Here is a 56812-nt window from a genome sequence, read left to right on the forward strand (position 1 = left end):
CCTCGTCCACCTCAGCCCACGCCGGGCCACTCAGTAGTCGGTTCCACGCAGAACACCGGCCCGAGCCCAGCGTCGGCGCCGATCTCACCCCACCAGTCACGCTGCTCAGCGTCCTCGATCGAGTCGATCACCACGAGCCCGCCGGCCTCGTGCACGAACCCGACGAGGTCGCTGAGCACGTGCGACACCAGGTCGTCCGGCTTCTGGGAACGCCCCTCGATCCGCACGGCCCTGACGCCGAGCGACCGAACGAGCTCGATCTCCGCCGTGGACCCCCGGAAGTCACGCGCTTCGATGTGAACTCCCATGTCGGACAACAGATCCACGTTGTCCGCGGCCTCGCTGTCCTCGGACGCCAGCACGTGCATGGGAAACCCGAGCAACAACCGCCCCGCGGGTAACCCGGTGTCGGCCAGCACCCGCCGCACGTCCCGCACGAGGTCGGGATTGTTCGCCAAACTCTCCGTCAGGCACACCGCGAGCATCTCGTCGTACCGGCAGGCGACCTCGGCCGCCCGCCGCAACATCCACTCGCCGAGCGGCAACATCAGCCCGGTGTGCTCGGCCATCGACACGCACTTCTCGTGCGTGATCAGCCCGGCATCCCGATGCCGCCAGTTCAGCTCGGCCTCAACACACACCCGAGCCACCCCGTCCAGTCGCATGACGGGGTTGAACACGACGTCGATCTCACCGCTCTCCCACGCCCCCGGCATCACAGCCGCGAGCGCGAACTCCTCCTGCTCCCGCTTGTCCTGCGTGGCATCGTGCAGCCCCCACTGCCGCCGCCCACTGCGCTTGGCCCGCCGAAGCGTCATGTCCGAGGCCCGCAACACCTCAGCCGGGTGATCTCCGGGATGCAACCGTGGCAGCACTCCGATGGAAGCCGACACGGCCACCCCGTGCTCGCCGAAGTAGACCGGCTCGGCCAGCTCGTGCTCAATCGTCCGAATCGTGGAGTCGACGTCCGGAGTGTTCGGCCCGTTCTCCACCAGCACCGCGAACTCGTCCCCCTCGAGCCGCGCCACCATTGCCTTCTCACTCGCGAAAACGGCACTCAACCGCTCAGCCACGAGCTTGAGCACCTTGTCCCCGATCTCCCGCCCGAGCCCGTCGGTGATCACCGCGAACGCGTCGAGATCCAGGTGGTACAGCGTCACCCCGTGCTCGATGTCGCTGTGCAACAACGACTCGAGCCGCGTGGTCAGGTACTGCCGGTTCGGCAACCCCGTCAACGCGTCGTGCAACGACTGGTACTGCAACCGCCCACCGAGCAGCGTGAGCTGACTGTCGTCATCAATCATCACGACAAAGTGCTTGGGCTTGTCCTCCGCGTCCTTCTGCACGGTCGCCGCCAGCAGCACCCGAAAGTGCTCCCCATCGCGGTCGATGAGCCGCGGCCGCTCCTCAACCCGACGCATCCGCCCGTGCTTCAAACTCTCCAACGCACTGCTGACCAGCGGCAAGTCCACCGGCGCGATCAAATCCGTGAGCGTCATCCCAGCCACGTCCTCACGCCGCAGGATGTTGCACAACGCCTCGTTGGCCCGCTCCAGCTCCCCGTCGAGACTGACCATCGCAATCCCGGTCGACGAGTGCGCGAAGATGTCCTCGAACCGCTCCTCGCTGGCCTGCAGGTCGAGCTGCACAGCCCGGTTCGCGCGAAGCAGCGCCTGGCTGACGCTCTCCTGCTGCTCCAGGACCAGTTCCTGAATGGCCCCGGTGTACGCAGTCGACACGGCCCCGACGACCAGCGCCGCAGTCTCCGCGTCGGCGCCCTCCTGCGCCACGAACCGGGCGAGAACCTCCACCGACTTCCGCAGGCTCTGCGTACCGACGCAGTGCATCTCCACCAGCCGCGTACCGACCAGGGAAGCGATCGCCGGATCCTGCGCGATGGCCTCAGCCACGACGTTCAAGAGCTCATGCAGCTCTTCCGTCAACTTCGCGGCAGACAGCGGAATGTAAGCAGTCCGGCTGACCTCGGCCGCCCAGCCGCGCGCCAACTCGTCACGCCCCACCGGACGTGACGATCTCGCGTCCTCCTGGCTCGGCAAATCTCCACCTGACCTGCTCGGCGAGCACCGGTGCGGAAGCCTACCGCCAGCAAACCACACCGTCGCATCACGCGGCCGGCTTCCTCCCAACGGGGGTACGGCGATCCCGGAGCGTTACAACATCAGCTCGCTCGATCGGACCATTTTCCCACGAAGCCCCCACCGCAACTCCACGTTCGGTTGGTAGGCGCCCACCGGCCGGCGAGCTGCGGCAAGCGGCGGAGTCGGCGGAAAGCGAGCGGCGCTCTCACCCACCCACGATGTGCCGCAACTGAGCCAGCAAATCACTACGAGAAGTAGACCCCAGCCTCTGCCGCATCCGAGCCATGTGGTGCTCAACAGTCTTGGCGGAGATGAACAACCGATCCCCAACCTGCTTGTAAGTCATCCCTTCCAAAACCAGCTGAGCCACCTCCCTCTCCCGATCACTCAACTTCCCGGAATCCTCAGCCACAACGGGAACATCCGACTCCCCACCCCGCCGAGCCGAAACCGGTCGCCCCTGCAACAACCGGGCACAGTCGAGCAACCGAACCATGGCCTGCCGATCGGAAGTCCGAATGGCGGCCTGCCCGGCCAACCGAGAGGCATCCCACCAAAGCCCCACGGCGTGCAAGCTGCGAGCGGCCTCCTCAACGCGATCCGCGTCAACCTTCCCGGCGATCACATCGAGCCAACTCTCAGCGGCGGCGGAGACAATCGCGCAGTACCGGCTGTGCCCCCGATGAACAGCCAACGCAGCGGCATGCTCCTCAGCAGCCGCGGTGTTCTCGTCGATGATCGCCGCGTGCAACAGACTCCAGTGCAGCTGGGTGGTCCACAACGGCGGATCCCCCAACGACCTCAGCAAAGCAGCAGCCTGCCGAAGATGCGGCGCCAACCGCTCCTGATCCCGCAACCGAGCCGCAGCAGCGGCAAACTCCCCAAGCGGCAACAACGAGAACAAGTCAACCGGATGCCGAAGCACAGCTTCGCAAGCCTGTTCCCAAGTGCGCCGCAAGGTGGCCAGATCGCTGTTGCGCCGGGCCACCCCGATCTCAAGCGCCACCGCGAAGATCCAGTCCCGAGGCTCGAACACCCCGCGAACCGACATCAACGATTCACGGGCGACACCCAGGTTCCCGCGCAACATCTGCAACCAAGCCTGCAACAACCGGTGCCGCACCGACATCAGCACCCCGCCGGTGCCGCATTCGACCGCCCGGTCCAGCACCGACTCGGCAACGTTCGGCTCACCGCAGTGCACAGCCACCAGCGCGGCCAACGCAGCCGGGCTGTCCGGCAGCAACACCGCCCCACCGGCCGGTTCCAGCATCGACGAAGCCCGCACCAATGTGGACAGCGCAGCGGTCTCGGCCCCGGAGACGGACTGCCGAACCCCTTGGAGCATCAAGGAAGCCGCCCCGCCGAGCATCGTCGGCGGCTGAGGCGGCGTCTCCTCGAACCGATGCCCCGTACCGATCAGCCCGATCCCGGCGAACGCCGCGGCGTAAGGCGTGGCGGCCCACCGAAACAGCTCGGTGCTCCGAGCCAACTGCCCCCGGTGCGCCAGGGCAACCGCCGCGACCTCGGCAGCCGTACGTCGATGCGGCGTGTCAGAGGTGCTGATCACCTGATCGGCGAGCCGCAGAGCGGAGTCCAGATCGCCGGCCATCGCAGAAGCGGTGGCCCACGAAGCAGCGGTCTCCGCTGAAGGCGCCCCACCACCGGTAGAAGCCTTGAACAGCCGGGCCGCCAGCGCAGGATCAGAAGCCAAGGCCTCGCGGGCAGCAGCCGCGAACACCGGCCCACCGATACCGGTGTCCAGCAACGGCCGCACCAGATCCAGCACCGGTCCACCGCGCTCGAGCTGCAACTGCGCCAGCTTCTGCCGCACCGCGATCCGCCGCTCGGCCCGCGTCAGCGCACCCACAGCTCGATGCGCCAACGGCAGCAGGGTCCCGTCCTCGGCCAGCATGCCGGTCGCGCGGGCAGCTTCGATGATGTCGCTGACCTCGTCGAAGTCCTTGTCCAGCAAGGCGGACAGCAGGTCGAGGCGCTGAGCCGCACCGGCTTCGGCGGCCAGCAGGAACTTCTGCAGGTCCACGTCCAGCCAGTCGAGCTCGGACCGGAACCCGTTCAGCACGTCGGCGGACACCTCGGAAACGGCTCCGAGCCGCTCCACGAACCCGGGCACACCACCGGTCTGCCCGAAGACGAAGTCCACAACGGGCTTGGGCGCGTGCAGGAACTCACGAACCTGTTCCCGCGAGAACGGCGCCAACGGCACGACCACAGCGCCACGGGTCAGCTCGGCCAGCAGAGAACGACGAGGCCATGGCCGGTAGGCCAGCACGAGCAGAGGCTCGGCGGCCAGCGCGCTCAGCGAGGCGTCGTCCAGCAGGTGCGCGTCGTCCACCACCCGGACAGCCGAGTTGGTGATCTCTTCCAGAAACGCTGTCTTGCCGTAACCACCAGGCGCCACAACGACAACGCGCAGGCGGGTGCCCGAGGCGGCGTCGTTGATCCGGTCCAGGACGTCCCGCACGGAGACGTCCAACACCAACCTGGCTCGCGTGGTCACGCTCAACGGCCGTCCTCATCGTCGTATTTGGAGTCTGATCGGGAGCCGGACCGGCGTCCGGCGGGCTTCAGCACGCTCGCGACGCGCTTGACCCTGCGCGGGGGCAGCTCCAGAGGGGACACGTCCACCGGCGGGCGGGGCGGTGGCGCGGTGAACTCGTCGTCGTCGGGGTGCGCGATCTCGCCGACCGGGAACCGCAACGACGCTTCGCGGGTGTGGACCAGGACTGACGTCTCGATGGGTTCTGGTTCGGACTCGGGACCCAGGACCACCAGCCGCGCCGCCACGGCGGCGCCCTTCGCGACCGAGTGCTCCGGCGCGGCCTCGGCCAGCACCCGGCAGTCGACCGCCGCGGACAACGCGTCGCCGATCGCCGTCATCCGGCAGCCACCGCCGACGAGCAGCACCGCGTCGGGCTGCACAGCGCCCAGGGCACGCGTGAACGTGGACACCAGGTGGTCGATGGACGGCCTGATCTCCTCCACGAACTCGTCACGGGTGATCTCGATGCCGCTGATCACGACCGACGGGCCGAACGCCCGCTTCGCCGCCTCACACTCGGCGACCGACACCACGCCGTCCTTGCCGAGCCGGCTGCGCACCAGCGCCGCCAGCAGGTCGTCGAAGTCGGCCCCGGTGTGGTGGTCGACGCCTTCAACGTGGTTGACCAGATCGAACGTCCGGTTCTGCGACCGCCGCACGACCGACGTGGAGAACGCGTGGCTGCCCAGCGAGAACACCGCCAACGACGAGTCCGGCACCACCCGCGAGCGCACGGCGTGGTTCTCCGCGGCCGCGAACGGCTCCGGCACGAGCGTCACGTCGTGGACCCCGACCGCCCGCAGCGCCGCGTAGAGCTGTCCACGGCGATAGGGGCCCCACACGGCAGGGTGACTCACGGCCACGTGACGGGGCTGTTCACCCTCCCGGGCGACGACCTCGCCGATGACCCACATGATCAGCAACGCGGTCAGTTCCTCGGCCGGGCACGTCTCCGGACCCAGCGACAACGGCACCGCGTCACCGACTCTGCGGGCGAAACCGGTGGCCGTCCAGCCTGGCGTGCCGAACTCACCGACGGAGAACGTCCCAGCGTCCGTGAGCTGCAGAAACGACGGCACGACCAGGGCGATCTCGGCCTCTCGGGCACCGTCGAGACGGCACACGGCAGCAGTCGTCCGGGTGGTCCCGACATCGACTCCCAGTACGTACGCCAAGTCTCTCCCTCACCTGTTCGCAGCAGCGACCAGTACCTACACGGGTGAACAAGAGGCGCTCAAGCGGTGCCCCTAATCCCCTAGGGGCTCAACGAGCGTCACCCCTTCGGGGAACGGGGATCTACTGGGAGTGATCCCCGATGTTGGGGGTGGGCCCGCTCTCATAGCTTTCCGGCAGACCAATTGATACGTGCTTCAACAGGAGAGTCCTTCAGATGATCGAGTCGACCAGCACGCTCCACGACTTCGTGCTCAACCTCCTCAGCGACCCGGCCCTGAAGGCCGCGTTCGCGAACGACGCCCAGGGCACCTTGGAGCAGGCCGGCCTGGCGGACATCACTGCTGTTGACGTTCAGGAAGTCATCCCGCTGGTGATCGACCTGCTGCCGGCCACTCCCGCGGGCCTGCCCGCTCTCGAGAGTGTCGCGCTGTCCGGTCTCCCGCAGGACGTCCTCGAGGACGGCCCGCTCGGCGCCATCAGCCAGCTGCAGGCGGTCGCGTCTCAGCTGACCACGCAGGGCGTGTCCCTCGGCGACATCACCTCCTCCTCCGCCGGCCTGCTCGCGGCCGACGAGAACGGCCTGACCGTGTGGGCCGGCACCAACACCGCCAACGTCTTCGGTGCGGGCGAGGTCAAGCTCGGCGGTGACTTCTCCGCCGTCGGCGACGTGACCTCGGTCCTCGACCAGACCGCCTCCCCGGTCGCCGGCACCGCGCTCGACGTGGCCGACACCGCGACCTCCACCGTCGACGGCACGCTGGGCACCGTCACCTCGACCGTTCCGGGCGTCGACGGCGTCCTCGGCAACCTGGTCGGCGTGACCGGCCTCGGCCACGACGCGCTCGGCGTGCTCGGTGGCGGCGACGCCGCCCTGGGCAACGTGCTCAACGTCGGCGGCCTGGACACCCTGTCCACCGGCACCGTCGACGTGAAGGTCCCCGAGGCCGTCGGCGGTGTCGAGAACGCCGCATCCGGTGTCGTGAACACCGCCACCGGCCTCACCCACTCCGCGACCGGCCTGGTCGGCGACACCGCGGGTGTCGGCAACGTGCTCGGCAACGTCACCGACGTCGCGCACAACCTGCCGGTCGCCGGCGACCTCGACCTGGGCGGCCTGCTCGGCTGATCTTCCTGACCCGTCCCGGACCGGCCCTGTCTCATCTGGACAGGGCCGGTTCGGCGTCTACCAGGCAAAACGGTCATGGCAGCTCTCGCGGTGAGCAACATCACCGTCCGCTCCGAACAGCTCGGTCTCCCCCGTTCGGAACCGGTCTTGCGTTCGAGGCTTTCACCCAAGGGGGTGAACACGGCACTATGAGTCAGGTGATGGCACCGCCCTGGCTCGACGTGCTCGACGAGACGATCGCAGCCTGCGTCACGCACCGGAGGCCCGATCTCGAGGCCCGGCTGCGGGAGAAGCGGGCTCAGCAGCTCGATCCCAAGTTGCGCGTTCTCGTCGTCGGCGAGTCCAAGCAAGGCAAGAGCCAGCTCGTCAACGCGCTGCTCAACGCGCCGGTCTGCGCGGTCGGCGACGACATCACGACGACTGTGCCGACGTTCGTGCAGCACGCCGACACCCCGTCGGCGGCGCTGGTCCGCAACGCCTCCGCCCGCGGGTCGATCTTCCACACGCCGACCGAGCGCATCGCGGTCCCGATCGAGCAGGTGACCAAGCAGGTCTCCACCGCCCGTTCGCAGCACGTCGTGCGGGCCGAGATCGGCATCCCCCGCGCGTTGCTCGACAGCGGCCTCGTCCTGATCGACACCCCCGGAGTGGGTGACACCCGATCCGCGCACACCGCCAGCACGTTCGCGACGCTGATGCAGGCCGACGCCGCGTTGCTGGTCTCCGACGCCACCGGCGAGCTGACCTCCGCGGAGATGACGCTGCTCAAGAAGGTCATGGAGGCCTGCCCGAACGTCACGGTGGTCGTCACCAAGATCGACCTCGTGCCGAGCTGGCGCACCGTCGTGGAGCGCAACAAGGCCCTGCTCGCCCGCGCCGGCGTCCCCGCGAAGCTCATCCCGGTGTCGAGCGCGTTGCGGCTGCGCGCCGCGAAGACCGGTGACCAGCGGCTCAACAACGAGTCCGGTTTCCCCGAACTGCTGGCGTGCGTGCAGCGGGACATCGTGGCCAGCGCCGACCTGCTGGCCCGCCGCGCCGTCGCAGTCGTCGCCTCCAGCGCGATCAGCCAGCTCGTCACGCCGCTGCGCGAAGAGCTGACGGCCCACGACTCGTCCCGCACGGCCGCCACGATCTCGACGCTGCAGGAGGCCCAGCGCCGCGTCGACGAGTTGCGGCGCCGGTCAGCGCGTTGGCAGAACGTGCTCAACGACGAGATGGCCGACCTGATCTCCGACGTCGAGTACGACCTGCGCGACCGCACGCGCAAGATCCTGCGCGAGGTCGACAAGACCTACGACGAGGCCGATCCCGCGATCGGCTGGGACAAGTTCGAGCAGTGGCTGGAGGACAACCTCAACGAGGCCGCCACCACGAACTTCGCTTGGCTGATGGAGCGCGCGGAGTGGGTGGCCGCGAAGGTCGCGAAGAACTTCCCCGTCTACCGCGAGGACCTGATCCCCGGTTCGGTGCTGCCGGACGACCTGCTGGAGCCGGTCGGCAGGCTGGAGAAGCCGAAGATCGAGCCGTTCTCGATCCCGCAGAAGCTCTTCACCGGTCTGCGCGGCTCGTACGGCGGCGTGCTGATGTTCGGTCTGGTCACCTCGCTCGCCGGCATGCCGCTGATCAACGTGATCTCGCTCGGCGCCGGTGCGTTGTTCGGTGGCAAGTCGATCCTCGACGAGAGCGACCAACGGCTGAAGCGCCGCCAGGCCGCCGCGAAGGCCGCCGCGCAACGGCACGTCGACGACTTCTTCATGAAGTTCTCCAAGGACGTCCGCGACTCGGGCCGCCACATCCAGCGCTCGCTGCGCAACCACTTCAGCACGCTCGCGGAGGAGTTCCAGGAGACGTTGCTGGAGTCGGCCCGCAGTGCCAAGCGCGCGGTGCAGGACGACCAGACCGAACGCGAGCGCCGGTTGCGGGAAGGCCGCAAGGAACTGGACAAGCTGGTCACGCTCTACAAGCGGGTGCAGGCGCTCGGTGGTCCGGCGATGGAGCTCTCCGCGTGACATTGGATCGCGTCGTCTGGTCGATGCTGCAGGAAGCTTTGGCCGTCTACCGCGACAGCCCGCGCGCCACGGGCTGGCTGCGTTCCCACATCGAGCGCTACACCGAACCCGTGCGGATCGCGGTGGCCGGCCGGTCGCGCATCGGCAAGTCCACTGTGGTCAGTGCGCTGATCGGGGACGAGTTCGCGCCGCTGAACTCCTTCGTCTGGTACCGCAACGGCACCGAACCGCGCGCGCACGTGTTCTCCGGGCCCGGCCGTCCGCACGAGGTCGCGGTGGGCAGGCGGGGCGGCAGGCACCACGTGGAGATCGGCCAGTTCGACCGCGCCGACCGGATCGTCGTCGAGTGGCCCGCGCGGACGTTGCGGGACGTCGTGCTGATCGACACCCCGGCCGAGGCCTCGCCGGAGCAGGTGCTCGGTGAGGCGGACGCGTTGCTGTACCTGATGCGGCACGTGCAGGACGAGGACCTGAAGTACCTGCAGGCGGCCAACGACCACCCGATCGCCCGCACCGCCGCGGTGCACACGGTCGCGGTGCTCGCCCGCGCCGACGAGATCGGCGCCGGGCGGATCGACGCGTTGTCGTCCGCCAAGCAGATCGCCCGCCGCTACCGGCGTGATGTGGCCGTGCAACCGCTGTGCCAGAACGTGGTCTCGGTCGCAGGGCTGCTCGCCGTGGCCGCGAAGACGTTGCGGGAGGACGAGTTCGCGGCCCTGCGGTCGCTGGCGTCGCTCGGCCGGGAGGAGCTCGAGGACCACCTGCTGTCGGCGGACCGGTTCGTCGGCGAGCAGTTCCCGGTGCCGATGGACCCGGCGGTGCGGCAGGCGCTGCTCGAACGGTTCGGGATCTTCGGCGTCCGGCTGATCACCGCGTTGATCCGGCAGGGCTTCGACACCCAGGTCAAGCTCACCGGTCAGCTGGTGCAGCGCAGCGGGCTCGGCGACCTGCGCGACTCGATCGCGATCCACTTCACCGAGCGCCGCGAGATCCTCAAGGCGCGGTCGGCGCTGCTGGCGCTGGACGTGCTGTTCCGGATGGAGCCGCGGCAGAACGCCCGCAAGCTGATGGCCGACCTGGAACGGGTCGTCGCCTCGGCACACGACTTCCGCGAGCTCCGGCTCGTCGCCGCGTTGCAGGCAGGCCGGACGAAGCTGCCGGCCGAGCTGCAGGCGGAGGCGTTGCGGCTGGTCGGCGCGGAGGGCACGACCTCGTTGGCGCGCCTGGGTTTCGACTACGAGGCCGACCAGCGGGAGCAGCGGGAGGCGTTGCTCGACGCGCTGGTGCGGTGGCAGGCGCAGGCCGCCGACGTGCACGCACCGAACGACCAGCGCAGGGCCGCGCAGATCGTGGTCCGCACGTGCGAGGGGCTTCTCCCGCAGCTGTCCTGAGGCACTATGGGCTGATGGAACTCGTGCAGTGGGGCGACGAGCACTTCGAGCACTTGCTGCGCTGGGCGACCGACCCGCGGATGACCAGGTACGTCGGCGACGGGCAGCCCTGGACGCCGGAGTACGTGGCCGAACGGCACGAGCAGGCGTTGCGGCACTGGGAGGGCTACGGCTTCGGCATGCACGCCGTCGTGGAGGACGGCGAGGTCATCGGGATCGGGCAGATGCTCGAGGGCGATCTGGGAGAGATCGAGATCGGCTACTGGGTGGATCCGGGGCACTGGGGACGCGGCGTCGCCACGAGGATCGCCGAGGAGCTGCGGGACAAGGCGCTCGCCATCGCCGACCGCGTCGTCGCCGGCCACGTGGCGGAGAACACCGCGTCCGGCCGCGTGCTCGAGAAGGCCGGGCTGACCTACTTCACCAGCAAGAACATGGGCGGAAGACTTCAGCACTGCTACGCGTTGGAGCGAGGTATGAGCGACACGGGGGTTTTGCGCTACAGCGCGTTCACGAAGGATCCGGCAGGCGGCAACCCGGCGGGCGTGGTGCTCGACGCGACCGGCCTGTCCGACGACGAGATGCTCGCCATCGCCGCGAAGGTGGGCTACTCGGAGACCGCCTTCGTGCTGCCGAGGGAAGGGCGCGAGTTCGACGTCCGGTACTTCAGCCCGAAGGCCGAGGTGCCGTTCTGCGGTCACGCCACGATCGCCACGGCCGTCGCGCTGGCGGAGCGGATCGGCGACGGCGCGCTGACGTTCCACACGCCGGCCGGTGAGATCACCATCGAGACCGCCGACGGTACGGCTTCGCTCACGAGCGTGCCCACCAGTACGTCCGAGGCGGACCCGGAGCTGGTCTCGGCCGCACTGGAAGCGTTGCGGTACAAGGAGATCGGCGATGGGCCGGTGCACGTCGGCTTCGGCGGCGCACGGCACCTGCTGATCCCGCTGAAAGACCGCGAACAGCTCGCGAACCTCGACTACGACTTCGACGCACTGCGCGACCTGTTGCTGGCGCACGACCTCACGACCGTGCACCTGTTCTGGCGCGAGTCCGCGGACCTCGTGCACGCCCGCGACCCGTTCCCGGTCGGTGGCGTGGTGGAGGACGCGGCGACGGGCGCTGCCGCCGCCGCGTTCGGTGGCTACCTGCGCGACCTCGAAGGGCCGCAACGGTTCGTCATCAGCCAGGGCGAGGACATGGGCAGGCCGTCACGGCTCGAGGTCGACGCCACGCGCGAAGACCGCCGCGTCACCGTGACCGGCGCGGCCGTCGTCATCCCTTGATCGGCTCCAGTACCACAACGGGAATCTCGCGGTCCGTCTTCTTCTGGTAGTCGGCGTAGGACGGCCAGACCTCGTTCATCAGCTTCCACAGCCGGTCTCGCTCGTCGGGACCGGCTGTGCGGGCGCGCGCCTGGAACTTGTCCGCCTCGACCTGAACGTCCACCACGGGATCGGCTGCGAGGTTCAGGTACCACGACGGGTGCTGGGGCTTGCCGCCCTGCGACGCGACCACCACGTAGTCGTCACCGGCGCGCTGGTAGATGAGCGCGGTGCGCCGCATCTCGCCGCTCTTGCGCCCCTTGGTGGTCAGCAGCAGCGTGAACACACCTGGCCGCCACTCATGACCTTCGGCGCCGCCGGTCTCGACGTACTTCTGTATGTGCTCGTTCACCCAGCCAGTGGGAGAGTCCTTCACCGCCATGGGTTCGACGCTACTGCCGCGGAGCGCAGGGTGCGCGGCAGCAGCGTCGAACCGAGGGGTGCGCACCCTCCCGCGCCGGACCCTGGACGCTGCCGCAAGCGCCGGGCCGGGAGATCTTCGACATCACTATGCCCCGATCGAAGGGTGGCGGCGCATTCAGAACGGGGATACAAGGTCTTTATGCCCGAGCTGGAGCTCCGCCACCTCCGCGCGGTTCGCACCATCGCCGAGGAAGGCAGCGTGACCAGGGCCGCCACGCGGCTCGGACTGACCCAACCCGCTTTGTCGGCCCAGCTGCGCACGGTCGAGAGACTGGTCGGCGGCCAGCTCTTCGACCGGACGCGCAACGGTTGCATCCCAACGGACCTGGGCCGTCGTGTGCTGGGCACGGCCAGACTGGTCCTCGACGAGATGGCTCAGCTGATCAGCACCACGAGGGAGACGGACCGCTGCGGCCCGTTGTACCTGGGCTGCATCTCGATCCTGTACTTCGCGGCGCTCGTCGAGGGACTGCGGCAGCTCAACGCCGATGTGCGGGCGGAGGTGCGGCAGTCGTCGCCGGAGATCGTGGACCTGCTGGAACAGGGCCGGGTGCACGTGGCCCTGTTCGAGTTCTTCGACGGCATGCCGTCACGCGACCTCGCGGGCATCGAGCTGCGCAAGCTCGTGAGCGAACCGGCGTTCGTCGCGGTGTCGGAGAAGGACCCGCTGGCGCGGCAGGAGGAGATCGACCTCGCCCAGCTCGCCGACCGCGACTGGGTCACGCCGCCCGCGCAGATGATGGGCAACCGGATGCAGGTGTTCCAGGCGTGCGCGGACGCCGGTTTCGCACCCAGGCTGACCCACCACACCGGCGAGTCGAACATGGCGCGCGGCCTGGTCGCGAGCGGTGCCGTGTCGTTCGCCGCGGCACCCTCGCGCACCGGTGAGGGCATCGTGATCCGCAAGCTGCGCGGCACGCCGTTGATGACGGACATCTTCGTGGCGACGCGGCGGGACTCGCCGGTGGCGGGGCGGGCGCACGAGGTGTTCGCGTGCGCCGCCGACGCCTACCGGTCGGTGCTGGACCGCAATCCCGAGTACCGCAAGTGGTGGGACGCGCACCCGGAGGCGCACCCCGAGTTCACCTAGACGGCGATGGGGCGCGAAGGCCGCCCGATCAGCTTCTCCAGGTCAGGGCGGACCTCGGCGAGCACACCCTCGCGGATCGCCGCGAAGAAGTCGACCACGAACGGGGGCATGCCGGCCGCGATCAGGTCCTCGTCGCTCACGTCGCGGAACTTCTCGCCGGCGACCTCGGGGAACGACCAGCTCGTGGAGCCGGTGAGCTCGTAGACGGCGTTCTCGTGGCCGTCCGTGGTCAGTGCGACGGCGGCGGCCAGCGCGAGGTCGTCACGCGGGGCGCTCGCGACGCGGCCGTCCTTGGTCGAGGTGGCGACGACGTCCTGGGCCAGCGTGTCCAGGTAGTTCTCGTGGTACATGCCGTTGCGCAGGAACGTGAAGGTCAGGCCGGTCGCGCGGATCGCTTCCTCGGCGGCCTTGTGCACCTCGGCGACGCTCAGCGTGGACGTGTCCGCGTCGGTCACGCTGGTGTAGAAGACGTGGCCCACGCCGTGCTCCTTCGCCTTGGCGATGGCGTTGGCGTGCTGCTGGATGCGGACGGCGGAGTCGTGCGCGTCCGCGGACACGATCAGCAGCTTGTCGACGCCGCGGAAGTCGAGGGTCTCGGGCCGGTCGAAGTCGCCCTGACGCACCTCGACGCCTTCGAGGGTGAACTTCTCCGGGCTCCGCACGGACACGATGACCTGCTCGTCCGTGCGGTCGAGGACGTAGCGGACGACTGCGCCGCCGAACTGGCCGGTTGCTCCGGTGATGAGGATCGTCATGGCGTCAAAGCTATGGTTAGCGCTAACCTCTGGTAAGTACCCACTTTGAAGTTGGGTACTTACGTGGAGGTGAGCATGCAGGTCACGATATGTCCGGAGCGGGCGATCATGGAGCACGTCACAAGCCGATGGGGCGTGCTGGTGCTCCAGGCACTGTCCGACGGCAGCTCGTGGCGGTTCAGCGACCTGCGCCGCAAGCTCGAGGTCGTGAGCGAGAAGATGCTCACCCAGACGTTGCGGACGCTGGAGCGCGACGGCTTCGTGCACCGCGAGGTGAAGCCGGTCATCCCGCCGCACGTCGAGTACACCCTGACGCCACTCGGAAAGGGCGCGGCAGGGCACCTCGTGGCGCTGTCGTCGTGGATCGAGGCGAACTACCCGGAGGTCGCCCAGGCACAGAACCGCTACGACGAAGCCTGAGACTCGCCGGAGTGTCGAAGGATAGACATCGGGCCAGTCACTCGAATGCGCAGTGAAGGTTCTCACTAAACACCCACAAAGCCGAGTGAAACATCGGATGGGTCACGATTAGGGGGCGCAATCTGGCCCCTCCCGCTGGCACAATGGACCAATGGCCCAACCGTTCACCGACGAAAGCCATCCGGCGGAGCCCTATCCGGGGACTCGTCCAGACCACTGTTTCGTCCACGTCGACGAAACAGGCTGGCCAGTGCGACCAGACCTCACGATGGAGTCGGGATGGCGGGTAGAGCCGGAGAACATCGACCTAGACCAATGGCTCGCAAACCACGGTGAGCCCCCGTTGGCTGCCCGGATGCCGGTGCTCGGCTACGGCTCGAACGCCAACCCCAGCAAGGTCACCTGGCTCCGCGAGGAGCTCGGTCTCGAAGGCCCCGCGGTCGTGCTTCGCGCACGGTGCGAGGGCCTTTCTGCCGTCTGGGCCGCGGGCATGCGCGCGCGTGACGGCCAGCGCCCGGCAACGCTCGCGGCCGAACCCGGCCACGTCGAGGAGCACTCGGTCTGGTTCGCCACGCCCGAACAACTCCGCGTGCTGGACCGCTGTGAGGGCCGCGGACTGCGCTATCGCCTCGTACGCCTGCACACGGGCCGCGTGGTGCTGTACAACGGCGGTGTCATCGACTCGGTCCTGGCGTACACGGCAGGCTCCAAGAAGCGGATGCCCGTGCTCGTGAACGGCCGTATGGTCCGGTGTGAGGACGTGTCGCAGCGACATGCCCGTGTGCTGGGCGGGGTGCCGGCGATGACCGACGGACTGGACGTGACCGAGGTGCACGGCGTTCCGTCCGCCGACGACTGGCCGGAGCTGCTGTTCGTCTACGGCACGCTCCAGCCGGGCGCAAGCGCTTGGGATCTGATGGAGCCGCACGTCGTGGAGTCGGAGGAGACCCACCTGCCCGGCACGTTGTTCGACACGGGCCTCGGCTACCCGGCACTGCGTCCAGGCGCCGGCCTCGGCGTGCCCGGTTTCGTGCTGCGGCTGCGCTCACCCGAGGACGCGCTGCCGCTGCTCGACGAGTACGAGGGCGACGACTACCGGCGCGTGCGGGTCGTGCTGCCCGACGGGCGAATCGCCTGGACGTACCTGTGGACGGCGGCCGTGAAGGGCATGCCGGAGCTGCCCGACGGATGGGCCGTCCACCAGATCCGGTGAATTTCCGGCAGGTTGTGTGGGTGACTTGGTGAGTGGGCACATCCTCACTGGTAGGAGGTGCATCCATGACTCGACGGTTGATCGCTTGCGGACTGCTGGTGCTCGCTTCCGTGACGGCCTGCGGGGACAGAACCGCGGACACCGGGTCTGCCACGCTGCCGATGTCGACTCCGTCGTCGCCCTCCGCTTCACCCGCGGAGGCCGCCGACGAGTCCGCGGCTCCCGCGGCTCCCGCGGTCAAGCGTTGCGACGCGTCCGTCCTCAAAGGCGCGGTCGAGCCGACCGATGCCGGTGCCGGCAACAGGTACGCCAAGTTCGTGGTGACGAACTCCAGCACCGCACCGTGCACGCTGAACGGCTACAGCGGCTTCCAGCTGCAGACCGCCGGCGGCGCCGCGGTGCCGACCAAGCTGGAGCGCAAGGCCGATCCCGGCCCGAAGGCGATCTCGCTCGCGCCGGGCGCCAAGGCGGTCGCGAACCTGCACTGGTCCATCGTCCCGGCCGGCGACGAGCCCGTGGACAAGCCGTGCGAGCCGGAGGCCACGCAGGTCGCGGCGATCCCGCCGGACGAGACGGCACCGCTGTCCGTGCCGTGGACCTACGGCCCGGTGTGCTCCGGTGGCCGGATCGAGATCAGCGCGTTCTACGCTGCGTAAATGGACGTACCAGGATGGCTCGCCGTGTTGCCGCACGGCGAGCGCATCGCCTCTTCGCTGCGCTCCGCCGGGGTTGCGGTCGCGGTGACCGAGGACGTCGAGGCCGCGGTGAAGGCCGCCGACCGACCGGTCGTCCTCATTGGACACTTCACCGGCGCACCCGCCGCGGTCCGTTACGCGCAAACGCATTCAGGGCTCGCCGCACTGGTGCTGGTATCACCGGTGCTGGGCATGTGGGACGGCGCGTCCGACGAGCTGGCCGACCTGATGGACGAGGTCAACTTCGGGCCGGCGCTGGGCGAGCTGCCGACGTTGTGGTTGCACGGGTCGGATGACGAGATCGTGCCGATCTCGGACACGCGCGCGGGAACGGACAGGATTCGCGGGACCGCCTTCGAGGAGCACATCGTCGACGGGCTGCTGACCGACGCCGAGGCCGTCATGCGGGTGCTGGAATTCGCGCGCCGTGTCGTCTGACACCATTTTGGGCGTGGAAGACCTCGTGCTGCTGATCACCGTGGTGGTCGAGGCGGCGGACGAGCAACAGGCGCGTGCCGCGTGCGACGCGCTCATCAACCGTGCTGACGCGCGGGTCGTGGACGCCCGTGACTGCTCGGACGAGGAGCCGGGGTGCTGGGCCGTCATCATCACCGAGCCGAGCTCGGAGAAGGCCACGCACAACGTCTCCGCGGCCCTGGCGCGGGCGGTTCGCACCTTCGTGCGGGGGCTGGGTGACGGTTTCCCGACCCCGCGGGTGGCGTGCGAGCCGCCGACGGCGTGGACGGTGCTGGACGACCCCGAGCTGATCAACGGGCTGGTGCCGGGAGCCGAGCGCGTCCTGGTCGAGGCGTGGGCAGGAGATGACCCGTTCGGTGCAGGTACTCCGCGTGACAACTCACCCGCAAGGCCGTCTTGATTCACCCGGCCGGTCGGTAGGTCTTCACAACGGGGTGTAGGCGGCATTGTGAGGGTTACTACACGCTCAGTCGAGGGGCCAGCGCCGCGCCTAACTGATCATTAAATCAAGGCCCGTTCGAGTGGATTCAGGCATCCACCCAGTTAGCCGATCTTCGGTCTCAACTGTGAAAATCTGGGCACAATCTCTACTGAGGGTGGTTGTACGACCGCCCTGTTCCGGGAGGGTTCGGGAGTCGACATGGCCAGCATCGAAGAGGTCCGTGCCGCAATTGCCCAGGCGATCGACAAGGCGAGCCAAAGCCAGTCGGCCCTCCAACAGGCGGCTGAGCTCGCCGAGGACGCGCAGCAGCTGCTGACATCGGTCACGCAGGGCTCCGTGCAGGCGGACGTCGAGACGACGAACGCCCAGTTCGCCCAGGTCGTGTCCGGCGTGAGCGAGCTGCAGAACTACCTCGGCGCGGGCATTTCCGGGGCCGAGGGCATCAACAGCAGGCTTTGATGGCATCCATCGCCGACGTTCGCGCCGCGCTCGAGCAGGCGAGCGAGATCCTGCGTGAGGCGTACCGGAGTGTCCGCAGCGCGCAGGAGGGCCTCGACGAGGCGGTCGCGATCCTCGCCGAGTCGAGCGAGAACCACCACGAGTCGCTGCTTCCACCGGAGTTCGTGCGCGCGAAGGAAAGATTCCCCGATCAGCTGGAACTGATGGTGGGAACCCTAGAGCGCATCCAACGACTCACCGTGGAGCTGTGATGAGCAGGCGGGACGAGCGGCGACGGAGGATCGAGGAAGCCTTCACGGAGTTCCAGCGCGCCGTTGCGGCCGCGCTGGGCTCCGTGGCGCGTGAGCACCGGGCACTCGCCACCGAGCACGCGAAGGACATGTTCGAGTTCACTGTGCGCGGCATGGGCGCCGACAAGGCGCTGCGCGACACCGCGCTGGCGAACGTGACACCGTTCCTGGTGGTCGACGAGAAGCGCGAGAGAAACCCGCGCCAGGCTCCGCTCTCGATGGCCCAGTTCGCCGAGCGGCTCGCCCAGATCAAGCACGACTGGCAGCAGTCGTACCACGAGTGGACCACGACCGGTCCCGACCAGCTGACGGCGCTGGTGAACTCGGTCGCCGCCGGGCCGGCGTCGTGGCCGCACGAGTCGTGGCTCGGCACGCCTGGCACGCACGACGGCAGCGAGGGCGTGCCGGAGCTGTGGCGGATCGGCACGGGCGTGGTGACGTCCGCGCCGGAGACGCAGCCGTTCCCGGTGGCGGTTCCGCTGCTGGACCAGGCGCACCTGCACATCTCGTCCACTTCGGACAGCCGTCAGCTCGCGGACACGCTGGTGGAGAACCTGTTGCTGCGGGTGCTGTCGCACTTCCAGCCGGGTCTCGTGCACGTTCACGTGTGGGACGTCGGCCAGCTGACCGGGTCGTTGCCGGGCCTCTACCCGTTGACCCGCGCCAACCTGCTGACGGTGCACGACCCGGCGCGGCTGCACGAGCTGCTGGACGAGCTGTCCGAGCACATCCGCCAGGTGCACACGAAGGTTCTGGTCGACGGGCACCTGACCGTTCGATCGGTCAGCGGTGAGGGCAGGCGCACCGAGCCGTGGCGGATCGCCGTGTTGTTCGGCAACCGCAAGGCGTTGAAGGAAGAGCACCAGCAGCAGCTGCAACGCGTGGCGCGCAACGGTTTGGCGTGCGGGGTGCAGTTGTTCATCGTGGACATCCCGATCACGATCAACTCGCCGGTGGAGACCGTGTCGTTGCGCGGTGACGGCACCGCGACCTGCACGATGACCGGCAAGCACGTCACCGTGACGCTTGATCCGCCGCTGCCGCGGACTCTCGTGCCGCGCGCCTGTGCCGCCATCGCGGAGAAGCGCGAGGAGCGGCGGACGCGCATGAGCACCTTCGGCGATCTGCTGCCCGAACGGCCGTGGACCGAGAACTCCGCCGCCGGAGTCATTGCGCCCGTTGGCTTCGACGACGGTGAGCCGGTGTGCGTGCAACTCGGCGACACCTCGCCGCACGCGTTGATCGGTGGACCTTCGGGTTCAGGTAAGACGAACTTCCTCTACGCGATGCTCGGTTCGTTGTGTGCGCGGTACTCGCCGGACGAGCTGGAGCTGTACCTGCTGGACTTCAAGGAAGGCGTGTCGTTCGCGCAGTTCGCGCCGGGCCGCAAGGACCCGTCGTGGCTGCCGCACGCGCGCCTGGTCGGCGTGAACGTCAACACCGACCGCGAGTTCGGCGTGGCGCTGCTGAAGTTCCTGTCCGACGAGATGCGCCGGCGCGCGGACGCGGCCAAGCAGCACGAGGTCACGAAGCTGGAGCACCTGCGCGCGGAGGACCCGAACGGGCGCTGGCCGCGGATCGTCGCGGTGATCGACGAGTTCCAGTACCTCTTCGGCGAGCGCGACCAGGTCACCGCCGCCGCGACCCAGCTGCTGGAGGACGTGGCGCGGCGCGGTCGCTCGCAGGGCATCCACCTGGTGCTGTCGTCGCAGGACGTCTCGGGCATCGAAGGGTTCTGGGGCAAGTCGGCGATCTTCGAGCAGTTCACCGTCCGCATCGCCCTGCCCAAGGCCCGCCGGGTGCTGGCCGAGCCGCAGAACGACGCCGCCGTGGAGCTCCCCCGCTGGCACGCGGTGATCAACCACGAGTCGGGGGTGAAGCCGGGCAACGAGATCTGCCGCATCCCGGACTCGACGTCCAAGGGCACCATGGACTTCCTGCAGAACGAGCTGTGGCGCCGCGAGCCTGGCGAGGCCCCAGGCCTCTTCGACGGAAGCAAAGTTCCCTTTCTCGACGCACTGCCGGACTTCCTCGAACTGCGGCCGGGCGACGCTTCGCCTACCGTGCTGTTGGGACAGGTGATCGACGTCGCGGGCAGCGCGGCACGGGTGCGGTTCGCCCGCACCCCCGGCCGCAACATCGCGGTGATCGGCTCCGTGGTCCAGGACGCGGCCGCCGTGCTCGGCGGAGCGGCCGCGTCCCTGGGCAGGCAGCACGAGCCGTCCGAGGCGGCGTTCTCCCTGGCGTGCCTGGTCGACGAGGCCATGCCGGCGGCGTTGCATCTGGCGAAACGCCTGAGCGCCGACGGTCATGATGCTTCGGTGATCGGCATCGACGGCATCCGCGAGCTGCTGAACCGCACGGCGGCCCGCCTGCAGTCGCTGAACACGGGCACGTCCGACACGCCGCCGTCACCGCACTACCTGGTGCTCTACGGCGTGGACGCGGCACACACGTTGCTGGAGCAGAAAGATCCGGCAACGCGGGCGTCCGGCCTGGACAGCCTGCGCACGGTTCTCAAGCACGGCCCGGAGAACCGCACCCACGTGCTGGGCTGGTGGCGAGGCGTCACGAGGCTCAAGGCGAGCCTCCCACCAGGCGTCTACGACGACATCGGCGCATGGGTGGCGTTCGACGTCCAGGGCAAGGAGCTGCTGTCGCTCGGACCGGAACAGGTGATGGCGTGGTCGCCCCGACCACGCCGAGGCCTGTTCTTCGACCGGTTCGAGCACTCGCGACCGCAGGTGATCATCCCGTTCGACACAGGAGAAGCGTGATGAACCCGATGATGACGACGATGTTCGAGTCGGTCCCGTCGCAGCGTCGGAGCGAGGAGGTGATCGAGGTGCCGGCCGTGCCGGAGAGCGTTTCAGCCGTGGAGCGCTACAAGGAGATCATCGCCATCGCCACCGACGCGGCAACCCGCCAGCGCAAGCTGGACGAGGTCCGCTGCGCCGAGCTGGCCGAGCGAATCGCCCAGACCCAGCACCAGATCGCCGAGGTCCGCGACCGCGAGCGGGTCGTCCGCATGGGTGCCGCCCTGCACTGGGAACAGGCCGTGGAGCAACTCTGGAACGAGCGCTGGCTCCAGATGGTCACGCCCCCGCTCCCGGACGAGTCCGTCCCGCCACGCCCGCAAGGCGAGTACAACCGGGCCATGGACCTCGCCTACCAGGCTCTCGAGGACTCCCTGGCCAAGCGAACCCTGTTGCGCCGCAAGCAGAAGGACTGAGTGCGCCGCTTACGCACCACCGCCGACATCCAGGACGCCTCCGCCGACCCTCTGATCCGCTGGGCGGCGCAGGCCCTGTCTTCCGGTGGCGCAGCGTGGGAACACCGCGGCGCGGTAGCCGTGCACGCCCCTTCACTGACCCGGCGCCGCCGCCTGGTCCTCTCCGGCCCACCGGAGGGCGTGGCCTCGTTGCTGGCCGCGCACGGCCGAGGCACGAACCTGCGCCCACTGATGGAACGCACGCTGGCCCAAGAGGTCGCTTCTCTGATGCCCACACCGTGGACGGAGGACAAGCCCTTCGGCTGGATGGACCGCGCGGGCACGCTGGATCCCCCGCCCGACGTCCACTGGCTGTCCACAACAGACGGCGTGGAACCGCTGCTGCGCGCCGCCCTCCCCGAGTCCTGGGCCTGGCCGGGCGAACCAGGAGTCCGCCGCTGGGCCGGCGTCCACGCGAACGACACCCTCGTCGCCACAGCAGCCGAAGCGTGGTCCTCGACCGACGTCGGCTTCATGATGGGCGTGGCCGTCCACCCGTCCCACACAGGCCAGGGCCTGGGCCGGCGCGTCTGCCAGTTCGTGACGTCATCCCTGCTCACCCTCTACGGCACGTGCGCGCTCTTCGTGGAGAACTACAACGCCCCGGCCATCGCCCTCTACCGCAAACTCGGCTTCGCCTATCGAGACCTCACCACCCTCCTTCCTGCGGTCTAGCTCACAATCCGGAACAGTCGAACCGCACAGCCGGTTGAAACGGATAACTGATCCGCAATTCCTGGATGGAGATGGTTCGATCATGACCAGCACCGCACTCGAGGTCCGGCTCGCGTCCCGCCCCAAGGGCTGGCCGACCGAGGACAACTTCGAGATCGCCGAGGTCGAGATCCCCACCCCGGGCGAAGGCCAGATCCTGGTGCGCAACGTGGTCATGAGCGTCGACCCGTACATGCGCGGCCGCATGAACGACGTGAAGTCGTACGTCCCCCCGTTCCAGGTGGGCAAGCCCCTGGAAGGCGGCGCCGTGGGCGAGGTGGTCGCCTCCAACGCCGAGGGCATCGCAGTGGGCGACAACGTCCTGCACGGCCTCGGCTGGCGCGAGTACGCCGTCCTGGACGCCAAGCACGCGGTGAAGGTCGATCCCGACGTCGCTCCCCTGGGCGCGTACCTCGGCGTCCTGGGCATGACCGGCCTGACCGCCTACGCGGGCCTCCTGGTCACCGCCGAGTTCAAGGAGGGCGACACCGTCTTCGTGTCCGGCGCAGCAGGCGCCGTGGGCCAGATCGTGGGCCAGATCGCCCGCCTGAAGGGCGCCGCGCGCGTGATCGGCTCGGCGGGTTCCGCCGAGAAGGTCAAGTACCTGACCGAGGAGCTCGGCTTCGACGCCGCCTTCAACTACAAGGACGGGCCTGTCGCCGAGCAGCTCGCCGCAGCTGCCCCCAACGGCATCGACGTGTACTTCGACAACGTGGGCGGCGAGCACCTCGAGGCGGCCATCGACGCCCTGAACGTGAACGGCCGGATCACGATGTGCGGCGCGATCTCCCAGTACAACGAGGCCGAGAAGCCCGCAGGCCCGAGCAACATGATCCAGATCCTCGCGAAGCGGCTGACCCTGCGCGGAATGCTGGTGGGCGACCACAAGGCCCTGCAGCAGCAGTTCGTGTCCGAGGTCGGCGCCTGGATCGCCTCTGGCGAGCTCAAGTACAGCGAGACCGTCGTCGAGGGCGGCGTCCGCCAGGCCCCGTCCGCGTTCCTGGGCATGCTGCGCGGCGACAACAAGGGCAAGATGCTCGTCCAGTTCTGACCTGAGCGAACGCACGCGGGGACCTTTCGCACTGTCACACGGTGCGAAAGGTCCCGCGTCGCGTCAGAGCAGCTTGCCGGGGTTGAGGATGCCGGTCGGGTCCAGCTGCGCCTTCACGGCTCGCAGCACGTCCACGCCGATCGGCCCGATCTCCTTCTCCAGCCAGGGCTGGTGGTCACGGCCCACCGCGTGGTGATGGGTGATGGTGCCCAGCCGGGAGATGGCATCCGAAGCAGCGACCTTGGCCCGCTCCCACTGCCCCACCGGGTCCGCGAGATCCCGTGGCACCAACACGGTGAAGTACAACGAGGCCCCGGTCTCGTAAGCGTGCGAGACATGGCACATCACCACGGGATCCCCCAACTCGGCGGTCAAAGCCGCCCGAACGGCGTCCCGCAACTCGGACACCCGAGACCAGTGCGTGGCGGTCTCCAGCGTCTCCACGCACACCCCGGCGTCCAGAAGCGCGTCCCGCTGCCGAGGTCCGTTGAACCGCCCGTGCAACCAGGCCACCCCCATGGCCCGCCCCAACCGCACGACCTTCCGCCCGCTCAACGCACTCATGGTCGCGGACCGGGACCGGCACTCCCACCCGAGAATCACCAGGCAGGGCTGCTTCACACCCCGGAACCGCAGATACTTCTTCAAGGTGGCGGCCTTCGGCCCGGCCAGCTCCAGGGCGACCTCGGTCTCGTCCACATCGGACAGACGGGTGATGTCGGCCAGCACCCCGTCCTGAGCAAGAGAACGAACGAGATCGACCCCGGCCTCCCAGCCGTCGACCACGAACCCTTCGTACCGAGGCCCATAAGGCTTGGGCCGAACCCGCACAGAAACCTCGGTGATCACCCCGAACAGCCCTTCGCTGCCGAGCACGAGCTGCTTCAGATCCGGCCCAGCAGCAGAAGCAGGAGCAGCACCGACCACCCACTCCCCCACCGGCGTCGCCACCCGCAGTGACTCCACCATGTCCTCGAACCGCCCGTACCCGGAGGACGCCTGCCCCGCGGATCGAGTAGCCGCGAACCCACCGATGGTGGCCCGCTCGAACGACTGCGGCACGTGCCCGAGCGTGAACCCGTGCTCCCCCAGCAGCCGCTCGGCCTCGGGCCCGGTCATCCCGGCCTGCAGCACGGCGACCCGGGACACGGGGTCCACGGAAACCAGCGCCCCGAGGCCGGCCAGATCCAACGCCACCACCGCGGACTTCGACCCGCGCAGCGCCTCGACCCCGCCGACGACGGAGGTCCCGCCACCGAACGGCACCACGGCAACGTCGTGCTCGACGCACACCTTCAGGACTTCGAGGACCTCGTCCGGCGTGGAGGGCTGCACAACGGCGTCGGGAACGGCCAGCGTGCCGTGGCCGCGGTGGCGCAGCAGATCCAGATAGGACAGGCCACCGGCACGTCCCAGCCGGTCGACCGGGTCGACGCTGATCCCGGCCACCGCCTCCAACGCCTCGAAGGCGTCGGTGGACAGCCCGGATTCCGGCGCCGGCACCGGCATCTCCTCGAACGGCTCGCCCAGCCCGACCCGCTGACTCAGCCAGGCCAGCGCACGAGGCGGCAGCGGCACGGTCTCAGTGGTCCATCTCGCCCTGGTCACTGCTACAGTGTTACACATGACGTCTCAACGTCACACTCACGACGCGCTGCTCGACGCCACCCGCGAGTGTGTTCTTGAGGTGGGGGTACGCCGGACAACCCTCACCGACGTGGCAAAACGCGCCGGCGTGAGCCGAATGACGCTGTACCGCCGCTACCCGGACGTCGATCACCTGGTGCGGGCGTTGATGACCAGGGAGTTCGCCGCCCTGCTGGCCGAGGTCGAAGAGACCGGCGGCCGCGGCAACGCGCGCGAACAGCTGGTCAGCAGGGCTGTGGACGCGATCAGGGCGCTGTCGGGCAACCCGCTCATGCAGCGCGTCCTCCAGCTCGACGCCGAGCTGATGCTGCCCTACCTCACCGAGCGGCTCGGCAGCACGCAACGGCTCGTCGAGCAGTTCCTCGTCGGCCAGATCGAGGCGGGACACCTCGACGGGTCGATCCGGTTCGGGGACGCCAAGACGCAGGCCCGCGTCGTGCTGCTGAGCACGCAGTCGATGGTCCTGTCCACGAAGCCCGCAACGTCCGGGCTCGACTTCACCTCGCTGCTTGACGAGCTCGCCAAGCAGCTGGACGGAGCGCTGCGACCGTGAACACGTCCCTGAACGCCATCCGCCGCGAGCAGGATCTCCAAGCTGCACAACAGGAAGTCGCCGATCTCCTCGTGATCGGCGGCGGGGTCACCGGCACGGGCGTCGCGCTCGACGCGGCGTCGCGCGGCCTCAGGACCGTGCTGCTGGAGGCGCACGACCTGGCGTTCGGGACGTCGCGCTGGTCCAGCAAGCTCGTCCACGGCGGCCTGCGCTACCTCGCGAAGGGCGACGTGAAGCTCGCCCACGAGAGCGCGGTCGAGCGCGGCATCCTGATGACCAGGACGGCACCGCACCTCATCCGCACGCTGCCGATGCTGTTCCCCTTGCACACCAACGCGAACCACTTCGTCATGGCGGGACTCAAGGCGGGCAACGCCCTGCGCATCGCCGCCGGCACCCCCGCCGGCGTGCTGCCCCGGCCGCGCCGCGTAACCCGGCACGAGGCCCTGGCGCTGGTGCCCGGCCTGAATCCGGACAAGCTCACCGGCGGACTCCTCAACTACGACGGCCAGCTCGTCGACGACGCCCGCCTGGTGGTCACCCTCGCCCGCACCGCCGCCGGCTACGGCGCCCGCATCATCACCCGTGCGAAAGTCCTGACGCTGCAAGGCGATGGCGCCGAAGCCCAGGACACGCTCACCGGCACCACGTTCAGCGTCAGGGCCAGAGCGGTGATCAACGCGACGGGCGTCTGGGCGGGCACGCTCGCGCCGGTGCAGCTGCGCCCGTCCCGCGGCTCACACCTCGTCCTGGACGCGAAGTCCGTCGGCATCACGGGAACCGCGCTGACGATCCCGGTCCCCGGTGAACGCAACCGCTACGCACTCCTGCTGCCCCAGGCGAACGGCCGCGCGTACCTGGGCCTCACCGACGAGCCGGTCGACGAGATCCCGGACGTGCCGACGGTGCCGGAGTCCGATGTGGACTTCCTGCTCAAGACCGCTTCCCACGTCCTGCAACGGGAGCTCACGCGGGAAGACGTCATCGGCAGCTACGCCGGTCTGCGCCCGCTGCTCGAAGCCGAGGGCCAGACGGCGGACCTGTCCCGCCACCACGCCGTGCTCAAGGCCCAGAACGGCGTGATCACGGTCGTCGGCGGCAAGCTCACGACCTACCGCAAGATGGCGGCGGACGCGGTCAACGCGACGAACCTGACGAAGATCCCGTGCCGCACCAAGGACATCCGCCTGGTCGACGACAAGCCGCACCCGACCACGCCGATCGCACCCGGCGTCACCGAGGCCGACGTCGTTCACGCGATCAAGCACGAAGGTGCGCTCGACATCGACGACATCCTCGACCGGCGCACCCGGATCGGCCTGGTGCCGGCCGATCGCGAGAAGGCGGCACCCGCGATCGCCGCACTCCTCTCCGCCGTGTGAAAGGGCGCCTGCAAGTACCGCCAGCCTCGCGTTGGCAGTACTTGCAGACGCCCTCGGCGCAAGGACTCAGCTCACTCGCCGATGACCGGCTTCGCGGCCTTGGGCGGGTCGACCAGGGCCTCGCCCTCGATCCGCACCTTCCGCTTGTGCTCGCTGTTGCCGCCCTGCTGACCACCGGCACCGGCGCCCATCGGAGCGCCACCCATCATGCCGCCGGCCGCACCACCGGGACCGCCACCGCCGGGACCGTGCGGAACGGCACCACCGGCAGCACCACCACCGGCGCCACCGGCAGCCATGACACCGGCCGCGCCGCCGAACTGCGTCGCCGCGGTGCCAGCGCCACCACCACCGGCCGGGCCGCCGAGGCCGGCCGGCATACCGCCACCGCCGCCACCCGTGCCGCCCATGCCCTTGGGGATGCCGCCGCCTCCACCACCACCGCCGCCACCGGCAGCCGCGGTCGCGGCGTGGTCGGTGGTGGTCGGGCGGTACCAGTCGGCGTTCGTCGTGGTCGGCGTGGCGCCGAACGACGGAGGCTTGGTCGCGCCACCGGCAGTGGTGGTCGTGTCCTGCTCCCAGTGACCCGGCACCCAGCGGCCGCCGGAACCGCCGCCCGGCGGCCGGCCGCCCTGACCGCCCTGCTGAGCCGCGGGAGGCGTGTAGATCGGGCGGACGGAAGGACCGGCGCCGATACCCGGTCCCTGGCCGTAGGGGCCCTGGTAGCCGGTCGCGTCGCCGCCCTGGTAGCCGGGACGGACGTTGCTGAGGCCGTCACCGCCAGTGTTCCTGCCGGGCGCGTTGCCGCTGACACCGCTCGTGAACGTCCCGCCGGCACCGCCATGAGCCCTGTCCTGCTGGTCGCCGCGAAGGCCGTCGAAGCCGCCGGAGGTCGGCCGGTTGACGCCACCGCCGCCACCACCGGCGCCCCTGTGCGCCAGCGCGGAGATCGCGTCGATGACCTGCTCTGCGACCTTGGCGATCTGCGAGACCTGCTTGATCAGGTTCATCAGCTTCTGCACGGAGCCGAGCAGCTTCTGCAGGAAGTCCGCCAGCTTCTTCGCGTAGTTGACCGCGGTGGTCACGATGTCCGCGATCGCGCCCGCGATGGCCGCGCCGAAGGTGAGGACCGACGCCGCCAGCCACTGGATGATCTTCATGACCATGTCGGCGACGGCCTGGCTGATCAGGTCCATGATCTGCTTGCGGACCGACGCGACGAGCTGGCCCGCACCCTCGACGGCCGCGGCGATGCCGTGGGTGGCCTTGGAGAGCGACTCGAGGCCACCAGCGTGCTTCTGAGCGGCCGCGCGGTACCCGTCGGCGGCCCTGCCCTGCCATTCGCGGGTCTGCTGGACGCAGATGCGCTTGTACTCGGTCGCGATCTCCTGGACCTGCTGGCCGGCGGACCGGTAGGTCTGCGCCATCTTGGCGATGGACTCCGGGCTGCCCAGCAGCATGTCGAACGGCTCGCGCAGGAAGTCGACGTGCTGGATCGCCCAGCTGAAGCCGGCGGAGAGGAAGCCGCTCAGCGGGTTCGCGGACATGCCGACGATGCCCATCGCCGTGTTCGCGATGCCGAGGCCCCCGGCGACCCAGTCACCCCGCTCGATGGCGGAGTACGTGCTGGAGATGTTGTTGATCAGCTGCTGCGGGTCGGTGCCCTTGGCCTGCGTCGCTGGGGCGTTCATCCCCGGCCTCCCTTGAAGCCGAACATGTTGTCGAGGTCGACCTGCTCGTACTGCTCGACCGTCTCCTTGAGCCCGATCGCCATGTCCATCAGCGAGTTCGCCGCCTTCCCGAGCCCGTCCTGCCCGAGGCCGGCCTGCTGGAGCACGTACTGCGCCAGGAATCCGCAGAAGACGCCGAAGGCCTCGGTGGTGAGCGCGCCCGGATCGCACGTCTCGGTGGCCTTGCGCAACCGGTCGGTGAGCCGGTCCACGTTCGCGGCGTGGGTTCTCAGCTCATCGATGTCGATGTTGAAGTGCTGTTGCATCGCCTACCCCCTCCTGCTCCTGCACTCAGGCCATGACTTCGGGCGGGTTGGTGAAGTACTCGTCGTCGGGCCGCGTGTCCTTGCGCTCCAACTCCGACTTCGGTTCTTCCTCGTCGGTTCCGTCGCCCGCGTATCCGTTCGGCATCTGTGCCTTCACGAAGTCGAGCGCCGGGCTCTCGCCGACGAAGTCGCCCATGATCTGCACGACGCGGCCGGAGGCCTCACGCTGAGCCTTGGTGGAGGCGGCGAGCACCGCCGTGGCGATCTCGCTGGGGTCCATGCCGCGGGCCTCCGGCTTGATCTGCAGGTCGGTCAGCACGCCTGTCGCGTTGACCGTCACCGTGATCAGGCCGTCCGGCGAGCTGGCGCTTCCGCCCACACCACCGAGCTGGCCAACGGCCTGCTCGGCCTGCTGCTTCGCCTGCTCGATCTTGGCCCCGTACTGCTTGAGCCACTGATCGGGGTCAATGGGCTGCATGGTCACCCCCGTTGAGTGAATTGGTCGTTCGTTCGATTCGCCGTAGACGCCCGTATCGTTTCACTCGTTCCCTGCTCACCGATACTTTGAGTCCGATTACCGCCATCCGGGCTAACGAAGGGATTCACCGTGCCTGAGGGGGTGCTGGAGATCGACGCGATCTCCAAGCGCTACGGGGAGGTCGTCGCCCTGCGGGACATGTCTTTCGACGTGCACGCGGGCGAGCTCTTCGGGTTCGTCGGCAGCAACGGCGCCGGGAAGACCACGACCATGCGGATCGCGCTGGGCGTGCTCGCGGCCGACTCCGGCGAGGTGCGGTGGAACGGAAGAACCGTCGACCTCGACACGCGGCGCCGCATCGGCTACATGCCGGAGGAGCGCGGCCTCTACCCGCGGATGAGAGTGCTCGACCAGTTGGTCTACCTGGCCGAGCTGCACGGCATGAGCACCAACGAGGCCCACACCAGCGCGGAGAACTGGATCGCGCGTCTCGGCCTGCGCGACCGCCGCACGGACGAGGTGCAGCGCCTGAGCCTCGGCAATCAGCAGCGCGTGCAGCTCGCGGCCGCCCTGGTGCACGAGCCGGACGTCCTGGTGCTCGACGAGCCGTTCTCCGGCCTCGACCCGGTCGCGGTGGACGTGATGAGCCAGGTGCTGCGCGAGAAGGCTTCTTCCGGGGTGCCCGTCGTGTTCTCCAGCCACCAGCTCGACCTGGTGGAACGGCTGTGCGACCGGGTCGGCATCGTCAGCGCCGGGTCGATGGTCGCGAGCGGAACGGTCGACGAGCTCCGGTCCGGCGGGGAGTCGCGGCTGGTCGTCGAGTCGCCAACGACCGACTGGGCTGCCACGCTGGACGGTGTGCGGGTGATCGAGAAGAACGGGACGCGCTGCGTGCTGGAGCTCGCTTCGGGCGTCGACGACCAGTCCGTACTGCACGCCGCTCTCGCCGCGGGCCCGGTGTACGAGTTCTCACGTCAGCGCCCGACGCTGACGGAGCTGTTCCGCAACGTGGTGACCACCGAGGCGAGGAGCACATGACGTCGGCCCGAGCGGTCTCGTTGGTGGCACGGCGCGAGTTCGTCACGAAGGTGCGCACCCGCTCGTTCCTGATCGGTACCGCGGTGATCATCGCCGTGCTCGCCGGGTACGTCGTGCTGCAGTCGGTGCTCTTCGACGACCAGCAGCGCAGCGTCGTCGGTCTCTCCGGCCAGGCGACGCAGCTCGCGGATCCGTTGCGGGAGAAGGCGAAGTCGTTCGGCATCGAGGTCGAGACGCGGGACGTCACGACCGTGGACAGCGCCGAGCGGCAGGTCCGCGACGGCTCGCTGGACGCTCTGGTGACGGGCGCGCCACCGGCGTTGAAGATGATCGTCAAGGGCTCCGGCGACGAGGTGCTGACGACGGTGCTGAACGACGTGCTGCGCCAGCAGGTGCTCGTCGCCCAGCTCGCCGAGGCGGGCATCACCCCGCAGCAGGTCGCGCAGAACCTGGCGAACGTCAACGTCGACGTCACCGCGCTGGAACCCGTTGACCCGCAACGAGGTCAGCGCCTCGCGATCGGCCTGATCGTGGCCGCGCTGCTGTACTACTCGCTGCTGGTCTACGGCACGATGGTCGCGCAGGGCGTCGTCGAGGAGAAGTCCAGCCGGGTCGTCGAGATCCTGCTCGCGACCGTGCGGCCGTGGCAGTTGTTGCTGGGCAAGGTGATCGGGCTCGGCGCGGTCGGCCTGCTGCAGCTGCTGGTGATCTCCATGGTCGGGCTGGGGCTGTCGTCGGCGTTCGACGTGATCGACGTGGGTGCTCTCGGCGCGACGGCGCTGTTGACCGGTGTCCTGTGGTACCTGCTCGGCTTCTTCTTGTACGCCACGGTGTTCGCGGCCGCCGCGTCGCTGGTGTCGCGGCAGGAGGAGCTGCAGTCGGTGCTGACGCCCATCAGCATGACGATCATCGTGGCGTTCGTGGCGGGCATCAACCTGATGATCGGCAGCCCGTCCGGCACGACGGTCACAGTCCTGTCGCTGCTGCCGCCGTTCGCCCCGATCCTGATGCCGGGCCGGATGGCGATGGGCGTGGCGACGACGTGGCAGGTGCTGCTGGCGATCGCGCTCGCGCTGGCGGCCATCGCGGCGATCACGTGGCTGGGCGGCAAGGTCTACGCGAACGCCGTGCTGCGGACCGGCGCTCGCGTGAAGCTCCGCGAGGCCCTCAAAGTCTGACGGCCTGGTAGCGGTCGAGCGCCACCTGGCGTTCGGCCGCGTGGTCGACGACCGGTTCCAGCGTGTGCGGGTCCAGGGCGACCTGATCCAGTCCAGAGTGGACGTATCGGTGTCCGCGGGCTTGTGCCAGCCGTGGTCCAGCCAGGCGTTGCGGAACGGCGTGAAGACCTTGAACGGGGTGCCGTCCGCCTTGCGAACACGGCCCGGCGTGACGGCGCAGGGCGAGCCGGTGCGATGCGCGGAACGATCTTCACCGGGTCGCAGTGCACACGACCATCAGCCGGTCGCCCAGCTCCTCGTTCAATGCGTGCAGGCAGCGGTGCAGGAAAACGATTCGCGGCTGTCCGGAAGCTTTCAGCAACCTGTCGTCGAGAACGAACAATGCGAGCGCGCGAGGGGACCTTTCCGCAGCCGCGAGAATGGCTGGATGATCGGATGTCCGCAAATCTCGGCGGAACCAGACGAGGCCGGGAACTCACCGCTCGACGCTAAAACGAACGGGGCGCGCCTGCATGACAGGCGCCCTGCACGGATGAAGCGCTGACTTCGAGGAGGATCAGCCGCACCATCTCACGGAGGCGGCTGAAGTAGTGGGCAGCGTACGGCCGATACCGGTGCGAGGCCGGATCAGCGAAGACCGGCACCACCCGGTGCAGTTCGTCGAGGAAGAGTGCGAGGTACACGATCAGGTCCTCGTCAGCCTCACCATCGCGTTCGAGCCAGGCTTTGATCCAGCTCGTCGCACCTCCGTCGAGCAGGGTCATGACCACGCCTGCGACCTCGGCGCCGGCGGTCAACCCTCGCGGGTACCGCATCTTGTCGTGCTGCTCGTACAAACGAGCCACCTCAGCCCGCACGCCCGTCACGCACCACCCCCAGAACACGCGAAAGGCGCGCCGCCCGTGGCGACGCGCCTTCAGCTTACGACCAGAATCAGCCCGCAATCAGCGGTTCTCCATCGCCACGAAGTCCCGCTCGGTCGGGCCGGTGTAGATCTGCCGCGGACGGCCGATCTTGGTGGCCGGGTCGTTGATCATCTCGCGCCAGTGCGCGATCCAGCCGGGGAGACGGCCGAGCGCGAACAGCACGGTGAAGAACTTCGTCGGGAAGCCCATCGCCCGGTAGATCAGACCCGTGTAGAAGTCCACGTTCGGGTAGAGCTTGCGGGAGATGAAGTACTCGTCGCTCAGAGCGGCCTCTTCCAGCTGCTTCGCGATGTCGAGCAGCTGGTCGTCGGCGCCGAGCTTGTTGAGGATCTCGTCGGCCGTCTTCTTGATGATCGCGGCACGCGGGTCGTAGTTCTTGTAGACCCGGTGGCCGAAGCCCATCAGGCGGACGCCGTCCTCCTTGTTCTTGACCTTGTTGACGAACGACTTCACGTCGCCGCCGTCGGCCTTGATCTTCTCGAGCATCTCGAGCACCGCGCTGTTCGCGCCGCCGTGCAGCGGGCCGAACAGGGCGTTGATGCCCGCGGAGATGGACGCGAAGAGGTTCGCCTCGGACGAGCCGACCAGGCGCACGGTCGACGTGGAGCAGTTCTGCTCGTGGTCGGCGTGCAGGATGAACAGCAGGTCCAGAGCGCGGACCAGGTCCGGGTCGAGGTCGTAGGCCTCAGCCGGGAAGCCGAAGGTCATCCGCAGGAAGTTCTCCACCAGGCCAAGGGAGTTGTCCGGGTAGAGGAACGGCTGGCCGACCGACTTCTTGTACGCGTAGGCCGCGATGGTCGGCAGCTTGGCGAGCAGGCGGATCGTGGAGATCTCCACCTGGTTCGCGTCGAACGGCGACAGCGAGTCCTGGTAGAAGGTCGACAGGGCCGACACCGCGGAGGACAGCACCGGCATCGGGTGCGCGTCACGCGGGAAACCGTCGAAGAAGCGCTTGAGGTCCTCGTGCAGCAGGGTGTGCCTGCTGATCTTCTGCGAGAAGTCCTCGAGCTGGGCGGCAGTGGGCAGCTCGCCGTAGATGAGCAGGTAGCTGACCTCGATGAAGTTCGAACGCTGGGCCAGCTGCTCGATCGGGTACCCGCGGTAACGCAGGATGCCCGCGTCACCGTCGATGTAGGTGATCTCGGAGGAGCAGGAGGCCGTGTTGACGAAGCCGGTGTCCAGGGTTACCAGACCGGTCGTCGACAGCAGTTTGCCGAGTTCGATGCCGGACGCGCCTTCGGTCGCCGGCACCACCTTCATCTCGAGCTCTCCGCCCCCGTGGCGCAGCGCGACGGTCTGGGTGTCGTTCGGCGCAGTCGTCGCGTCGGGCATTCAAGTCCCTCTCAACGCTCGGACGGGGTGGTGGCAGGTCGCACGGCCTGCCGTCGTCTCGGACCACCCCGTTGGGATCTGAGTCTTCTAAGTTCACTCACGCTAGTCGGCGGAAGGCCCGCCTCGCAGCAGCGGTGTGAACCGATTCTGTGAGATGGGACCGGCATCACATCCGTAATGCCAGTTTCTAGCGCGGCTCCTTCACGGTAGTCCGTTCCCCGGTTTTATCCAGCCAACGCAGCGGTGAGTTCGCTCGCAAAGGGCGGTTCGGCGCCCGCGCGGGAACATGTGATCGCGGCGGCTGCACCCGCGTAGGTCAATGCGGCGGTCCATTCATCGTCACCGAGTGCACGCACCTTCTCCGCGCTCAACGCGTTGTGGTCGTGCAGCCACGCGAGCAGGGAACCCTGCACGGTGTCACCGGCACCGATCGTGTCGACCACGTCGACCTTCACGGGCGGCACGTCGACCTGTCCCGTGGCGGTGATCACGGAGAGACCGTCACCACCCTTGGTGAGCACGACCGCCGCCGGTCCCTGTGAAATCCACGTCCTTGCGATCTCGATCACGTCCCGAAGATCGTCACTGTCTTCCGCGAGCCACCGGGCGTCCTCGACGGAGACCTTGAGCAGACCGACGTCGGGCAGCCACGAGCGGAACCGCGCCCGGTAGGCGCCCGGATCGTCGATGAGCCCCGCCCGGATGTTGGGGTCGAGCGCGGTGAGCAAGCGCTTGCTCTCGCGCCTGAGCACCTGCTCGTAGGTGGACGCGCCGGGCTCCAGGACGAGCGACAGCGTGCCGAACGAGACGGCCTTGGCCTCGGCGGGCAGCGGACCGGGGTCCTGCACGAGCCGGTCGGCGGTGCCCTCGACGTAGAACGAGTAGCGCGCGGAACCGTCCTCGGCGAGCCCGACGACGGCGAGCGTGGTGTTCTCCGGCCCGCGCTGGACCAGATCCGTCCGCACGTTCGACGCGTGCAGCCGCTTGATCAGCTGCTCACCGAAGTGGTCGTCCGACACCCGCGACAGGAAGCTCGTCGGCACGTCCAGCCGCCCGAGTGCGACGGCGACGTTGTACGGCCCGCCACCCAGCTTCGGCGCGAGCGGGGCGAGCTCGTCGTCCCCCATCGGCACCATGTCGACCAGTGCCTCTCCAGCAACCACGATCACTTCTGGCTCCGTTCTCTCTGGAGCCCATCCAACAACAGTTCACCCAGCGCGGTGAACGCCTCGGCGTCCGAAACACCTGCCCGTTTCGTGAGGACACCCGTCTGGATGCTCTCGATGAGCAACCCGGCCATCTCGGCGAACAGCGTGGCGTGGACCTCGCGGAAGACGTGCGTCTGCACGCCGTCCTGGATGAACGCCTTGATGCGCTCGGCCGCAGCGCGCGCGTTGCGCTCATAGGTGGCGCGGGTGGGCGGGAAAGCGGACACGTCGGCGATGAACGCCGCCGAGGCCTTGTTGAGCTCCTCGGCAGCGCCCGCGAGGTAGCTGCCGATGCGTTTGCGCACGTCGTCGAGGCCCGCGATGCGCCTTTCGATGCGCTCGGCGGCGCCCTTGAAGTAGCGGCCGACCACCCGCACGGCGAGCTGTTCCTTGCTGCCCGCGAGCGCGTACAGCGTCGATTTGGAGCAGCGCAGCCTGCCCGCGATGTCATCCAGTGTCAGATGACCGAACCCCTCGTTCAGAAAGAGGGTCTCCAACCGGGTGAGCAGCTCGGCCTGCCGCTGCGTGAGAGCCCGTGTCATGTGACGACCCTGCCACATTGACTGGCAGCTGTACTGCGGTACGTCCTACAGTACTGCTATCAGTACACACCGGAGGTCGACGATGCCCGCCGAGCGGCTGCTCCCCACCCAAGAGGCCGAGGACCTGATCGCGCTGGTCAGGGAGATCGCGCGGGACGAGCTGAAGCCACACGCCGCGGACGCCGAGGAGAACGAGAAGTTCCCCCGCGAGGCGTTCCGCCTGCTGGGCAGGGCCGGCCTGCTTGGTCTGCCGTACCCCGAGGAGTTCGGCGGCGGCGAGCAGCCCTACGAGGTGTACCTGCAGGCGCTCGAAGAGGTCGCCTCCGCGTGGATGACGGTCGCCGTGGGCCTCTCCGTGCACGTCATGTCGTGCTACGGCCTCGCCACCTTCGGCACCCGCGAACAGCAGGACCGCTGGCTCCCCGAGATGCTCGAGGGCGAGCTGCTCGGCGGCTACGCCCTGTCCGAGGTCCAGGCGGGCTCCGACCCGGCCGCCATGTCGACCCGCGCCGTCCGCAAGGGCTCCGAGTACGTCGTGAACGGCACCAAGGCGTGGATCACCCACGCCGGCGCCGCCGACTTCTACACCCTCATGGCCCGCACGTCCCCGGACGGCGGCCGCGGCATCTCCTGCTTCCTCGCACCGGGTCACGCACCTGGCCTGGAGGCGGCTCCCGCGGAACGCAAGATGGGCCTCACCGGCTCGATCACCGCGCAGCTGTCGTTCGACGACGTCCGCTTCGGCACCGACCGCCTGATCGGCAACGAGGGCGACGGCCTGAAGATCGCACTGTCCGCTTTGGACTCCGGCCGCCTCGGCATCGCCGCCTGCGCCGTCGGACTGGCCCAGGCCGCACTGGACGAGGCCGTGGCGTACGCCAAGACGCGCACCCAGTTCGGCCGTCCGATCATCGAGTTCCAGGGCCTCGAGTTCATGCTCGCCGACATGGCCGCCGCGGTCGAGTCGGCGCGTGCCACGTACATCTCCGCGGCCCGCCGTCGCGACCGCGGCCTGCCGTTCCGCCAGCAGGCGTCGATCGCCAAGCTCGTCGCCACCGATGCGGCGATGAAGGTGACGACCGACGCCGTGCAGGTGCTGGGCGGCGCGGGTTACACCCGCGACTTCCCGGTCGAGCGCTACATGCGCGAGGCCAAGGTCCTGCAGATCTTCGAGGGCACCAACCAGATCCAGCGCCTCGTGATCGGCCGCGGGCTCCGGTAATGGTGTGGCCCGGAAGGTTGCCGGGGAATTCGCGGTCAGACGGGTGCATCGTGGTGCCGCCCCCGCGTCCTCGTACTGGTTGTACGGGGGCGCGGGGACGGTGCCGCGAGGTGCCCTGCTGAGCGTGGATCACCTCGCCGACGTTCCGGGACGGGCCCTAGCTCTCCCGGTAGAAGGGGTCGGCCACGACCCCTTCACCCTTGCTCTCGTTCCACGTGTAGACCTCGCGCCCTTCCACGTAGACGTGCAGGGCCCGGCTCATCACGTCCAACGGGTCCCCGGACCAGATCACCACGTCGCCGTCGAGCCCGGGCTTCAACGCGCCGACGCGATCCTGCAACCCCATGATCCGCGCCGGGTTGACCGTGATCGACTTCAGCGCCACCTCGCTGTCGAGCCCCTCCTTGACCGCGAGGGTGGCCTGGTGCACGAGGAAGTGGATCGGCACCACGGGGTGGTCGGTGGTGATCGCCAGCTCGACCCCGGCGCGGGCGAGGATGCCGGGGTTGCGCAGCCCGCGGTTGCGCAGCTCCACTTTGGACCGTGAGGTGAACAGCGGCCCGATGATCACCGGGATCTGCTTCTCCGCGATGAGGTCCGCGATCAGGTGGCCTTCCGTGCCGTGGTTGAGGATCAGCTTGTAGCCGAACTCCTCCGACAGCCTGATGGCCGTGGCGATGTCGTCCGCCCGGTGCGCGTGCTGGCACCACGGCAGCTCGCCCTGGAGCACCTTCCCGAGGATCTCCTGGGTGTTGTTGCGCTCGAAGGCTTTGCCGTCCTTCTCCGCCTCCGCCTTCTTGGCGAGGTAGTCCTGCGCCTTGGTGAGCTCGTCCCGGATGACCGCCGCAACCCCTTGGCGCGTCGACGGAAGCTTGCCCTTGTCCCCATAGACCCGCTTCGGGTTCTCCCCCAGCGCGCTCTTCACGCTGACCGGCTCCTTGAGGAGCATCTCGTCGACGGTCCGCCCCCAGCACTTCACGGCCACCGTCTGCCCGCCGATCGGGTTGCCCGACCCCGGCTTGATCACCGCGGTGGTGACCCCGCCGCTCAGCGCGTCGGCGAAGCCCAGGTCAGCAGGGTTGATCGCGTCGAGCGCGCGCATGCGGGCGCCGACGGGATGCGTCATCTCGTTGGTGTCCTGGCCGGCCCAGCCCTCGGCCTCCTCGTGGACACCGATGTGGCCGTGCGCCTCGACGAAGCCGGGCAGCACCCAGGCCCCGTCGGCGTCGACGACCTCAACCCCGTCCGGGATGTCGACGTCGGCACCAACCGCGACGATCTTCCCGTCCTGGATCAGGACAGTGCCGCCTTCGACGGGTTCGCCGTCGACGGGCACGACGTAGCCCCCGGTGATCGCGATGTTCATGTTTAGCAACGCTAACGGTTGTGCCCGTGTTTCGCTACGAGAGCGGCTTGATCCCCCACCGAGCACCCCAGGATTCCCCAGGAGCCACCCAGATCAGGTCCACGCCGGAGTTCAGCGCGTCCGGTGGGCAGGTCATCGGCTCGATGGCCACGGCGCGCCCGCGCTGCGGGTAGGAGTCCGGCGTGTACACCTGCACCCACCGGAAGTCCGGGTCGGCCCACACCTCGACACCACCGCTCTCCGCGACCAGGGAGTGGTGCACCAGCCCGTCCCGCGACGGCTCACACCCGCCGAACGGCGTGTCCAGCCGAACGCCGTCCAGCTCCCGCCCCCCGCGGAAGTCGAACTCGGTGCCCTCCACCGGCACGGCCGCCCCCGAGGGCACCATCCGGTCGGTGTCCAGCGGCAGCACGGTCGTGGCCGCCAGCGTCAGCGTGCACGAGTCGGTGGCGGCGTTGCCGGCACGCGGGTACGGATGCGTTCCCACCCCGAACGGCGTCGCCAGATCCCCGACGTTCTTCACCCCGTGCGTCACCGTCAGCCCGTTGTCGTCCAACGCGTACGACACGGTGACCCGCAAAGCCGCAGGCCATCCGGGCTGAGGCTCGATCAGGGTCTGCAACGACACCAACGACCCGGTGTGCTCCAGCACCGACCAGGGCCGCCGCCGGACCAGCCCGTGGATCGCGTTCCCCCGCGCCGGCTCCGTGACTTCGAGCTGCTGAACGACCCCGTCGAGCACCCAGGACGCCCCTGCGGTCCGGTTCGGCCACGGCACCAGCACGGCACCCGCGCTCATCGGCGGTTTCTCGTCGGGCCCGAATGTCTCCACATACGGAACGCCGTCCACCTCGAACGACCGCAGACCCGCGCCTACAGTCGTGATCACGGCGGTGGCACCCTCGTACGAGATCCCCAACATGAGGCTGAAGCCTACGGGGCCAGCGGAAGGACTTGCCGATGAAGGTTCATCACCTCAACTGCGGCACCATGCGGCCACCCCTGGTCGCGGGCGGCATCGTGGCGCACTGCCTGCTGATCGAGACCGACGAGGGTCTCGTGCTGGTCGACACCGGCTTCGGCACGAACGAGGTGACCAACCCGAAAGCCACGCTCGACGGTCTGAGCCGCACACTGCTCAAGCCGTTGCTCGACATCAACGAGACGGCGATCTTCCAGGTCGAGAAGCGCGGGTACGGTGCGGAGGACGTCCGGCACATCCTGCTCACCCACCTCGACCTGGACCACGCCGGCGGCCTGCGCGACTTCCCGAACGCCACGGTCCACGTGCTCGACACCGAGCTGGAGGCCGCGACCAACCCCAGGAACGCCAAGGAACGGGCGCGGTACCCGAAGCTCCAGCGCGAGGGCGTCACCTTCGAGACGCACGAGGCAGAGGGCGAGGACTGGTTCGGATTCGAGGCCGTCAAGAACATCCCCGGGCTGCCGGAGGACATCCTCATGGTGCCGCTGATCGGACACACCCGCGGGCACACCGGCATCGCGGTGAAGAGCGACGACGGCTGGCTGCTGCACGCCGGTGACGCGTACTTCTACCGCGGCGAGGTCGAGACGCCGCCGAGCAACATCTTCGCGCTCAAGCTCACCGCCAAGCAGACCGAGACGATCCGCGAGCAGCGTCTGTCCAATGTGGAGCGACTCAGGGAGCTCAAGGCCAACGACGAGATCGAGGTGTTCTGCGCCCACGACCCGGTCGAGCTGGCCAGGCTGGCATGACGTTCATCCGCCAGATCCGCCTCGACGAGCAGCACGACACGCACCGGTACCCGTTCACGCTGCCGGTCGTCCGGCACCTGGTCGAGAACCCGATCGAGCTGACGAGGCCCGTCACGTTCCTGGTCGGCGACAACGGTGCGGGCAAGTCGACGCTCGTCGAGGCGATCGCGGTGGCGGCGGGGTTCAACGCGGAGGGCGGCTCGCAGTCGTTCCGCTTCGCGACCAGGGCGACCGAGTCGTCACTGGGCGACTTCCTGACCCTGAGCTGGGGCACCAGGAAACCCCGCACGGGCTACTTCCTGCGCGCCGAGTCGTTCTACAACGTCGCCACCGAGATCGAGCGGATCGGTGAGGGGATTCTGGCTTCGTACGGCGGGAAGTCGTTGCACGAGCGGTCGCACGGCGAGAGCTTCATGGACCTGATGACGCACCGGTTCGGCGGGCGCGGGCTCTACGTGCTGGACGAGCCGGAGGCCGCGCTGTCCGTCAAGGGCTGCCTGACCGTGTTGCGACGGATGCACGAGCTCGTCGAAGAGGGCTCGCAGTTCATCATCGCCACGCACTCGCCGATCCTGCTCGCGGCACCCGGCGCCACGATCCTGGAGATCACGGACGGCGTCATCGACGAGGTCTCCTACGACACGGCGGAACCGGTCGCGCTCACCCGCAACTTCCTGGGTGAGCCCGACCGGTTCCTGAGGTACCTGCTGGACTGAGAAGGCCCTACTTCGTCAGGTTCTCCGGGTGAATCTCGTGCTTTCCGGTCAGCACGCGGTTGATCACCCACAGCACCAGACCGGCGAGCAGCAGCCAGCCCGCGATCACGTAGTCGTCCCACGGGCGGCCGGACAGCACCGGCATCGCGAGGTACGCGCAGGTGATCGCGCCGAGCACCGGAGCCCACGTCGGGGCGCGGAAGTGCTTGTGCTCGGACTTCTCCCGGCGCAGCACGAGACACGCGACGTTGACGATGGTGAAGACGATCAGCAGCAGCAACGACGTCGTGCCGCCAAGCTTGCCGATGTCCGCGGTGGACACCAGGATCACCGCGACGCCGGTCGTGAAGACGATCGAGATCCACGGCGTGCGGCGGAACGGGTGCACGGTGCCGAAGAACCTCGGGATGATCCGCTCGTTCGCCATGCCGTACAGCAACCGGCTGGCCATCAGCATGTTGATCAGCGCCGAGTTGATGACGGCCAGCAGGCCGATCAACGCGAAGACCCACAGCGGGAAGCCGGGCGCGCCGACGGTGACGACCCGCAGCAACGCGCTGCTGCCCGCCTTGGCCAGCTCGTCGGCCGGGATCAGCAACGACGACGTGATCGCCACCAGCACGTAGATCGTCGCCGCGATTCCCATGCCCCAGAGCATCGCCTTCGGGAAGATGCGCACCGGGTCACGGCACTCCTCCGCCATGTTCACCGAGTCCTCGAAGCCGACCATCGCGAAGAACGCGAGTGCCGTCGCCGAGGTGATCGCGAGCATCACGGTGCTGCCTTCTGGAACGTCGATCTGGGTGAGCCTGCCGGGTTCACCGTCGCCGACCGCGATCGCGTACGCGCCGATCAGGATGATGATCACCAGGCCGGACAGCTCGATGCAGGTGAGCACGACGTTGGTCTTGACCGACTCGGACACGCCGCGGAAGTTGATCACCGCCAGAGCCGAGATGAAGATGATCGCGATGCCGGTGATCACCAGCGACTCCGGCCGGATCGCGACGTCGAAGAACTCGATGAGCAGCTGCCGCAGATAGGTGCGGCCGAAGGCGAGTGCCGCCGAGGACGCCGACGTGATGCCGGAACACATCACCGCGAACGCGACCATGAACGTCAAGAAGTGGATCTTGAACGCTTTGTTGGTGTAGAGGGCCGCACCGGCGGCTCTGGGGTACTTCCCGACGAGCTCGAGGTAGCTGAACGCGGTCAGGAACGCCACCACGAACGCGAGCAGGAAGGGCAGCCAGAGCGCGCCGCCGATCTTGCCGGCGACGTTGCCCGTGAGCGCGTAGATGCCGGTACCGAGGATGTCGCCGACGACGAAGAACAACAGGAGCTTCGGGCCGATCGCCCGTTTCAGTTCCGGTTGCTCCGTTTGTGGAGTCGCTTCAGCCATGCCCCGAGATTGTGCCTGTTTGGCCTGGACACCAGCGTGAACGGGCGCCTACCTCACCCATATGGTGTAACAATGAAACGCACGGCAACTCTGCTCGTCGCCGCCATCGCGCTGACCGCCTGCACGTCGGAACCACCTCCGGCCGGACCGGTCCAACACCCCGATGTGAAGAGCCTCGTCGCCGCGGTCTCCAAGGCGGCCAACGAGAAGAAGACCTACCGTTTCACCATCGCGCCACCGACCACGGGCGGCGTCACGGCCCCGGCGAACGGCGCGGTCCGCCTCGGTGACGTCCCCGGCATCGACGCGACCACCAAGCGTCCTGTCCAGACCGGAGGCGCGGAGCAGGAACTGCGGTTCGTCTCGACCACAAAGGACACGGCGTTCGTGAAACTGCCTCAGGTGTTCGGTCTGCCGCAGGACAAGCCGTGGGTGAAGCTCGACCGCAAGGACACCGACGACTTCACCAGCACCATGCTCGGCTTTCACGACGTGATCTACCAGCAGGCCGTCTTCACGACGTACCACCTGCCGGTGATCGGCGCGGGTGGCGAGCTGAAGCTGACCGCGCAGACCGGCGACCGCACCCGCTACTCGATCGCCGTCGACTACCGGAAGGCCTACGACACCCTCACCGACGAGAACCTGCGCAACGAGGTCAAGCTCGCTCTCGACCAGGGCGTCACGGGCTCGGTCGGCGAGGTCGAGCTGGACGGCGGCGGCCTGCCGATCCGCATCAAGTTCTCCACCCAGTTCCAGAACGCGCTGATCGTCGACGAGGCGCGCTTCACCGACTGGGGCACCGACGTGCAGATCGCCGAGCCCGCCGCGAACGAGATCAGCCGGCGGAACTGAGGCGGTAGCGCCAGATCGCCGGCAGCAACACCACGGCGAGCACCGTCGCCACGATCACCAGCACCCCACCCGCGGTCACCGCCGCCGCCGTGCCGAACGCGGCACCACCCGTGCCGTGCAACAGGTCCGCGATGCGCGGCCCACCCGCCACGACGACGATGAAGACCCCTTGCATCCGCCCGCGCATCTCGTCCGTCGCGGCCGACTGCAGGATCGCGCCGCGGAACGCCATCGACACCATGTCCGCGGCTCCGGCCAGCGCCAGGAACGCCGCGGCGACCCACAGCGACCCCGCCAGCCCGAAGCCCATGATCGCGACACCCCAGGCGACCACGGCCAGCGCCACCGCGACCCCGTGCCTGCTGACCTTCGAGACCCACCCGGACGTGAGCCCGCACAGCACCGCGCCGACCGGAATCGCCGCGAACAGCACGCCCAGCGCGAACCCGCCGCCGGGCGGGTCACCGAACGTGTGCTGGGCCATCTCCGGGAACAGCGCCCGCGGCATGCCGAACACCATGGCGATGATGTCCAGCAACATGCTCGCCAGCAGCACCTTCTGCGCCCACAGGTAGACGAACCCGTCGAGCACGTCCCTGAGCCCCGCACGCCGCACGGCCCCGTTCAACGGCGGCATCGGCGGCAGCATCCAGACCGCGTAGACCGTGGCCACGAGCGCGATCGCGTCCACCAGGTACAACGTGGACAACCCGACAACGGGCATCAACGCCCCCGCGAGCAACGGCCCGAGCACCGCGCCGAACTGCATGACCGTCGACCCCAGCGCACCCGCGGACGGCAACAGCTCAGCCGGCACCAGCCGCGCGATCGACGCCTGCCGCGCCGGCGCGTTGGCCGCGAAGAACACCTGCTGCAGCCCGAGCAGCGCGATCACGAGCCACACCGAACCGACGTTCAGCGCCGCCTGCGCCCACAGCAGCACCGACGACACGGCGATGCCGGTGTTGGTGACGAGCAGCAGCTTGCGCCGGTCGACCGTGTCCGCGATCGCCCCGCCCCACAGGCCGAAGACCAGCAGCGGAACCAGCGCGACACCGGCGGCAACCCCCACCCAAGCGGACGACCCGGTGAGGTCGTAGACCTGCTTGGGCACGGCGACGGCGGTGAGCTGGGAGCCCACCGCCGTGACGATCGTGGACAGCCACAACCGGCGATAAGCGACGATCTTCAACGGCCGGGTGTCGATCACGAACGTCGAGCGCGCACTTCTCCCCAGGGTGGCCACTTCGTTAGCCTATGACAACTAACAAGTCCTTCATGTAAACGTGTCGCCAACACCACTTCAGAGACGGACGGGGTACACCGGCTCCGGCACCTTCGGGCTGATCCGCCCCTCGACGAAGATCCCGTGCCAGATCATGAAGCACAGCACCGACCACAGCTGCCGGCTGCGGTCGAACTGCTCCGACTTGTGCTCGTCGAGCAACGCGTACACCGCGTTCTTGTCGAGCAGGTGCCCGGTCTGCGAGTCGGCGATGACCCCGCGCGCCCAGTCGTACATCTCAGCCCGCAACCAGTGCCGGATCGGCACGGGGAAGCCCAGCTTGGGCCGGTTGAGCACGTGCGGCGGAATGATCTTCGCCAACGCCTTCCGCAGCGCGTACTTGGTGGTCCCCTCGGTGAGCTTCTGGTCGAGCGGCACCTCGGCCGCGACCTTGAAGACCTCCGGGTCCAGGAACGGCACCCGCAGCTCGATCGAGTTGGCCATGGTCACCTTGTCGGCCTTGACCAGGATGTCCCCGCGCAGCCAGGTGAAGAGGTCGATGTGCTGCATCCGCGCGACCGGGTCCCAGCCCTCGGACTCCCGGTACCAGGGCGCCGTGACGTCCTGGAAACCGATCCCCTCGACGTAGCCGGGGAACACCGCCCGCACCTGGTCGTCGCTGAAGTTCCGAGCGTTGCCGTAGTACCGCTCCTCCAGCCTGAGCGCCCCGCGCCGCAGCAGGTCCTTGCCCCGCACCCCTTCGGGAATGCTCTTGGACACGGCCCCCATCAGTTTGCGCACGCTGCCGGGCACCTTCTCGAACGGCGACAACGACAACGGCTCGTGGTAGATCACGTACCCGCCGAAGAGCTCGTCCGCACCCTCACCGGACAGCACGGCCTTGACGTACTTGCGCGCCTCACGAGCGATGAACCACAACGGCACCAACGCCGGGTCCGCCACCGGGTCGTCGAGGTACCAGATGATCAGCGGCAGCTCTTCCATCATCTCGTCCGGCGACACCGTCCTCACGACGTGCCGCACCCCGATCGCCGCCGCGGTCTCCGCGGCGACGTCCACCTCTGAGTACCCCTGCCGGTCGAACCCGCTGGTGAACGCGATGAGGTTCGGGTTGTGCTGCTTGGCCAGCGTCGCCGTGGCCGTCGAGTCGATGCCACCCGACAGGAACGCCCCGACCGTGACGTCCGGGTCCGAGATCATGTGCTTGGCCACCGAGTCGCGCATGACGTCGGCGATCCGCTCGTGCAACGCCTCGGCCTCAGCGTCGCTGTTGACCGGCCGCGGCGAGAACACCGGCTTGAAGTACCGGTTGAACAGCACCTGCCCACCCGGCGTGAGCCTGAACGACGTCCCGGACTCCACCCGCCGGATCGCCTTGTGCAGCGACTCGGGCTCCGGCACGTACTGCAACACCAGATAGTGCTGCAGCGCCGTCCGGTCGAGCTCCTGGCTGATCCCGAGCACCCCGGTCAGCTGCAGCAAACTCTTCTTCTCCGAGGAGAACGCCACCCCGCCAGGCCCTGCCGCCCAGAACAACGGCTTGATGCCGAACGGATCCCGCGCCCCGAAGACCACCCGCTCCTGCGCGTCCCAGATCATGAAGGCGAACATCCCGCGAAGCCGCTTGACCCAGTCAGCCCCGTGGTAGTGGTACCCGGCGACGATCGACTCGCCGTCGCCCTGCGTCTTGAACTGCGCCCCGAACTCCCGCGCCAGCTGAGCCCGCAGCTCCAGGTAGTTGTAGATCTCCCCGTTGAAGTTCAACGTGTAGCGGGTCGGGTTCTCCGGCGGTCCCCAGACCAGCGGCTGGTGGGAGTGGTCCAGGTCGATGAACCCGAGCCGGTTGAACCCGTAGACGACCTCGGCGTCAGCCCAGGTGTCCTGCTCGTCGGGCCCGCGGTGCCGCTGGCAACGCAGCGCCGCAGCAACCGAGCCGCGCGCGGAGGCCGCAGCGGCCTCGGTGGAACAGATGAGTCCGAGCACTCCGCACACGTGAAATCGCACCTCGTAGCTAGCTGTGTCCGAAAACCCAGTATGCCCGTGCCGAATTCGGGCACTGAGACACCCTGAGGACGCATGAGCCCCGAGCGGGGTTGAGCTGACCGCGCGAAGCGAGCTGACCCACCACGAACCAGCGGCCCTCGAACACAGCAAAAAGGGCGTCTCCCGCCCACAGGAGACGCCCCTCGCGCAAAAGCCTCGACTACCTAGGGAGCAACCCGCTCAACCTGCCACCCGTCCCGCCCCAGCCGGAACCGCAGCCGGTCGTGCATCCGATCCCGCCGCCCCTGCCAGAACTCGACCTCCTCAGGCCGGATCCGCCACCCACCCCAGTGCGGCGGCACAGGAATCTTCTCCGTGTCCGCGAACTGCCGCTCGATCTTGTGCAGCGCCGAATCCAAAGTGGATCGCCCAGCTACTACTCGAGACTGCGGCGACGCCCAGGCCCCGATCTGCGACCCACGAGGCCGCGAGTTCCAGTACTCGGCGGTCTCCACGGGCCCGACCTTCTCCACGACTCCGCGCACATGCGCCTGCCGCTGCATCGCGAACCACGGGAAGGTCGCCGACGCGTACCGCGTGGCCATCAGGTCGTGCGACTTGTTCGACGTGTAGTTGGTGAAGAACACGAGCCCGCGCTCATCGAGCCCCTTGGCGAGCACCGTCCGCGACGACGGCCGCCCCTTCACATCGGTGGTCGCGAGCACCATCGCGTTCGGCTCCGGGAGCCCCGCGCGGGTGGCTTCGTCGAGCCACAGCTGAAGTTGTTCGTTCCAGGTGGCGGAAAGCTCCGACTCGCTCAGCGAGCCCTGCTCGTACGACACGCGCATCGCCGGTAGCGCGATGTTCGTGATCTCCGTCATCGGCGAACCTCCAAGCAGCGGCAGAACTCGTGGTCCCTGGCCCCGCGACCATACGCACGGCGAACGAATCCCGAAACCGCCTGCGCGGTGATGGCCACCACCTGAACGGTGACTGTCCGTAGAAAGAACAGTTCTGGATCGAGACCGTGATCGAGTCAGATGGCATCGAGCACACGTGTGACCGTCACCACGTCATCCCCCAAGGCGGTGGCAAGGGTTCCGCCCGCTGCCAACGGAACGACGTTCCACCACTCACCGCCATCGGACGCTCGCGGCACCGCGTCCAACATCAACGACGTGCCGACGACCCGCTTGCCCGCCAGCCCGGCGGCGGACGAGTCGATCGACGGCGAGCCGACGACGAGCTGTTGGTGCAACAACGGCTTGCCACAACGGGTTGCGCGCACCGAGGTCGACAGCGTGCCGGCGGACTCGCCCACCCGGCCGAGGACGAGGACCTCGCGCAGCAGCAACTCTGCGTGACCGTCCAATTCGGCCTCCACCACCGCGGTGTGGTGGGCACGGCTCGTCACCACGGTCGGCTCCGGCACGTACCGGACGGAGCCCTCCACCGAGAACCGCAGCACCGATGAGGAGGGCAGGCCGGTCGGGCCGGGCAGCATCAGGGTCGCCGCCACTCCGCGCAGATCCAGCGAGGCTCCAGGGCCCACCTCGACCGTCAGCTCCAGCGAGTCTCCACCGAGCGGGGACGTCACGGAGCTGACGAGGTGCACCAGAGCGACCGGACCCACGCGTCGCGCCGGCACCAGCGTCAACGGCGACTGCGAGCGCAGGACCCGCACGACGCTGTTGCCGTGCGGGTCCAGCCCCACCACCAACCGCGCCGAAGCTTTCACAGCTGAGCCAGCACCCACTTGGCGACCTCGGGCGCCTCCGGCGTCTCCACCAGCGACTGCGCGATGACCGGCAGCTCGCCCCGCATCCGGTGCGCGTCCGAGATCATCACGTCCATGTTCGCGCCGACGAACGGCGCCAGATCCACCTTGTTGATGACCAGAAGATCTGCCGTCGTCACGCCGGGGCCGCCCTTGCGCGGCACCTTGTCGCCGCCGGCCACGTCGACGACGAAGATCTGCTTGTCGACCAGGCCGCGCGAGAACACCGCCGTCAGGTTGTCGCCGCCGCTCTCGATGATCACCAGGTCCAGCGCGGGGAACTTGTGTTCCAGACGTTCGACGGCGTCGAGGTTCGCGGTGATGTCGTCGCGGATCGCGGTGTGCGGGCAGCACCCGGTCTGCACGGCCTCGATGCGCGCCGGGTCCAGCACGCCCGCCCGCCGCAGGAAGTCGGCGTCCTCGGTCGTGTAGATGTCGTTGGTGACGACCGCCAGCGACAGCTGCTCACCCAGCGCCCGGCACAGCGCGGCGGTCAGCGCGGTCTTGCCGCTGCCGACCGGGCCGCCGATGCCGATGCGCGGCGCGCTGCCGTGGTGGTGATCGTGCGGGTCGGGCCCGTGGTTAGCTCCCAAAGAGACGCACCCCTTCGCGTCGTACGTGGGCCTCGGCCAGCAGGTCCAAGGCAGGTGAACCAAGTGCGGGCAGTTCCTTCACCGCCCGCGAGGCGACGTCCTCCACCGGAAGCGCCGCCACGATCGCGTTGACCCCGAACGGGTCCAGTCCGAGCAACCTCACCGCGGCCGACGCGGGGCCGCTCACCGCGAGATATGCGCACGTCAGCGCGGCCTCGTACGGGTCGCCGACCAGCACTCCGATCACCAGCGGCTGGTGCGGGTCCCTCGACAGCGCGGCAAGCCGCTCAGAAGGCCAGGCCCGCCGAGCCGCCCGCAGCATGCCGCGTCCCTGCGCCCGTGAGGCCTCGCGCTGGGCGGGTGACGGCGTCCGGGCATCCAGCTCCGCGTCCAGCAGCTCCAGGTCCTCGCCCCTGGCCGCCGCGGCCGCGAACCCGGCCGCCAGCAAGCCGGTGGTGAGCAAACGCCCGTGCAGGAACGACTTCAGCGACGGCTCGTCCGTGACCAACCCGCGCGCGGCGGCCTCCTCCAAGCCTCCTGAGTGCACGTGCCCACCACCCGGGAACCGGGAGTCGGCGAGGATCAGCGCGGTCAGCATCAGAACAGGAAGTACCGCTGGGCCATCGGCAGCTCCGCGACCGGCGACGGTTCCACCAGCGAACCGTCGACGTGCACGGCGAAGCTGTCCGGGTCAACGCGCACGTCCGGCATCACGTCGTTCAGCACCATGTCGGCCTTCGTGACCGACCGGGTGTTGGCGACGGGCAGCACCCGTCGCGCGTACCGATTCGCGATACCGGCCTCGATCGCTTGCGGCGCAACGAAGAACACGCTCGAAGCAGCTCCGGCCGTGGCGCCGAACATCGGCCGCGCCCACACCGGCTGCGGCGTCGGGATCGAGGCGTTCGCGTCACCCATCGCGCCCCAGGCGATGAAGCCGCCCTTCAGCACCACGGAAGGCCGCACACCGAAGAACTTGGGCTCCCACAGCACCAGATCGGCGAGCTTCCCGACCTCGACCGAGCCGACCTCGGAAGCGATGCCGTGCGCGATCGCCGGGTTGATCGTGTACTTCGCGACGTACCGCTGCGCCCGCAGGTTCGAGTCCATGGAACGCCGGGACGACATGACGTGCGCGGTCTGCCAGGTCCGGATGATCACCTCGCCGACCCTGCCCATCGCCTGCGAGTCGGACGAGATCATCGAGATCGCGCCCAGGTCGTGCAGCAGGTCCTCGGCCGCGATCGTGGTCGGCCGGATCCGCGACTCCGCGAACGCCAGGTCCTCCGGCACGGACGGGTTGAGGTGGTGGCACACCATCAGCATGTCGAGGTGTTCTTCGAGCGTGTTGACGGTGTGCGGCCGCGTCGGGTTCGTCGACGACGGCAGCACGTTCGGCAGCGAGACCACCCGGATGATGTCCGGCGCGTGTCCGCCACCGGCACCCTCCGAGTGGTAGGCGTTGATCGACCGGCCGGCAATGGCGTCCACAGTGGACTCCAGGAAGCCCGCCTCGTTCAACGTGTCCGTGTGGATCGCGACCTGGACACCGGACTCGTCCGCCACCCGCAGGCACGCGCCGATCGCGGCGGGCGTGGTGCCCCAGTCCTCGTGCAGCTTGAAACCACCCGCGCCACCGGTGAGCTGCTCGCGCAGGCCCTCGACGGAGACGGTGTTCCCCTTGCCCAGCAACAGAACGTTGATCGGCATGTGGTCCATCGACGTCAGCATCCGGTCGAGGTACCAGGCACCGGGCGTCACCGTGGTGGCCTTCGTGCCCTCCGCCGGCCCGGTGCCGCCACCGACCAGCGTCGTGAGCCCGGACGCCAGCGCCTCGTCCACGATCTGCGGGCAGATGAAGTGCACGTGGCAGTCGATGCCGCCCGCGGTCAGGATCTTCCCGTTGCCGGACAGGATCTCCGTCGACGGCCCGATGACCAGATCGGGGTGGACGCCGTCCATCGTGTCCGGATTGCCCGCCTTGCCGATCGCGACGATCCGCCCGTCCCGCACGCCGACGTCGGCCTTGACGACACCCCAGTGGTCGAGGATCACCGCACCCGTGATGACCAGGTCCGGCGCGCCCTCGGCACGGGTCGCGATCCCCTGACCCATCGACTCGCGGATCACCTTGCCGCCACCGAAGATCACCTCGTCGCCCGATCCGGCACCGCGCGAGCGGTCCTCGGTGACCTCGATGAACAGGTCGGTGTCGGCGAGCCGGATCCGGTCGCCCACGGTCGGCCCGAGCAGTTCGGCATAGCGCTCGCGGTCGATCATCGCTGCAACCCCCGGACAATCCTTAAGCCTGCCAACGGAACCAGCGTGACCTCGCGCTCCACACCCGGCTCGAACCGCACCGCGGTGCCCGCGGGGATGTCCAGCCGGTAGCCGAAGGCGGCCTCCCGGTCGAACTCCAGGCCGGTGTTGACCGAGGCGAAGTGGAAGTGCGATCCGACCTGAACGGGCCGGTCGGCGGCGTTCACCACGATCATCGTGATGCGCGGCCGGCCGGGGTTCAGCTCGACGGGCTCGCCACCGACGATCACCTCACCTGGCGCAGGCCCGGCGGACGGCGCGATCGGGTGGTGCACGGTGACGAGCTTCGTGCCGTCCGGGAACGTCGCCTCGACCTGCACCGAGTCGATCATCTCCGGCACCCCGCGCATGACCTGCTCCGGCGCGAGCACCGTGCGGCCGCTCTCCATGAGCTCGCTGACCGTGCGGCCGTCCCGCGCGCCCTCCAGCACGTGGTCGGTGATCAACGCGACGGCCTCGGGGTAGTTGAGCAGCACCCCGCGTTCGAGCCGGCGCCGGGCCACGTCGGCGGCGACGTGCACGAGGAGCTTGTCGCGTTCATGCGGCGTCAGATGCACCCGGTTGTTCTAACACGCGAAAGCTCGTTATCGCGGAGTGGAAACACGGCCGAAACACGGTCACGTGTCCATCGACCGGTTGACAGCCGGAGTCAGCGGTGCGGTCGTCCCGCGTTCATGGGGCAAAACCGCAGGATTTACCCCATGAACGCGATTCGAGTGAGGGGCCTGACGAAGGCCTACAAGGGCCACCAGGCGGTGGCAGGGGTGGACCTCGACGTCGCCCGCGGCGAGGTGTTCGCCGTCCTCGGCCCGAACGGGGCCGGCAAGACCACGAGCGTCGAGATCCTGGAGGGCCACCGCGACCGCGACGGCGGCGAGGTCAGCGTGCTCGGCGTGGATCCGGCCAAAGCCGGGCGGGAGTGGCGTTCGCGGCTCGGCATCGTTCTGCAGAGCGCGACGGACGCCGCGACGCTGACCGTGCGCGAGGCCGTGCAGCACTACGCCAGGTACTACGCCGACCCGCGCGACCCGGAGGAGGTCATCGACCTCGTCGGGCTCACAGAGAAGGCCAAGTCCCGCGCCGGCACGTTGTCGGGTGGCCAGCGCCGCCGGCTCGACGTGGCGCTCGGCATCATCGGCCGCCCCGAACTGGTGTTCCTCGACGAGCCGACCACGGGCTTCGACCCGCAGGCACGCCGCCAGTTCTGGGGCCTGATCAAGCTGCTGGCGGGCGAGGGCACCACGATCCTGCTGACCACGCACTACCTGGACGAGGCGGAGGCGCTCGCCGATCGCGTGGCCGTGCTCGCGGGCGGCCGGATCGTCGCCGAGGGCACACCGCAGACGCTCAGCGGCCGTGCGCACGCCGACGCGACCGTCCGCTGGCTGTCCGACCGCGGCTACCGGGAAGTCCGCACCTCCGAACCCACCAAGGTGATCGCCGACCTGTCCAGGCACGGCGAGCTCGCCGAACTCACCGTCACCCGCCCGTCGCTGGAAGACGTCTACCTGGAGCTGATCGCATGACGACCGCAGCCGCACTGCCATCGACACTGTCGCTCGGTCTCTCGAGGGGTGCGACCGAGCTGCGGGAGTTCTTCCGGCAGAAGGAAAATCTCATCTTCACGGTGTCGCTGCCGGCAATCCTGATGCTGCTGCTCGGCACCGTTCACGTGCACGAGGCCGCAGAGGGCCAGATGTTCGCCGCCAGCATGATCGGCGCCGGCATCATCTCCACGTCGTTCGTCGGGCTCGGCATGAGCGTCGTGGCCGACCGCGAGGACGGCACGTTGAAGCGCCTGCGCGGCACGCCGATGCCGTTCACGTCCTACTTCATCGGCAAGATCGTCCTGGTCTTCGTGTCCAGCCTGTTCGAAGCCGTGCTGCTGCTGGTCGTCGCGATGCTGCGGTTCGACGTGGAGCTGCCTTCCACCGCCGAGAAGTGGTTCACGTTCGGCTGGGTGTTCGTGCTCGGCGTGATCTCGTGCTCGCTGATCGGTGTCGCGCTGAGCTCGATCGCGAAGTCCACCCGCAACGCGTCAGGCGTGCTGAACCTGCCGTACATCGTGCTGCAGTTCCTGTCCGGTGTTTTCATCAGCCTGTCGGCGCTGCCGGAGTCCCTGCGCGTGACGGGTTCGCTCTTCCCGCTCAAGTGGGTGTGTCAGGGTTTCCGCTCGGTGTTCGCACTGGACGACGGCTACGCGGTCATGGAGGCGGCGGGATCATGGGAGCTCGGCAGGATCGCGCTGGTGCTCGGGGCGTGGACGATCGCGGGACTGGTGCTGGTCAGCCGGACCTTCAAGTGGAGCAACACCAGCCGCTGATCACCTGGTACGTGCTCTTCGCGATCACCCAGGCGACCGCGCTCGCACTCGTCCTGATCGACAACAACACCCTCGCCGACCGCCTGTCGGCGGCGGGGTTGTTGTGTTTGAACGGCCTGTGGTTCGTGTTCTACGGCCGGAAACTGGTGCAGCGCGAGGACGGCAACTGGCAGGGCCTCGTCTACGCGGCCGGTTCGCTCGCCACCTTCGCGCCCGCGGTCTGGTTCAGCGGCAACGCCACGTTCGCTCTGTTCGGCCTGGTTCCGCAGATCTACATGGTGCTGCCGGTCACGTGGGCGTTCTACCCGATGGCGCTGTTCGTGTTCACGCCGCAGCTCCTGACCTGGTTCGCCGGCGCGGTACCCGCGCTGTCGTGGCCGGCCGCGTTGATCATCATCGGCTTCTCCCAGGCATTCGGATGGGCGGTCAGCCGGATCGCGCAGCAGAACCAGCAGCGCGGCGAACTGCTGCAACGCATCGAGGCGCTGACGCTGGAGGCCGAGCGGGCGCGGTGGGCCGCCGAGATTCACGACACTTTGGCGCAGGGCTTCACGTCGATCATCACGCTGCTGCAGGGCGCACAGCCGAACGTCGAGCTGGCGCTGCAGACCGCGCGGGAGAACCTCCGTGAGGCAAGGGCGCTGGTGGCTTCCAACGCACCATCTCCTTTGGACGGTTCCTCGTTGGAGGACGCGTTGCGGCGGCTGGTTTCCGGGGCTGCTCTGCCGTCTTCGTTCCGGGTGATCGGGGATGCCGCCGGACTGCCGACATCGGTCGAGGTCGTGCTGCTGCGAACCGTGCAGGAGGCGTTGAACAACGTGGCACGACACTCGGGCGCCTCGCGGGTCGACGTCGTGCTGAGGTTCGACGAGGACTGCGTCTCGCTGGAGGTGCGGGACGACGGCCGCGGGTTCGGCGACGCGCCGGAGGGCTTCGGGTTGAGGGGCATGCGTGCCCGGCTGGAACAGGTGGGTGGGACGCTCTCGTTGTCGAGCGATGAGGGGGCGTCGGTGCTGGTGGAGGTACCGCTGTGATCAGGATTCTGCTGGTGGACGACCACCCGGTGGTCCGCCAGGGCCTGCGGGGGATGCTCGTGGCGGACGATCTGGAGGTCGTCGGCGAGGCGGGCTCGGGTCAGGAGGCCATCACGCAGGCCGCCGCGTTGCAGCCGGACGTCGTGCTCATGGACCTGCGGATGCCAGAGATGGACGGGGCGACGGCGACGTCGAAGATCGTCGGGACCGGGCCGCGGGTGCTGGTGCTCACCACGTACGAAACCGATTCGGACATTCTTCGCGCGGTCGAAGCCGGGGCGTCCGGGTACCTGCTCAAGGACTCGACTACCGAGGACCTCATCGCCGCGATCCGGGCGGCGGCACGTGGTGAGACGGTGCTCGCGCCGTCGATGGTCGCGAAGGTCGTCGGACAGGTGCGGACACCGCCGCTGTCCGCGCGGGAGACCGAGGTGTTGCGGCTGGTGGCGAAGGGTATGTCCAACGTCGAGATCGGACGGACGTTGTTCATCTCGGAGGCGACCGTGAAGACTCACCTGCTGAGGGTGTTCAACAAACTGGGCGTGTCCGACCGCACCGCGGCGGTCACCACTGCGATGGAGCGCGGCATGTTGCGGTGACGCCCCGACATGGCGCATTACTGCACACCAGTGAAATGGCACGCCGACCAGGCCGCCGTTCGAGTGTCGACCCCTGACGAACTGAAAACCGGCGCAACAATCTGTTGATTGTGCTCATACGAACAGTCATCAGCACTGGCAGGGACATCAGTCGGGGGGACGGATGCTGCGGGAAGCGATTCTTTTCCTCGAGGAATTTATTCGCGGTCACGGTCCACCCGCCGTAGCCAAAGCTGTCGTCGGACTGATGTCGTTCGCGGTACTGCTCGGCGCCGTGCTCGGCAGTACAGCGATCAAATCGGGCGCGCTGGTGGCAGCGATCCTGCTCGCCGCGACTGCGGGCATCGTGCTGGCAGCAAACCGCGGTTCCGAACGACGTGAGCTCGAAGCACACAAAGAGCTGGTCTCGCGCTACTGCAACCACATCGACAAGGTTCGAGCCGGCTACCAGATTCGCGAGTGGGACGAGACCATGGTCATCGGCGATCGAGGTGACGCGCAGGCCAAGGTGACGGTGAGGCTCCGCCCACTACGAGCCGATCTTCTTTTCATCCGGCTGAAATTCGGCTGCGGCTGGAATCAGCCTGCACGATACCGCCACCGAGTCAGGATGTCCGTCCGAAACCTGCTCGTCGACGGCTCTGCGGGCACCACACTGCAGAAGACGTTGTCATGGCCGAAAGACGGGGCGATGACGGCGATAATTCACTTCCACTCACCGCCGCAGGAAGATTCGGAAATCTCGTTCGCCGTGGAGCTCGATTGGCCGAAACGATGCCTGCCGCTCATGGAAGGTTCGCCGGACGAGTTCGCCCTCATGTTCGCCCAACCGGTCGCGCACGCCATCTACAAGGTCGTCCTGCCCACGGACACCGACGCCTACGTGGAGCCGATCGGGCAGACGCCGGACGGCTATCGCTTGGACAAGTGCCAGGACGACATGCGCAGGCAAACGATCACGTTGGAACTCTTCGACCCGCCAGTCCGACACCGCGCCGGCGCGCGACTGGAGCTGGTGAAAGAACAGCGCGCGGTCTCACGTCGCTAACAGGGCGCGGTTCAGTCATCCTCATCCGTGGTGCCGCTGTTGCCACCCATGCCAGCACACATCCGCAACACTGAACACACTCTCCGTAACCATACGTGAACCGAGGTCACGGACCGTAACAGAGAACGGCAGTGATGATCAACTTGGGGATGCTGATCAACTTCGGTCGACCGGTCCGTTACCGTCGACCGACCACGTGACCCAGGACACCCGGCTGACATCTCCCGGCCACCCGCCTGCAACACTGTGAACTCCGGCAACGGCGCCGGTCAGGTCCCTTCAGCTCGTCAATCCGCCCCGGAGGCGTGACCACATGACCCAGACCGCCGATCCGACCACGTTGGTGCTTCCCGCCGAGCTCAAGCCGTCCGACGGCCGCTTCGGCTGTGGGCCGTCCAAGGTGCGGCCCGAGGCCGTCGCCGCCCTCGCGTCCGAGGGTGCGGCGCTGCTCGGCACGTCTCACCGGCAGAAGCCCGTCAAGAACCTCGTCGGCCGCGTCCGGTCCGGGCTGCGTGAGCTCTTCGGGCTGCCCGAGGGCTACGAGGTCGTGCTCGGCAACGGTGGCACCACGGCGTTCTGGGACGCGGCCTCGTTCGGACTGGTCCGCGAGACCGCCCAGCACTTCACCAACGGTGAGTTCTCGTCCAAGTTCGCCAAGGTGACGCAGACCGCGCCGTTCCTGAAGGACTCGCTGGTCACCAAGGCCGAGCCGGGCACCGCGCCCGAGCTCTTCTACGCCGAGGGCGCCGACCTGGTCGGCTGGGCGCAGAACGAGACCTCCACCGGTGTCGCGATGCCCGTGCTCCGGCCGGAGGGGTCGGAGAACGCGCTCATCGCCATCGACGCCACGTCGGGCGCGGGTGGTCTGCCGGTCAAGGCCGAGGACTTCGACGTCTACTACTTCGCGCCGCAGAAGTCGTTCGCCTCGGACGGCGGCCTGTGGATCGCGCTGATGTCGCCCAAGGCCCTGGAGCGCGTCGACGAGCTCAAGGACCGCTGGGTGCCGGAGTTCCTGTCGCTGCCGACGGCGCTCGACAACTCCACCAAGGACCAGACGTACAACACGCCGTCGATCGCCACGCTCTTCCTGCTGGCCGAGCAGATCGACTGGATCAACGGCAACGGTGGCCTGGACTGGTCGGTCAGCCGCACCAAGGACTCCAGCAGCCGCCTGTACGACTGGGCCGAGAAGACCGCCTACACGACGCCGTACGTGGAGAAGGCCGCTGACCGCTCGCAGGTCGTCGGCACGATCAACTTCAACGACGACGTCGACGCGGCGACTGTGGCGAAGGTGTTGCGCGCCAACGGCATCGTCGA

56 protein-coding genes (2 of these 56 running past the window's edge) are annotated in these 56812 nt (G+C 68.4%); 31 read left to right on the forward strand and 25 right to left on the reverse strand.

The features are described from left to right. On the forward strand, positions 1 to 37 hold the 3' portion of the coding sequence (locus tag C8D87_RS27955) for a DUF2165 domain-containing protein (RefSeq protein ID WP_109633145.1). 461 nt of this gene lie to the left of the window's left edge; the window shows 37 of its 498 coding nt (coding positions 462–498); its start codon lies beyond the left edge, outside the window; it ends in the stop codon at positions 35 to 37. On the opposite strand, the gene C8D87_RS27960 is transcribed toward C8D87_RS27955, so the two are convergent. From C8D87_RS27960 to C8D87_RS27970, 3 genes are all read right to left on the reverse strand, one after another. Further along, positions 12 to 2021, reverse strand: a complete 2010-nt coding sequence (locus tag C8D87_RS27960) for a bifunctional diguanylate cyclase/phosphodiesterase (RefSeq protein ID WP_112228936.1) — start codon at positions 2019 to 2021, stop codon at positions 12 to 14. The two genes, C8D87_RS27955 and C8D87_RS27960, sit on opposite strands and share 26 nt — an antisense overlap. 283 nt (positions 2022 to 2304) lie before the next feature. Continuing rightward, the gene (locus C8D87_RS27965) at positions 2305 to 4221 is read right to left on the reverse strand and encodes a helix-turn-helix transcriptional regulator (protein ID WP_233442318.1); all 1917 of its coding nucleotides are present in this window, start codon (positions 4219 to 4221) and stop codon (positions 2305 to 2307) included. A 401-nt stretch (positions 4222 to 4622) separates the two neighbouring features. Further along, positions 4623 to 5837 (reverse strand): Hsp70 family protein, encoded by a 1215-nt coding sequence (locus tag C8D87_RS27970; RefSeq protein ID WP_146771889.1) that lies wholly within the window; start codon positions 5835 to 5837, stop codon positions 4623 to 4625. Between the two features lie 215 nt (positions 5838 to 6052). Here C8D87_RS27970 and C8D87_RS27975 point away from each other — a divergent pair, with 215 nt between their 5' ends. From C8D87_RS27975 to C8D87_RS48970, 4 genes are all read left to right on the forward strand, one after another. Further along, the gene (locus tag C8D87_RS27975; RefSeq protein ID WP_112228939.1) at positions 6053 to 6964 is read left to right on the forward strand and encodes an IniB N-terminal domain-containing protein; all 912 of its coding nucleotides are present in this window, start codon (positions 6053 to 6055) and stop codon (positions 6962 to 6964) included. Between the two features lie 188 nt (positions 6965 to 7152). After that, positions 7153 to 8973 (forward strand): dynamin family protein, encoded by a 1821-nt coding sequence (locus C8D87_RS27980; protein WP_233442319.1) that lies wholly within the window; start codon positions 7153 to 7155, stop codon positions 8971 to 8973. After that, complete coding sequence (locus C8D87_RS27985) at positions 8970 to 10364, forward strand: P-loop NTPase family protein (RefSeq protein WP_112228941.1); 1395 nt, start codon at positions 8970 to 8972, stop codon at positions 10362 to 10364. Before C8D87_RS27980 ends, C8D87_RS27985 begins: the two co-directional genes overlap by 4 nt. Before the next feature lie 14 nt (positions 10365 to 10378). Next, positions 10379 to 11653: a PhzF family phenazine biosynthesis isomerase gene (locus tag C8D87_RS48970; protein ID WP_112228942.1), complete on the forward strand. Its 1275-nt coding sequence runs from the start codon at positions 10379 to 10381 to the stop codon at positions 11651 to 11653. Here the strand turns inward: C8D87_RS48970 and C8D87_RS27995 are convergent. Further along, complete coding sequence (locus tag C8D87_RS27995; protein WP_112228943.1) at positions 11643 to 12074, reverse strand: nitroreductase family deazaflavin-dependent oxidoreductase; 432 nt, start codon at positions 12072 to 12074, stop codon at positions 11643 to 11645. The genes C8D87_RS48970 and C8D87_RS27995 overlap by 11 nt on opposite strands. 180 nt (positions 12075 to 12254) lie before the next feature. Here C8D87_RS27995 and C8D87_RS28000 point away from each other — a divergent pair, with 180 nt between their 5' ends. Next, complete coding sequence (locus C8D87_RS28000; RefSeq protein ID WP_112228944.1) at positions 12255 to 13205, forward strand: LysR family transcriptional regulator; 951 nt, start codon at positions 12255 to 12257, stop codon at positions 13203 to 13205. On the opposite strand, the gene C8D87_RS28005 is transcribed toward C8D87_RS28000, so the two are convergent. Next, positions 13202 to 13960, reverse strand: coding sequence for an NAD(P)H-binding protein (locus C8D87_RS28005; RefSeq protein WP_112228945.1), 759 nt, complete (start codon positions 13958 to 13960; stop codon positions 13202 to 13204). The genes C8D87_RS28000 and C8D87_RS28005 overlap by 4 nt on opposite strands. Before the next feature lie 75 nt (positions 13961 to 14035). On the opposite strand from C8D87_RS28005, the gene C8D87_RS28010 reads away from it, so the two are divergent. The 11 genes from C8D87_RS28010 to C8D87_RS28060 all read left to right on the forward strand — a co-directional run bounded on the left by C8D87_RS28010 (position 14036) and on the right by C8D87_RS28060 (position 22992). Further along, positions 14036 to 14380, forward strand: a complete 345-nt coding sequence (locus C8D87_RS28010) for a winged helix-turn-helix transcriptional regulator (protein ID WP_109633143.1) — start codon at positions 14036 to 14038, stop codon at positions 14378 to 14380. Positions 14381 to 14723: 343 nt separating this feature from the next. After that, a complete protein-coding gene (locus tag C8D87_RS28015) occupies positions 14724 to 15593 on the forward strand; it encodes a gamma-glutamylcyclotransferase family protein (RefSeq protein WP_233442320.1) in 870 nt (289 codons plus the stop codon). Positions 15594 to 15658: 65 nt separating this feature from the next. Continuing rightward, complete coding sequence (locus C8D87_RS28020; RefSeq protein WP_112228947.1) at positions 15659 to 16249, forward strand: DUF4232 domain-containing protein; 591 nt, start codon at positions 15659 to 15661, stop codon at positions 16247 to 16249. Further along, the gene (locus C8D87_RS28025) at positions 16250 to 16726 is read left to right on the forward strand and encodes an alpha/beta hydrolase (protein WP_109631888.1); all 477 of its coding nucleotides are present in this window, start codon (positions 16250 to 16252) and stop codon (positions 16724 to 16726) included. It abuts the gene before it with no gap. 13 nt (positions 16727 to 16739) lie between these two features. Beyond that, positions 16740 to 17165 carry a hypothetical protein gene (locus tag C8D87_RS28030; protein ID WP_112228948.1) on the forward strand — a complete coding sequence of 142 codons (426 nt, stop codon included), beginning with the start codon at positions 16740 to 16742 and terminating at the stop codon, positions 17163 to 17165. A gap of 240 nt (positions 17166 to 17405) precedes the next feature. Further along, positions 17406 to 17666: a hypothetical protein gene (locus C8D87_RS28035; RefSeq protein ID WP_030467713.1), complete on the forward strand. Its 261-nt coding sequence runs from the start codon at positions 17406 to 17408 to the stop codon at positions 17664 to 17666. Then, the gene (locus C8D87_RS28040) at positions 17666 to 17917 is read left to right on the forward strand and encodes a hypothetical protein (RefSeq protein ID WP_112228949.1); all 252 of its coding nucleotides are present in this window, start codon (positions 17666 to 17668) and stop codon (positions 17915 to 17917) included. The genes C8D87_RS28035 and C8D87_RS28040 overlap by 1 nt, the downstream gene beginning before the upstream one ends. Next, positions 17917 to 20733, forward strand: coding sequence for an FtsK/SpoIIIE domain-containing protein (locus C8D87_RS28045; protein WP_112228950.1), 2817 nt, complete (start codon positions 17917 to 17919; stop codon positions 20731 to 20733). The genes C8D87_RS28040 and C8D87_RS28045 overlap by 1 nt, the downstream gene beginning before the upstream one ends. After that, entirely contained in the window at positions 20733 to 21188 is a 456-nt protein-coding gene (locus C8D87_RS28050) for a hypothetical protein (RefSeq protein ID WP_112228951.1), read from the forward strand. The genes C8D87_RS28045 and C8D87_RS28050 overlap by 1 nt, the downstream gene beginning before the upstream one ends. Next, complete coding sequence (locus C8D87_RS28055; protein WP_112228952.1) at positions 21189 to 21902, forward strand: GNAT family N-acetyltransferase; 714 nt, start codon at positions 21189 to 21191, stop codon at positions 21900 to 21902. A gap of 82 nt (positions 21903 to 21984) precedes the next feature. Then, positions 21985 to 22992, forward strand: a complete 1008-nt coding sequence (locus tag C8D87_RS28060; protein ID WP_112228953.1) for an NADP-dependent oxidoreductase — start codon at positions 21985 to 21987, stop codon at positions 22990 to 22992. A gap of 63 nt (positions 22993 to 23055) precedes the next feature. Here C8D87_RS28060 and C8D87_RS28065 read toward each other — a convergent pair whose 3' ends face one another. Then, positions 23056 to 24618 carry an FAD-binding oxidoreductase gene (locus C8D87_RS28065; protein ID WP_112228954.1) on the reverse strand — a complete coding sequence of 521 codons (1563 nt, stop codon included), beginning with the start codon at positions 24616 to 24618 and terminating at the stop codon, positions 23056 to 23058. On the opposite strand from C8D87_RS28065, the gene C8D87_RS28070 reads away from it, so the two are divergent. After that, a complete protein-coding gene (locus tag C8D87_RS28070; protein WP_112228955.1) occupies positions 24617 to 25192 on the forward strand; it encodes a TetR/AcrR family transcriptional regulator in 576 nt (191 codons plus the stop codon). The two genes, C8D87_RS28065 and C8D87_RS28070, sit on opposite strands and share 2 nt — an antisense overlap. Beyond that, positions 25189 to 26574: a glycerol-3-phosphate dehydrogenase/oxidase gene (locus C8D87_RS28075; protein WP_112228956.1), complete on the forward strand. Its 1386-nt coding sequence runs from the start codon at positions 25189 to 25191 to the stop codon at positions 26572 to 26574. Before C8D87_RS28070 ends, C8D87_RS28075 begins: the two co-directional genes overlap by 4 nt. A 71-nt stretch (positions 26575 to 26645) precedes the next feature. Here the strand turns inward: C8D87_RS28075 and C8D87_RS28080 are convergent, their stop codons facing one another. From C8D87_RS28080 to C8D87_RS28090, 3 genes are read right to left on the reverse strand one after another with little or no spacing between them, the layout of a single operon-like run. Beyond that, complete coding sequence (locus tag C8D87_RS28080; RefSeq protein WP_112228957.1) at positions 26646 to 28265, reverse strand: WXG100 family type VII secretion target; 1620 nt, start codon at positions 28263 to 28265, stop codon at positions 26646 to 26648. Then, positions 28262 to 28570 carry a type VII secretion target gene (locus tag C8D87_RS28085; RefSeq protein ID WP_112228958.1) on the reverse strand — a complete coding sequence of 103 codons (309 nt, stop codon included), beginning with the start codon at positions 28568 to 28570 and terminating at the stop codon, positions 28262 to 28264. Before C8D87_RS28085 ends, C8D87_RS28080 begins: the two co-directional genes overlap by 4 nt. Positions 28571 to 28595: 25 nt before the next feature. Continuing rightward, positions 28596 to 29048 (reverse strand): YbaB/EbfC family nucleoid-associated protein, encoded by a 453-nt coding sequence (locus tag C8D87_RS28090; RefSeq protein WP_109633140.1) that lies wholly within the window; start codon positions 29046 to 29048, stop codon positions 28596 to 28598. Positions 29049 to 29177: 129 nt separating this feature from the next. On the opposite strand from C8D87_RS28090, the gene C8D87_RS28095 reads away from it, so the two are divergent. Continuing rightward, positions 29178 to 30086 carry an ABC transporter ATP-binding protein gene (locus C8D87_RS28095; RefSeq protein ID WP_109631866.1) on the forward strand — a complete coding sequence of 303 codons (909 nt, stop codon included), beginning with the start codon at positions 29178 to 29180 and terminating at the stop codon, positions 30084 to 30086. Next, positions 30083 to 31264 carry an ABC transporter permease gene (locus C8D87_RS28100; protein WP_112228959.1) on the forward strand — a complete coding sequence of 394 codons (1182 nt, stop codon included), beginning with the start codon at positions 30083 to 30085 and terminating at the stop codon, positions 31262 to 31264. Before C8D87_RS28095 ends, C8D87_RS28100 begins: the two co-directional genes overlap by 4 nt. 250 nt (positions 31265 to 31514) lie before the next feature. On the opposite strand, the gene C8D87_RS48025 is transcribed toward C8D87_RS28100, so the two are convergent. The 5 genes from C8D87_RS48025 to C8D87_RS28125 form a co-directional block, all read right to left on the reverse strand. Next, entirely contained in the window at positions 31515 to 31709 is a 195-nt protein-coding gene (locus C8D87_RS48025) for a deoxyribodipyrimidine photo-lyase (protein WP_233442321.1), read from the reverse strand. Positions 31710 to 31752: 43 nt separating this feature from the next. Next, positions 31753 to 32028 (reverse strand): hypothetical protein, encoded by a 276-nt coding sequence (locus C8D87_RS28110; RefSeq protein WP_146771890.1) that lies wholly within the window; start codon positions 32026 to 32028, stop codon positions 31753 to 31755. 180 nt (positions 32029 to 32208) lie between these two features. Continuing rightward, on the reverse strand, positions 32209 to 33522 hold the full coding sequence (locus C8D87_RS28115; RefSeq protein WP_109631858.1) for a citrate synthase: 1314 nt from the start codon (positions 33520 to 33522) through the stop codon (positions 32209 to 32211). Positions 33523 to 33746: 224 nt separating this feature from the next. Next, positions 33747 to 34691 carry a carbohydrate kinase family protein gene (locus C8D87_RS28120; RefSeq protein ID WP_112228961.1) on the reverse strand — a complete coding sequence of 315 codons (945 nt, stop codon included), beginning with the start codon at positions 34689 to 34691 and terminating at the stop codon, positions 33747 to 33749. Further along, positions 34688 to 35272: a TetR/AcrR family transcriptional regulator gene (locus C8D87_RS28125; protein ID WP_109631854.1), complete on the reverse strand. Its 585-nt coding sequence runs from the start codon at positions 35270 to 35272 to the stop codon at positions 34688 to 34690. Before C8D87_RS28125 ends, C8D87_RS28120 begins: the two co-directional genes overlap by 4 nt. Positions 35273 to 35354: 82 nt before the next feature. Here C8D87_RS28125 and C8D87_RS28130 point away from each other — a divergent pair, with 82 nt between their 5' ends. Continuing rightward, entirely contained in the window at positions 35355 to 36494 is a 1140-nt protein-coding gene (locus tag C8D87_RS28130; protein ID WP_109631852.1) for an acyl-CoA dehydrogenase family protein, read from the forward strand. A gap of 157 nt (positions 36495 to 36651) precedes the next feature. Here the strand turns inward: C8D87_RS28130 and C8D87_RS28135 are convergent, their stop codons facing one another. Both C8D87_RS28135 and C8D87_RS28140 read right to left on the reverse strand, forming a co-directional pair. Further along, positions 36652 to 37860 carry an amidohydrolase gene (locus C8D87_RS28135; protein ID WP_112228962.1) on the reverse strand — a complete coding sequence of 403 codons (1209 nt, stop codon included), beginning with the start codon at positions 37858 to 37860 and terminating at the stop codon, positions 36652 to 36654. Positions 37861 to 37894: 34 nt separating this feature from the next. Then, positions 37895 to 38782 carry an aldose 1-epimerase family protein gene (locus C8D87_RS28140; RefSeq protein WP_112228963.1) on the reverse strand — a complete coding sequence of 296 codons (888 nt, stop codon included), beginning with the start codon at positions 38780 to 38782 and terminating at the stop codon, positions 37895 to 37897. A gap of 38 nt (positions 38783 to 38820) precedes the next feature. Between C8D87_RS28140 and C8D87_RS28145 the strand changes: the two genes are divergently transcribed. Both C8D87_RS28145 and C8D87_RS28150 read left to right on the forward strand, forming a co-directional pair. Further along, positions 38821 to 39597: an MBL fold metallo-hydrolase gene (locus C8D87_RS28145; protein ID WP_112228964.1), complete on the forward strand. Its 777-nt coding sequence runs from the start codon at positions 38821 to 38823 to the stop codon at positions 39595 to 39597. Continuing rightward, positions 39594 to 40313: an AAA family ATPase gene (locus C8D87_RS28150; RefSeq protein ID WP_112228965.1), complete on the forward strand. Its 720-nt coding sequence runs from the start codon at positions 39594 to 39596 to the stop codon at positions 40311 to 40313. The genes C8D87_RS28145 and C8D87_RS28150 overlap by 4 nt, the downstream gene beginning before the upstream one ends. 7 nt (positions 40314 to 40320) lie before the next feature. Here the strand turns inward: C8D87_RS28150 and C8D87_RS28155 are convergent, their stop codons facing one another. Further along, entirely contained in the window at positions 40321 to 41715 is a 1395-nt protein-coding gene (locus C8D87_RS28155) for an APC family permease (protein ID WP_109631840.1), read from the reverse strand. A gap of 72 nt (positions 41716 to 41787) precedes the next feature. Here C8D87_RS28155 and C8D87_RS28160 point away from each other — a divergent pair, with 72 nt between their 5' ends. After that, positions 41788 to 42570, forward strand: coding sequence for a hypothetical protein (locus tag C8D87_RS28160; protein ID WP_112228966.1), 783 nt, complete (start codon positions 41788 to 41790; stop codon positions 42568 to 42570). Here C8D87_RS28160 and C8D87_RS28165 read toward each other — a convergent pair. The 8 genes from C8D87_RS28165 to C8D87_RS28200 form a co-directional block, all read right to left on the reverse strand. Continuing rightward, a complete protein-coding gene (locus tag C8D87_RS28165) occupies positions 42554 to 43816 on the reverse strand; it encodes an MFS transporter (protein ID WP_233442322.1) in 1263 nt (420 codons plus the stop codon). The genes C8D87_RS28160 and C8D87_RS28165 overlap by 17 nt on opposite strands. Positions 43817 to 43873: 57 nt before the next feature. Beyond that, a complete protein-coding gene (gene asnB / locus C8D87_RS28170) occupies positions 43874 to 45808 on the reverse strand; it encodes an asparagine synthase (glutamine-hydrolyzing) (RefSeq protein WP_112228967.1) in 1935 nt (644 codons plus the stop codon). Positions 45809 to 46023: 215 nt separating this feature from the next. Beyond that, on the reverse strand, positions 46024 to 46680 hold the full coding sequence (gene pdxH, locus C8D87_RS28175; RefSeq protein ID WP_109631833.1) for a pyridoxamine 5'-phosphate oxidase: 657 nt from the start codon (positions 46678 to 46680) through the stop codon (positions 46024 to 46026). 155 nt (positions 46681 to 46835) lie between these two features. Next, a complete protein-coding gene (locus tag C8D87_RS28180) occupies positions 46836 to 47537 on the reverse strand; it encodes an urease accessory protein UreD (RefSeq protein ID WP_112228968.1) in 702 nt (233 codons plus the stop codon). Next, the gene (ureG, locus tag C8D87_RS28185) at positions 47534 to 48169 is read right to left on the reverse strand and encodes an urease accessory protein UreG (protein ID WP_325049721.1); all 636 of its coding nucleotides are present in this window, start codon (positions 48167 to 48169) and stop codon (positions 47534 to 47536) included. Before ureG ends, C8D87_RS28180 begins: the two co-directional genes overlap by 4 nt. Continuing rightward, entirely contained in the window at positions 48159 to 48767 is a 609-nt protein-coding gene (locus tag C8D87_RS28190) for an urease accessory protein UreF (RefSeq protein ID WP_407656828.1), read from the reverse strand. The genes ureG and C8D87_RS28190 overlap by 11 nt, the downstream gene beginning before the upstream one ends. Beyond that, positions 48767 to 50449 (reverse strand): urease subunit alpha, encoded by a 1683-nt coding sequence (locus C8D87_RS28195; RefSeq protein ID WP_112228969.1) that lies wholly within the window; start codon positions 50447 to 50449, stop codon positions 48767 to 48769. The genes C8D87_RS28190 and C8D87_RS28195 overlap by 1 nt, the downstream gene beginning before the upstream one ends. After that, positions 50446 to 51045 (reverse strand): urease subunit gamma, encoded by a 600-nt coding sequence (locus C8D87_RS28200; RefSeq protein WP_112228970.1) that lies wholly within the window; start codon positions 51043 to 51045, stop codon positions 50446 to 50448. The genes C8D87_RS28195 and C8D87_RS28200 overlap by 4 nt, the downstream gene beginning before the upstream one ends. Before the next feature lie 144 nt (positions 51046 to 51189). Here C8D87_RS28200 and C8D87_RS28205 point away from each other — a divergent pair, with 144 nt between their 5' ends. The 6 genes from C8D87_RS28205 to serC form a co-directional block, all read left to right on the forward strand. Next, on the forward strand, positions 51190 to 52014 hold the full coding sequence (locus C8D87_RS28205; protein WP_112228971.1) for an ABC transporter ATP-binding protein: 825 nt from the start codon (positions 51190 to 51192) through the stop codon (positions 52012 to 52014). After that, complete coding sequence (locus C8D87_RS28210; RefSeq protein WP_109631818.1) at positions 52011 to 52811, forward strand: ABC transporter permease; 801 nt, start codon at positions 52011 to 52013, stop codon at positions 52809 to 52811. The genes C8D87_RS28205 and C8D87_RS28210 overlap by 4 nt, the downstream gene beginning before the upstream one ends. Further along, positions 52790 to 53845, forward strand: coding sequence for a sensor histidine kinase (locus C8D87_RS28215; protein ID WP_170166608.1), 1056 nt, complete (start codon positions 52790 to 52792; stop codon positions 53843 to 53845). Before C8D87_RS28210 ends, C8D87_RS28215 begins: the two co-directional genes overlap by 22 nt. Next, positions 53842 to 54444: a response regulator transcription factor gene (locus tag C8D87_RS28220; protein ID WP_112228973.1), complete on the forward strand. Its 603-nt coding sequence runs from the start codon at positions 53842 to 53844 to the stop codon at positions 54442 to 54444. The genes C8D87_RS28215 and C8D87_RS28220 overlap by 4 nt, the downstream gene beginning before the upstream one ends. Positions 54445 to 54607: 163 nt before the next feature. Beyond that, positions 54608 to 55492 carry a hypothetical protein gene (locus C8D87_RS28225; RefSeq protein WP_146771891.1) on the forward strand — a complete coding sequence of 295 codons (885 nt, stop codon included), beginning with the start codon at positions 54608 to 54610 and terminating at the stop codon, positions 55490 to 55492. Between the two features lie 313 nt (positions 55493 to 55805). Continuing rightward, positions 55806 to 56812 carry the 5' portion of a phosphoserine transaminase gene (serC, locus tag C8D87_RS28230; RefSeq protein WP_109631809.1) on the forward strand. Its footprint extends 121 nt past the window's final position, so only the first 1007 of its 1128 coding nucleotides appear in the window; its start codon is at positions 55806 to 55808; its stop codon lies off the right edge, out of view.

Source organism: Lentzea atacamensis, assembly GCF_003269295.1.
GTDB classification, from domain to species: Bacteria; Actinomycetota; Actinomycetes; order Mycobacteriales; family Pseudonocardiaceae; genus Lentzea; species Lentzea atacamensis.

Coding starts and splice junctions, on each gene's coding strand:
- C8D87_RS27975 (WP_112228939.1), top strand. CDS start 6,053: ATGATCGAGTCGACCAGCACGCTCCACGACTTCGTGCTCAACCTCCTC.
- C8D87_RS27980 (WP_233442319.1), top strand. CDS start 7,153: ATGAGTCAGGTGATGGCACCGCCCTGGCTCGACGTGCTCGACGAGACG.
- C8D87_RS48970 (WP_112228942.1), top strand. CDS start 10,379: ATGGAACTCGTGCAGTGGGGCGACGAGCACTTCGAGCACTTGCTGCGC.
- C8D87_RS27995 (WP_112228943.1), bottom strand. CDS start 12,074: ATGGCGGTGAAGGACTCTCCCACTGGCTGGGTGAACGAGCACATACAG.
- C8D87_RS28000 (WP_112228944.1), top strand. CDS start 12,255: ATGCCCGAGCTGGAGCTCCGCCACCTCCGCGCGGTTCGCACCATCGCC.
- C8D87_RS28005 (WP_112228945.1), bottom strand. CDS start 13,960: ATGACGATCCTCATCACCGGAGCAACCGGCCAGTTCGGCGGCGCAGTC.
- C8D87_RS28010 (WP_109633143.1), top strand. CDS start 14,036: ATGCAGGTCACGATATGTCCGGAGCGGGCGATCATGGAGCACGTCACA.
- C8D87_RS28020 (WP_112228947.1), top strand. CDS start 15,659: ATGACTCGACGGTTGATCGCTTGCGGACTGCTGGTGCTCGCTTCCGTG.
- C8D87_RS28025 (WP_109631888.1), top strand. CDS start 16,250: ATGGACGTACCAGGATGGCTCGCCGTGTTGCCGCACGGCGAGCGCATC.
- C8D87_RS28035 (WP_030467713.1), top strand. CDS start 17,406: ATGGCCAGCATCGAAGAGGTCCGTGCCGCAATTGCCCAGGCGATCGAC.
- C8D87_RS28040 (WP_112228949.1), top strand. CDS start 17,666: ATGGCATCCATCGCCGACGTTCGCGCCGCGCTCGAGCAGGCGAGCGAG.
- C8D87_RS28045 (WP_112228950.1), top strand. CDS start 17,917: ATGAGCAGGCGGGACGAGCGGCGACGGAGGATCGAGGAAGCCTTCACG.
- C8D87_RS28050 (WP_112228951.1), top strand. CDS start 20,733: ATGAACCCGATGATGACGACGATGTTCGAGTCGGTCCCGTCGCAGCGT.
- C8D87_RS28060 (WP_112228953.1), top strand. CDS start 21,985: ATGACCAGCACCGCACTCGAGGTCCGGCTCGCGTCCCGCCCCAAGGGC.
- C8D87_RS28070 (WP_112228955.1), top strand. CDS start 24,617: ATGACGTCTCAACGTCACACTCACGACGCGCTGCTCGACGCCACCCGC.
- C8D87_RS28065 (WP_112228954.1), bottom strand. CDS start 24,618: ATGTGTAACACTGTAGCAGTGACCAGGGCGAGATGGACCACTGAGACC.
- C8D87_RS28080 (WP_112228957.1), bottom strand. CDS start 28,265: ATGAACGCCCCAGCGACGCAGGCCAAGGGCACCGACCCGCAGCAGCTG.
- C8D87_RS28085 (WP_112228958.1), bottom strand. CDS start 28,570: ATGCAACAGCACTTCAACATCGACATCGATGAGCTGAGAACCCACGCC.
- C8D87_RS28090 (WP_109633140.1), bottom strand. CDS start 29,048: ATGCAGCCCATTGACCCCGATCAGTGGCTCAAGCAGTACGGGGCCAAG.
- C8D87_RS28100 (WP_112228959.1), top strand. CDS start 30,083: ATGACGTCGGCCCGAGCGGTCTCGTTGGTGGCACGGCGCGAGTTCGTC.
- C8D87_RS28110 (WP_146771890.1), bottom strand. CDS start 32,028: ATGACCCTGCTCGACGGAGGTGCGACGAGCTGGATCAAAGCCTGGCTC.
- C8D87_RS28115 (WP_109631858.1), bottom strand. CDS start 33,522: ATGCCCGACGCGACGACTGCGCCGAACGACACCCAGACCGTCGCGCTG.
- C8D87_RS28125 (WP_109631854.1), bottom strand. CDS start 35,272: ATGACACGGGCTCTCACGCAGCGGCAGGCCGAGCTGCTCACCCGGTTG.
- C8D87_RS28130 (WP_109631852.1), top strand. CDS start 35,355: ATGCCCGCCGAGCGGCTGCTCCCCACCCAAGAGGCCGAGGACCTGATC.
- C8D87_RS28135 (WP_112228962.1), bottom strand. CDS start 37,860: ATGAACATCGCGATCACCGGGGGCTACGTCGTGCCCGTCGACGGCGAA.
- C8D87_RS28140 (WP_112228963.1), bottom strand. CDS start 38,782: ATGTTGGGGATCTCGTACGAGGGTGCCACCGCCGTGATCACGACTGTA.
- C8D87_RS28145 (WP_112228964.1), top strand. CDS start 38,821: ATGAAGGTTCATCACCTCAACTGCGGCACCATGCGGCCACCCCTGGTC.
- C8D87_RS28150 (WP_112228965.1), top strand. CDS start 39,594: ATGACGTTCATCCGCCAGATCCGCCTCGACGAGCAGCACGACACGCAC.
- C8D87_RS28155 (WP_109631840.1), bottom strand. CDS start 41,715: ATGGCTGAAGCGACTCCACAAACGGAGCAACCGGAACTGAAACGGGCG.
- C8D87_RS28160 (WP_112228966.1), top strand. CDS start 41,788: ATGAAACGCACGGCAACTCTGCTCGTCGCCGCCATCGCGCTGACCGCC.
- pdxH (WP_109631833.1), bottom strand. CDS start 46,680: ATGACGGAGATCACGAACATCGCGCTACCGGCGATGCGCGTGTCGTAC.
- C8D87_RS28190 (WP_407656828.1), bottom strand. CDS start 48,767: ATGCTGACCGCGCTGATCCTCGCCGACTCCCGGTTCCCGGGTGGTGGG.
- C8D87_RS28195 (WP_112228969.1), bottom strand. CDS start 50,449: ATGATCGACCGCGAGCGCTATGCCGAACTGCTCGGGCCGACCGTGGGC.
- C8D87_RS28205 (WP_112228971.1), top strand. CDS start 51,190: ATGAACGCGATTCGAGTGAGGGGCCTGACGAAGGCCTACAAGGGCCAC.
- C8D87_RS28210 (WP_109631818.1), top strand. CDS start 52,011: ATGACGACCGCAGCCGCACTGCCATCGACACTGTCGCTCGGTCTCTCG.
- C8D87_RS28225 (WP_146771891.1), top strand. CDS start 54,608: ATGCTGCGGGAAGCGATTCTTTTCCTCGAGGAATTTATTCGCGGTCAC.